Source organism: Bacillus salitolerans, assembly GCF_042680805.1.
In the GTDB taxonomy this organism is placed as follows: Bacteria; Bacillota; Bacilli; order Bacillales; family SA4; genus Bacillus_CJ; species Bacillus_CJ salitolerans.
On the sequence record NZ_JBHUEM010000020.1, the window covers coordinates 325,481 to 383,151 of the forward strand.

57 protein-coding genes are annotated in these 57,671 nt (G+C 33.9%); 17 read left to right on the plus strand and 40 right to left on the minus strand.

The genetic code is table 11. The features are described 5' to 3' along the window. From ACFSCX_RS13260 to ACFSCX_RS13305, 10 genes are all read left to right on the plus strand, one after another. The coding region (locus ACFSCX_RS13260) for a hypothetical protein (protein WP_377928725.1) at positions 1-363 on the plus strand (363 nt) is incomplete at its 5' end. Positions 364-825: 462 nt separating this feature from the next. Next, complete coding sequence (locus ACFSCX_RS13265) at positions 826-1,218, plus strand: hypothetical protein (RefSeq protein WP_377928726.1); 393 nt, start codon at positions 826-828, stop codon at positions 1,216-1,218. A 103-nt stretch (positions 1,219-1,321) separates the two neighbouring features. Further along, the gene (locus ACFSCX_RS13270; RefSeq protein ID WP_377928727.1) at positions 1,322-2,344 is read left to right on the plus strand and encodes an ABC transporter permease; all 1,023 of its coding nucleotides are present in this window, start codon (positions 1,322-1,324) and stop codon (positions 2,342-2,344) included. 2 nt (positions 2,345-2,346) lie between these two features. Continuing rightward, positions 2,347-3,624: an ABC transporter permease gene (locus ACFSCX_RS13275; protein WP_377928728.1), complete on the plus strand. Its 1,278-nt coding sequence runs from the start codon at positions 2,347-2,349 to the stop codon at positions 3,622-3,624. A gap of 4 nt (positions 3,625-3,628) precedes the next feature. Beyond that, positions 3,629-4,291, plus strand: coding sequence for an ABC transporter ATP-binding protein (locus ACFSCX_RS13280; protein WP_377928729.1), 663 nt, complete (start codon positions 3,629-3,631; stop codon positions 4,289-4,291). 34 nt (positions 4,292-4,325) lie between these two features. After that, complete coding sequence (locus ACFSCX_RS13285; protein ID WP_377928730.1) at positions 4,326-4,901, plus strand: AHH domain-containing protein; 576 nt, start codon at positions 4,326-4,328, stop codon at positions 4,899-4,901. 86 nt (positions 4,902-4,987) lie between these two features. Continuing rightward, positions 4,988-5,923 (plus strand): hypothetical protein, encoded by a 936-nt coding sequence (locus tag ACFSCX_RS13290; protein ID WP_377928731.1) that lies wholly within the window; start codon positions 4,988-4,990, stop codon positions 5,921-5,923. Positions 5,924-6,383: 460 nt separating this feature from the next. Continuing rightward, positions 6,384-7,463: a tyrosine recombinase XerS gene (xerS, locus tag ACFSCX_RS13295; protein WP_377928732.1), complete on the plus strand. Its 1,080-nt coding sequence runs from the start codon at positions 6,384-6,386 to the stop codon at positions 7,461-7,463. 650 nt (positions 7,464-8,113) lie between these two features. Then, positions 8,114-8,338, plus strand: a complete 225-nt coding sequence (locus ACFSCX_RS13300; RefSeq protein WP_377928733.1) for a hypothetical protein — start codon at positions 8,114-8,116, stop codon at positions 8,336-8,338. A 40-nt stretch (positions 8,339-8,378) separates the two neighbouring features. Next, positions 8,379-8,756, plus strand: coding sequence for a hypothetical protein (locus ACFSCX_RS13305; RefSeq protein WP_377928734.1), 378 nt, complete (start codon positions 8,379-8,381; stop codon positions 8,754-8,756). 930 nt (positions 8,757-9,686) lie between these two features. On the opposite strand, the gene ACFSCX_RS13310 is transcribed toward ACFSCX_RS13305, so the two are convergent. Then, the gene (locus ACFSCX_RS13310) at positions 9,687-9,896 is read right to left on the minus strand and encodes a hypothetical protein (RefSeq protein ID WP_377928735.1); all 210 of its coding nucleotides are present in this window, start codon (positions 9,894-9,896) and stop codon (positions 9,687-9,689) included. Between the two features lie 304 nt (positions 9,897-10,200). Here ACFSCX_RS13310 and ACFSCX_RS13315 point away from each other — a divergent pair, with 304 nt between their 5' ends. Next, complete coding sequence (locus tag ACFSCX_RS13315; RefSeq protein ID WP_377928736.1) at positions 10,201-10,326, plus strand: hypothetical protein; 126 nt, start codon at positions 10,201-10,203, stop codon at positions 10,324-10,326. Between the two features lie 178 nt (positions 10,327-10,504). Here ACFSCX_RS13315 and ACFSCX_RS13320 read toward each other — a convergent pair whose 3' ends face one another. From ACFSCX_RS13320 to ACFSCX_RS13335, 4 genes are all read right to left on the minus strand, one after another. After that, positions 10,505-12,427, minus strand: coding sequence for a TolB-like translocation protein (locus ACFSCX_RS13320; protein WP_377928737.1), 1,923 nt, complete (start codon positions 12,425-12,427; stop codon positions 10,505-10,507). A 198-nt stretch (positions 12,428-12,625) separates the two neighbouring features. Then, a complete protein-coding gene (locus tag ACFSCX_RS13325) occupies positions 12,626-12,769 on the minus strand; it encodes a hypothetical protein (RefSeq protein ID WP_377928738.1) in 144 nt (47 codons plus the stop codon). 220 nt (positions 12,770-12,989) lie between these two features. Next, on the minus strand, positions 12,990-13,124 hold the full coding sequence (locus ACFSCX_RS13330) for a hypothetical protein (RefSeq protein ID WP_377928739.1): 135 nt from the start codon (positions 13,122-13,124) through the stop codon (positions 12,990-12,992). 688 nt (positions 13,125-13,812) lie between these two features. Beyond that, positions 13,813-14,313: a GNAT family N-acetyltransferase gene (locus ACFSCX_RS13335; RefSeq protein WP_377928740.1), complete on the minus strand. Its 501-nt coding sequence runs from the start codon at positions 14,311-14,313 to the stop codon at positions 13,813-13,815. Positions 14,314-14,426: 113 nt separating this feature from the next. On the opposite strand from ACFSCX_RS13335, the gene pdxR reads away from it, so the two are divergent. Further along, complete coding sequence (gene pdxR / locus ACFSCX_RS13340) at positions 14,427-15,854, plus strand: MocR-like pyridoxine biosynthesis transcription factor PdxR (protein WP_377928741.1); 1,428 nt, start codon at positions 14,427-14,429, stop codon at positions 15,852-15,854. A gap of 209 nt (positions 15,855-16,063) precedes the next feature. Here the strand turns inward: pdxR and ACFSCX_RS13345 are convergent, their stop codons facing one another. From ACFSCX_RS13345 to ACFSCX_RS13370, 6 genes are all read right to left on the minus strand, one after another. Then, positions 16,064-16,255, minus strand: a complete 192-nt coding sequence (locus tag ACFSCX_RS13345) for a hypothetical protein (protein WP_377928742.1) — start codon at positions 16,253-16,255, stop codon at positions 16,064-16,066. Positions 16,256-16,426: 171 nt separating this feature from the next. Beyond that, positions 16,427-16,648: a hypothetical protein gene (locus ACFSCX_RS13350; protein ID WP_377928743.1), complete on the minus strand. Its 222-nt coding sequence runs from the start codon at positions 16,646-16,648 to the stop codon at positions 16,427-16,429. A gap of 283 nt (positions 16,649-16,931) precedes the next feature. Then, complete coding sequence (locus ACFSCX_RS13355; RefSeq protein ID WP_377928744.1) at positions 16,932-17,444, minus strand: hypothetical protein; 513 nt, start codon at positions 17,442-17,444, stop codon at positions 16,932-16,934. A 176-nt stretch (positions 17,445-17,620) separates the two neighbouring features. Beyond that, positions 17,621-18,181: a GNAT family N-acetyltransferase gene (locus tag ACFSCX_RS13360; RefSeq protein ID WP_377928745.1), complete on the minus strand. Its 561-nt coding sequence runs from the start codon at positions 18,179-18,181 to the stop codon at positions 17,621-17,623. A gap of 208 nt (positions 18,182-18,389) precedes the next feature. After that, positions 18,390-19,235 carry an alpha/beta fold hydrolase gene (locus ACFSCX_RS13365; protein WP_377928746.1) on the minus strand — a complete coding sequence of 282 codons (846 nt, stop codon included), beginning with the start codon at positions 19,233-19,235 and terminating at the stop codon, positions 18,390-18,392. Positions 19,236-19,784: 549 nt separating this feature from the next. Next, entirely contained in the window at positions 19,785-19,985 is a 201-nt protein-coding gene (locus ACFSCX_RS13370) for a hypothetical protein (RefSeq protein WP_377928747.1), read from the minus strand. Positions 19,986-20,200: 215 nt separating this feature from the next. Between ACFSCX_RS13370 and ACFSCX_RS13375 the strand changes: the two genes are divergently transcribed. After that, entirely contained in the window at positions 20,201-20,497 is a 297-nt protein-coding gene (locus tag ACFSCX_RS13375) for a hypothetical protein (protein WP_377928748.1), read from the plus strand. 106 nt (positions 20,498-20,603) lie between these two features. On the opposite strand, the gene ACFSCX_RS13380 is transcribed toward ACFSCX_RS13375, so the two are convergent. The 16 genes from ACFSCX_RS13380 to nagA form a co-directional block, all read right to left on the minus strand. Further along, positions 20,604-21,485, minus strand: a complete 882-nt coding sequence (locus ACFSCX_RS13380; protein WP_377928749.1) for a methyltransferase — start codon at positions 21,483-21,485, stop codon at positions 20,604-20,606. A 141-nt stretch (positions 21,486-21,626) separates the two neighbouring features. After that, complete coding sequence (locus ACFSCX_RS13385; RefSeq protein ID WP_377928750.1) at positions 21,627-22,628, minus strand: phosphotransferase enzyme family protein; 1,002 nt, start codon at positions 22,626-22,628, stop codon at positions 21,627-21,629. A 195-nt stretch (positions 22,629-22,823) separates the two neighbouring features. Continuing rightward, positions 22,824-23,312, minus strand: coding sequence for a hypothetical protein (locus tag ACFSCX_RS13390; protein WP_377928751.1), 489 nt, complete (start codon positions 23,310-23,312; stop codon positions 22,824-22,826). Between the two features lie 507 nt (positions 23,313-23,819). Beyond that, positions 23,820-25,844: a methyl-accepting chemotaxis protein gene (locus ACFSCX_RS13395; protein ID WP_377928752.1), complete on the minus strand. Its 2,025-nt coding sequence runs from the start codon at positions 25,842-25,844 to the stop codon at positions 23,820-23,822. A gap of 37 nt (positions 25,845-25,881) precedes the next feature. Then, the gene (locus ACFSCX_RS13400; RefSeq protein ID WP_377928753.1) at positions 25,882-26,019 is read right to left on the minus strand and encodes a hypothetical protein; all 138 of its coding nucleotides are present in this window, start codon (positions 26,017-26,019) and stop codon (positions 25,882-25,884) included. A 182-nt stretch (positions 26,020-26,201) separates the two neighbouring features. Then, the gene (locus tag ACFSCX_RS13405) at positions 26,202-26,783 is read right to left on the minus strand and encodes a GDYXXLXY domain-containing protein (RefSeq protein WP_377928754.1); all 582 of its coding nucleotides are present in this window, start codon (positions 26,781-26,783) and stop codon (positions 26,202-26,204) included. Further along, entirely contained in the window at positions 26,758-28,176 is a 1,419-nt protein-coding gene (locus tag ACFSCX_RS13410) for a DUF2157 domain-containing protein (protein WP_377928755.1), read from the minus strand. The genes ACFSCX_RS13405 and ACFSCX_RS13410 overlap by 26 nt, the downstream gene beginning before the upstream one ends. 266 nt (positions 28,177-28,442) lie before the next feature. After that, entirely contained in the window at positions 28,443-29,804 is a 1,362-nt protein-coding gene (locus ACFSCX_RS13415) for an amino acid permease (protein WP_377928756.1), read from the minus strand. 35 nt (positions 29,805-29,839) lie between these two features. Then, on the minus strand, positions 29,840-30,166 hold the full coding sequence (locus ACFSCX_RS13420; protein ID WP_377928757.1) for a hypothetical protein: 327 nt from the start codon (positions 30,164-30,166) through the stop codon (positions 29,840-29,842). Positions 30,167-30,398: 232 nt separating this feature from the next. Then, entirely contained in the window at positions 30,399-31,604 is a 1,206-nt protein-coding gene (locus ACFSCX_RS13425; protein ID WP_377928758.1) for an anhydro-N-acetylmuramic acid kinase, read from the minus strand. A 118-nt stretch (positions 31,605-31,722) separates the two neighbouring features. Beyond that, complete coding sequence (locus ACFSCX_RS13430) at positions 31,723-33,348, minus strand: glycoside hydrolase family 3 protein (protein WP_377928759.1); 1,626 nt, start codon at positions 33,346-33,348, stop codon at positions 31,723-31,725. 215 nt (positions 33,349-33,563) lie between these two features. Continuing rightward, a complete protein-coding gene (locus ACFSCX_RS13435) occupies positions 33,564-34,907 on the minus strand; it encodes a (Fe-S)-binding protein (protein WP_377928760.1) in 1,344 nt (447 codons plus the stop codon). After that, positions 34,907-36,313, minus strand: coding sequence for a glycolate oxidase subunit GlcD (glcD, locus tag ACFSCX_RS13440; RefSeq protein ID WP_377928761.1), 1,407 nt, complete (start codon positions 36,311-36,313; stop codon positions 34,907-34,909). Before glcD ends, ACFSCX_RS13435 begins: the two co-directional genes overlap by 1 nt. A 33-nt stretch (positions 36,314-36,346) precedes the next feature. Beyond that, positions 36,347-37,072, minus strand: a complete 726-nt coding sequence (locus ACFSCX_RS13445; protein ID WP_377928762.1) for a GntR family transcriptional regulator — start codon at positions 37,070-37,072, stop codon at positions 36,347-36,349. Beyond that, positions 37,062-37,820, minus strand: a complete 759-nt coding sequence (gene nagB, locus ACFSCX_RS13450; protein ID WP_377928763.1) for a glucosamine-6-phosphate deaminase — start codon at positions 37,818-37,820, stop codon at positions 37,062-37,064. The genes ACFSCX_RS13445 and nagB overlap by 11 nt, the downstream gene beginning before the upstream one ends. Next, positions 37,817-39,016, minus strand: a complete 1,200-nt coding sequence (gene nagA, locus ACFSCX_RS13455; RefSeq protein ID WP_377928764.1) for an N-acetylglucosamine-6-phosphate deacetylase — start codon at positions 39,014-39,016, stop codon at positions 37,817-37,819. Before nagA ends, nagB begins: the two co-directional genes overlap by 4 nt. Before the next feature lie 162 nt (positions 39,017-39,178). Here nagA and ACFSCX_RS13460 point away from each other — a divergent pair, with 162 nt between their 5' ends. Next, positions 39,179-39,622: a YueI family protein gene (locus ACFSCX_RS13460; RefSeq protein WP_377928765.1), complete on the plus strand. Its 444-nt coding sequence runs from the start codon at positions 39,179-39,181 to the stop codon at positions 39,620-39,622. 128 nt (positions 39,623-39,750) lie between these two features. On the opposite strand, the gene ACFSCX_RS13465 is transcribed toward ACFSCX_RS13460, so the two are convergent. The 8 genes from ACFSCX_RS13465 to ACFSCX_RS13500 form a co-directional block, all read right to left on the minus strand. Then, complete coding sequence (locus ACFSCX_RS13465) at positions 39,751-40,020, minus strand: hypothetical protein (RefSeq protein WP_377928766.1); 270 nt, start codon at positions 40,018-40,020, stop codon at positions 39,751-39,753. Positions 40,021-40,815: 795 nt separating this feature from the next. Continuing rightward, on the minus strand, positions 40,816-42,057 hold the full coding sequence (locus ACFSCX_RS13470) for an MFS transporter (RefSeq protein WP_377928767.1): 1,242 nt from the start codon (positions 42,055-42,057) through the stop codon (positions 40,816-40,818). 160 nt (positions 42,058-42,217) lie between these two features. Continuing rightward, the gene (locus tag ACFSCX_RS13475) at positions 42,218-42,433 is read right to left on the minus strand and encodes a hypothetical protein (protein ID WP_377928768.1); all 216 of its coding nucleotides are present in this window, start codon (positions 42,431-42,433) and stop codon (positions 42,218-42,220) included. 95 nt (positions 42,434-42,528) lie between these two features. Further along, positions 42,529-43,446, minus strand: a complete 918-nt coding sequence (locus ACFSCX_RS13480; RefSeq protein ID WP_377928769.1) for a CBASS cGAMP-activated phospholipase — start codon at positions 43,444-43,446, stop codon at positions 42,529-42,531. Positions 43,447-43,539: 93 nt separating this feature from the next. Then, entirely contained in the window at positions 43,540-44,094 is a 555-nt protein-coding gene (locus ACFSCX_RS13485) for a TVP38/TMEM64 family protein (RefSeq protein ID WP_377928770.1), read from the minus strand. Positions 44,095-44,160: 66 nt separating this feature from the next. Then, on the minus strand, positions 44,161-45,639 hold the full coding sequence (gene dacB / locus ACFSCX_RS13490; RefSeq protein WP_377928771.1) for a D-alanyl-D-alanine carboxypeptidase/D-alanyl-D-alanine endopeptidase: 1,479 nt from the start codon (positions 45,637-45,639) through the stop codon (positions 44,161-44,163). Positions 45,640-45,654: 15 nt separating this feature from the next. Further along, positions 45,655-48,180 (minus strand): DEAD/DEAH box helicase, encoded by a 2,526-nt coding sequence (locus ACFSCX_RS13495; RefSeq protein ID WP_377928772.1) that lies wholly within the window; start codon positions 48,178-48,180, stop codon positions 45,655-45,657. A 257-nt stretch (positions 48,181-48,437) separates the two neighbouring features. Beyond that, positions 48,438-48,632, minus strand: coding sequence for a hypothetical protein (locus tag ACFSCX_RS13500; protein ID WP_377928773.1), 195 nt, complete (start codon positions 48,630-48,632; stop codon positions 48,438-48,440). A gap of 231 nt (positions 48,633-48,863) precedes the next feature. Here ACFSCX_RS13500 and ACFSCX_RS13505 point away from each other — a divergent pair, with 231 nt between their 5' ends. The 3 genes from ACFSCX_RS13505 to ACFSCX_RS13515 all read left to right on the plus strand — a co-directional run bounded on the left by ACFSCX_RS13505 (position 48,864) and on the right by ACFSCX_RS13515 (position 50,431). After that, positions 48,864-49,301 carry a DUF1284 domain-containing protein gene (locus ACFSCX_RS13505; RefSeq protein WP_377928774.1) on the plus strand — a complete coding sequence of 146 codons (438 nt, stop codon included), beginning with the start codon at positions 48,864-48,866 and terminating at the stop codon, positions 49,299-49,301. A 190-nt stretch (positions 49,302-49,491) separates the two neighbouring features. Next, positions 49,492-49,986: an undecaprenyl-diphosphatase gene (locus ACFSCX_RS13510; RefSeq protein ID WP_377928775.1), complete on the plus strand. Its 495-nt coding sequence runs from the start codon at positions 49,492-49,494 to the stop codon at positions 49,984-49,986. A gap of 115 nt (positions 49,987-50,101) precedes the next feature. Then, positions 50,102-50,431, plus strand: coding sequence for a hypothetical protein (locus ACFSCX_RS13515; protein ID WP_377928776.1), 330 nt, complete (start codon positions 50,102-50,104; stop codon positions 50,429-50,431). An 89-nt stretch (positions 50,432-50,520) separates the two neighbouring features. Here ACFSCX_RS13515 and ACFSCX_RS13520 read toward each other — a convergent pair whose 3' ends face one another. From ACFSCX_RS13520 to ACFSCX_RS13540, 5 genes are all read right to left on the minus strand, one after another. Further along, complete coding sequence (locus tag ACFSCX_RS13520; RefSeq protein ID WP_377928777.1) at positions 50,521-51,246, minus strand: DUF2071 domain-containing protein; 726 nt, start codon at positions 51,244-51,246, stop codon at positions 50,521-50,523. Between the two features lie 192 nt (positions 51,247-51,438). After that, positions 51,439-51,999: a GNAT family N-acetyltransferase gene (locus ACFSCX_RS13525; protein ID WP_377928778.1), complete on the minus strand. Its 561-nt coding sequence runs from the start codon at positions 51,997-51,999 to the stop codon at positions 51,439-51,441. Positions 52,000-52,136: 137 nt separating this feature from the next. Then, positions 52,137-52,694, minus strand: coding sequence for a histidine phosphatase family protein (locus ACFSCX_RS13530; RefSeq protein ID WP_377928779.1), 558 nt, complete (start codon positions 52,692-52,694; stop codon positions 52,137-52,139). A 156-nt stretch (positions 52,695-52,850) separates the two neighbouring features. Further along, on the minus strand, positions 52,851-55,943 hold the full coding sequence (locus ACFSCX_RS13535; protein WP_377928780.1) for an AAA family ATPase: 3,093 nt from the start codon (positions 55,941-55,943) through the stop codon (positions 52,851-52,853). Beyond that, on the minus strand, positions 55,943-57,100 hold the full coding sequence (locus ACFSCX_RS13540) for an exonuclease SbcCD subunit D (RefSeq protein ID WP_377928781.1): 1,158 nt from the start codon (positions 57,098-57,100) through the stop codon (positions 55,943-55,945). The genes ACFSCX_RS13535 and ACFSCX_RS13540 overlap by 1 nt, the downstream gene beginning before the upstream one ends. Positions 57,101-57,671 lie beyond the last annotated feature (571 nt).

Below are 57,671 nucleotides of genomic sequence, written 5' to 3' on the forward strand. Positions count from 1 at the left end.
GCTGTTTCTTTAGCTCAAGGTAATAAAATCTTAGGATTAATACATACTCCTGACAGTACATGTGTTGCTTTATTAGATTTCTATTCAGACAACATTATAACAATATTAAAAGTTGATAAGAACAATACAATTGATATTGAATTTAATCAATATGTAGAATCTGATAATATTCATCTTTCTACTCTAAGTTACTATCTTGACGATGGCGGACCTCGATATTTTAAATTGTTAAAATTAAAAGAGCCTATTGGGAAAAAAGATATAGAGCACATTGAGACAAATGACATAAAAAATTGGAACTCTGTTAAATTTAAACAAGGTTTAAAAATCCAGGAGCCAAGAGTGTTACAAAATAGACATTAGGTAACGCAATTGCATATTGTCTTAACCAAGGAGAGAAATTAAAGCCATTGTCTATTACATCCACTATCTATTTGAAATGCTTCCCAACATGGATATTACAAACAATGAATCTAGATTCCTTACTTCCTTGGTCAAAAACTCCTCCTTCAGTTGTAAGGTGTTAAACAAGATATCTAAATAATATTTGATCCCCATTCTGGTTCACAGGTGGGATTATTTGGCTTACATAGGAATTCGAGTGTCTATACCAATTTTAATTTGAGATTACTATTTCTAAAGAGTTCATACCCACGAAAATGTTAGCTTTTACTTAGAATTGTTTACCTCTATCTAACAGTTCTAGGGAAAAATACCCACAAATTATTAATTTTGGGAAAAATTAGGTGTAAAGTTCTATTGCGATATATTGTAACTTTATGTAAAGATTAATAGGAATCTATTAATATATTAGGAGGAAAAAGAATGATATCAAAAAAACTTAAAGGAATTGTTTTATCAGGTGCATTAGTTACTAGTGTTCTAGGATTATCTCCATCAGCGAATGCTGAAACTCTTGGATGGAGTGAAGATGGGATACATATTACTAGTAATGAACAAGCTGTGGTAAATTATGCTGCTGCTTCAGAACCAGAAAGTCATAGAGGATGGACAGAGGCTTATGACGAATATACAGAAAGGGCTGTTGGCCAAACTGAGTGGAAAGATAAATATCATTATACACGAGCTAGAATGGTTTCTTCTTGGACTGGAGAAGTCCAAACTGATAGTGGTAGAGTTTGGGGACATGATTCAACAATTGCTAGATCACCGTATTCAGTAAACGAACATACCGCTAGAACTTATTGGGGTTCTTAATTATATATCCTGTTAAAAAATATAACCAATGATTCCTAAATCATTGGTTATATTACTGCTAACGTATTTGATTCAAAAAGAATGGAATGAGTGGAATGTTTTTATGAAATATTTAAAACAGCCAAAAATTGAAGATATTATTTTTATTGTTTTTTTGATTGTGTCATGCCTAATCCTATTAATTATTGGCTTATATTCAATAAAACAATCTGAAATGGATAAATTATCAAATGATTTTTATAGCAAAAATAGTATTCATTTATTAGTAAATGAAAAAAAATATAACCTTTTTGATGAAGTTGAACAATACCTAAACAACCATGAATTTATACTTTTTAAAGAACACATTTCATCAAATCCTAACCTAAAGGGTGTTTATTCAAATGGAGATATTGATATACCTCCACTAATAAAAGGAACTTTTTTTGAAAAGGAAGACTACGAAAGGGAAAGAAAAGTAGCGGTTATTGGAAGAGATGTTAAAGAAATAGTGGTGAAGAACAATAAAAGTTTTATTTATTTTAACAATATTCCATACGAAATAATCGGAGTAATGGGTGGGCCTTTTAAATCTAAATTAGATTATTCAATTTATATTAATTTAACAACCTTACCTAAAAGTACGTCTACAAACGTTTTATATGTTATTGATGGAAGTCGTAAAACTAAACACACTGTACAAAAATTTCTTATTAAAGAAAATAAAAAAATAGTAGAGTTGGATATAGAAAGAAAAGGGAGTTCAGTTATTATTAATGAAAACATTAGTGGAAATTTATTAAACTTCTTATTTCTATTAATACTGTTATGTTCAAATATATTAAGTTTTTCCTTTTGGATTTATAAGAAGAGGTTATTGATTTCTGTTCAATATTTAATTGGGTTAAATTTATTGTTTATATTTTTCATATTAGCGAAAAATTATCTCCTAATGTTAATATTTTCTTTTGGTGTTGGTTTTCTTCTTTTTATAGCCTTCAATATTAATGAATATATAAGTAACAGCACGGAGTTAAATAATATATTTTTAACTGGTTTTGCGTCATATATTGCTTTAAACCTCGTTCTATTCCTAATTACAATACCAACTTTTTCCCCAATAAAATTAATGAAGGTGTTGAAATAAACATGCTACAAGTTTTAATAGAGGTCAAAGAAAGTATAAAAAAACGTAAATTTTTTACGATTTTAATATTTATCAATACATTATTATTTTTTATATTATTAACAGCCTTATACCTACATTATTTTAATGTAGAAACAAAAACGAAAAGTTTTTATGCACAATATGAAGGGAAAAACATCTATCAATTAACGGATAATTTATATGGAGAAGAAGAAAAAGAATATTTTTCTTCTTCTGTAGGTTTAGATAGAATAAAAGGTTTTCATGAACATGTATCAAACCATGAAGATTTTATTTATCTAAACACAAACTTACAACCACTAGGAGTTACCAACTTTAAAGGTTCGGACTTATTTCTTTATGGATATGAAGAAGGGATGGCTACGCCTGCATTTACAAAAGATGGGGAAAAATATGAGGTGGTAAAGTCTATCCAACTTAACGATAAAATTTTCTCCATGTTTAACCTTTCTGTAGAAAATGGTAGTATTTTTGATAAACAGGATTATTATTATTCACCAAATAAGACAATACCTATAATTTTAGGTTCGGAATATAATTCAATCTACAGTATAGGAGACAAAGTAAATTTTGATTACATTGATACTAAATTAGAAGGTAAAGTAATTGGTATTCTCCCTTCTAATACAATTATTCCAGTAAAGAATAATATAGAATTTAGTATTGACAGATATTTTATAATACCAGAATTTTTAATGGATTATGTTTCTCAAAATAATAATGACCTATTATTACAGCAGAGACATTATTTAAATCTAATAAACGGCCAAATCTATACAGATATGGATCAATTAGAAATAAGGAAAAAAATCAATGAATTATCTGAAAAAACCGACTTTCAAAGTGTAACAGTTATTGGAGCTAACGAGATTGGAATAAACATAATGTTCTCAATGTTACAACACAATAAGATACTAATTATTACATTGACCGTATTTTTGTTTTTATTTGCTGTATTTTGCATCGCTCTTTCACTTATCATGAAATGGCATATTAATGTTAAGAGATATGCTATTCATCTTATTTCGGGTGCAACAATAAACAAAGTTTTTTCTTATTCCTTTATTGAAATATTTTTCACTGTATTTATCGCGGTAGTTTTAGTATTTATATTTTCACTTTCAATCGGTATACTACCTATTAATTATTTTATATCAATGATAGTTTTAGCATTATTGTTAACATTGTTAGGAACTTTTCCTTTGTATATAAATCTTACAAAACTTAGAGTAACAATGATCTTAAAACGAAAGGACTGATAATTTGATTAAACTTGAGAATTTAGAAAAATATTACATTAGTAAAAATATTAAAATGAATGTTTTAAAAGGAATTAATCTCTCTATTAATGAGGGTGAAATGGTAGCAATAATGGGGAGAAGTGGAGTAGGAAAATCTACCCTATTAAATATCTTAGCAGGATTAGAAAAAGCTTCTAATGGAAAATATTTTTTTTATAATCAGGATATATCTAATCATAAATATACCGAACTTGCAGCATTTAGAAGAAAGAATGTAGGGTTCATTCTACAAAATCATGCATTGATAGACGAAAAAAATATTTTTGAAAACGTTGCTTTACCCTTACTATATGAAAAAAAATCTAAAAGAGAGATTCAAGAAAAAGTAGTATCAATGTTAACTCAATTAGGCTTATTGGAAAAAGCTTCTCAATACCCTCGACAATTATCCGGAGGTCAATCACAGAGAGTTGCTATAGGCCGTGCCCTTATCAATGATCCTAAGCTCATATTAGCTGATGAACCAACAGGATCATTGGATGAAGAAACCGAACAAGTAATACTTAATTTATTTGAAGAGATAAATAGAGCAGGTAAGACATTTATTTTAGTCACTCATGATGAGGCAGTTGCAAATAAATGTAATCGTATTATTGCTTTAAAGGATGGGACATTAGTTTCTTAATCAACGTAAGCGGAAAATAATCCCCACCTGGTATATGGATGGGGATTATTTTTCACTTCTTTTAGTAAGGAAGAAAATCCAATGTAAGAAGTTTGTTAACACAAACAATGACAGTTATTTAACACTTTTAACTTTAATAGAATACCCCTCATCTGAAGACATGTTAAGTGCAAGTTTTGCATTACCGGCTATATATACTGCTATGGTTGCTGTTTTAGGGGCTGCACTAGTTATTTATGCAATCCAGACTCTTCAGCCTGCAATGAATGTTATTCATGAAAAGTTAAGGAATATCGATATTAAACCTAGATATAAATCTTCTACAGAAGTTCACCATATTATTGCACAAACTGCTGTAGGTGCTCTTCCTTCTAGAAGGATTTTATCTAACATTGGTCTAAATGTAGAAATTGAAGAGAACAAGGTGTCATTAAAGACTGGCTTTCACAGAAGGTTACACACAACATCATACTATACAGCAGTCAACAGCATTATGGGGAAAGTATATAAGCCTAGCTTAAGTAAAGCAAAAAACCAGCAAAGGATAAAAGCATCCCTTAATGTTATAAAAGCTTTTCTTAAAGGTCAAAATGTATTTGCAAGATTTTAAAGGCTAAGTTAAGTACTAACTAACATTCTGACATGGGAGAATTATCTTTTTCCCATGTCAAATTAAAACTTTGGTGGTAATATAAAATGTTAAAAATGAACCAAGTATTAAAGATAAAAACATCTTATGAGATTAGGTTGTCAAATAATCTAAGTTTGTTGGCTCACATAATGAACAGTAAGGTTGTTGTCTATAATTTTCAAACAAAAAGTAAAATGTATGAACTCAATCAACTTAAGAACCCCAGCAAATTATTGTTTTCAGAAGATAATAAATATCTCATTATTAAAAACACAAAAGGGGATATTTGGGTTTATGAAACTAATAACTTTATGGTGATTAAAAAGTTTAAATCTAACAAGGATTATAAATTGAGCGAGGGATCTGTTTCTCTAGCTCAAGGTAATAAAATCTTAGGATTAATACATACTCCTGACAGTACGAGTGTTGCTTTATTAGATTTCTGTTCAGACAACATTATAACAATATTAAAAGTTGATAAGAACAATACAATTGATATTGAATTTAATCAATATGTAGAATCTGATAATATTCATCTTTCTACTCTAAGTTACTATCTTGACGATGGCGGACCTCGATATTTTAAATTGTTAAAATTAAAAGAGCCTATTGGGAAAAAAGATATAGAGCACATTGAGACAAATGACATAAAAAATTGGAACTCTGTTAAATTTAATTATAAACATGGGATTTACATTCTCATCAAAGATAACTCGAAGATTATGAAAGTGAAGCAAGATTTTAATGAAATAATTAAATTTATTAATCTTAAGGATATGCATGGTGACATCGGGTATTTTTGTAGTTTTGATCTGACAACAGATGGAACACATGCTGTTTTAGCTTATAGTCAGGTCATATTCATCGTTGATATTGTTAAAATGGAAATTACTTCATACGAAAAGGTGCCTTATACATGCTTCGCCAGTTTTAGTAATTGTAATCGGTACCTATTAATTGGGACACATACATGTGGTTTTGTTCTGGAGACGAATTTTTAACATGAAATTTTGGAAATTGGATTAATAGATGATTTTGAAAAAACGAAAATTATTTTAAGTAGTAATTATGATGTTTCAGTTCTAATAGTTAACGCAAAAGAAGTAAATTTGATAAAAGATAATAGGTAACTGTCATTTATTAAAAATAATAAAGTGATTAATAACAAATCTTGATTGGCTACACGCCTTTCAAGGTTTTTTATTGCTTTTATAGTTTTACGTTTATAAAATCTGATATCTGAATCAAAAACTCATGATGGTAAGAAAACGTACAAGATTGGTTGCCCGGCCACACTTACTACTTGATTTATTTTAGTTTAGACTTTTTTGTCCAGATTGTTTAGAATTTCTTGTCTTTGTTCAAAAATAGAAGAGAGGTGTAAAAAGATTCAAAAAAAACATATTTTATTATTACGTAAAATATAAATTTGATGTAATATTATATAGAGGGGGGATTGTAATGCGAGAAAATATTCAGTCAAGGAATTATAACAAACTAGAAAACCTACTTACACATTTACCGTGGTATGTTGAAGAATACATAGATAAAAAGAAACGAAAACTTTCTTCAGGCTCATTACTAAATTATTGTCATGATTATAAGATATTTTTTGATTGGTTAATTGCCGAAGGATTTTATCCAGGAACATCAAGTGAAGTTCCTCTAGAAACGCTTGAAAAAATAACAACTCAACAAGTCGAAAATTTTCTTAGCTTTTTAAACTATCAGCTTAGCAATAAAGATATTACCGTAAACCGTAAGCTTTCCTCTTTAAAGTCTTTGTTTAATTATCTTCAAAACATAGCTGAAACTGAGAAATTAGAGCCTTATCTAAAACGAAATGTGATGGCAAAAATTGAATTTAATGATGTATATGAAAATCCGGAAACCGTTGCTAATCGTATGGAAGGAAAAATCTTATTAGGTGATGAATATGAAAGTTTTCGTAAATTCATTGAAACCGGCTATGGCGATATGTTTAAAACAAATACACGACTATTAAATTTTTATAAGATAAATAAAGAAAGAGATACTGCATTAGTATCCCTCTTCTTAGGTTCAGGTCTTCGTCTTTCTGAGGTTGTTGGATTAAATCTAGAAGATATAGATTTTAATAAATGCTCCGCAAGAGTCATCAGAAAAGGAAACAAAGAACAATATGTATACTTCAGTGAGCAGGCTTTATTGGATTTGCAAAAGTACTTAAAGATCCGTATTGAACGATATAATATCCCTAAACAAACCCGAGCACTCTTTATTTCAGCTCCAATGGGTCCTAAAGGAACAACTAGAAGGCTTTCGGCACGAGCTATAGAAAAAATAATTGAAAAATATGCAAAAGCATTTGGTAAGCCTTCCTTATCCGTGCATAAACTTAGGCACTCCTTTGCTACACGTTATCATGCTGAAATTAATGATGTCCCTAAACTTAGACGTCAATTAGGTCACTCATCTATTGAGACAACAATGATTTATACTCACTTAAAAAATGAGGACTTGAAAAATGCAATTAGTAAACTAAACATGCCAAAAGAATAATTGCAAAAGACACCTAGTTTTATTCTTCTATTATAAGCTTAAAGAATAAAACTATTTGGATGAAATGTTTTAAAACAAAAAAACACACTTTATGACATAAAGAAATCTAATAATTCTTTGCATGTCACAAAGTATGCTTTTTGAAAGTGACGCAAAAATGCATAATACCTTCTTGTAGAGACAAAATTTCTGACTGATAAGATAAAGTAACGCCAATATTGTAATAAAAACATCAATTCTATTGAAAAATATTGTAGAGTACCAATTTTAGATAATTGTAAAGATTTTAATTGAAAATACATTCCGGAAGAGAAGAATTGCTTCTAAAAGAATATGAATTAAATAAAACTGATTTTATTCTTATAAAACGTCTCACTTAAGTTTGGGTTTATTTACCTCTAATATTTCGATGAATTTCGACTAAATTTTCATTTAATAGGTAATATACTTTACTAGTGCTTTTGTACAATAATAAATTCATAGATAGGGATGAGGTTTTATAAAGAACAATACAGTTATGAAATGTTATAACTTGTAAATGAACTCGAGTATCTAAGAAATTTGTAGTAAAAGTTAGTCAATATAATGACTACTCGAGTGACATTATTGGAGTTTGGCAGAAAGGTTCTACCAATTCACTAGGTCATTTGTTGTCCTGGACAATTCGGATGAATGCACCAACTTTTAACTCACTTGACGCAAACCTTATACTAGCTGCAGTAGCTCATGAATTTGGCCATGCTGTTGGTCTTTACGATTTATATTATTCGCAAAATTCCGGCAAGTTATTGTATGGGAAAAATACCCCAGGTGTATCTCATGCGAGTACCCCAACATACACAGATAATTTAGGCGCAGCACAAGCTGCAAAATAAAAAGTAGTACTAATAATATTTTAATTGTCAGGAGAAAAAAATGAAACTTTGGCAACTAGCAGTAATATTTATTCTAATCTTATCTGGATGCGCTAACAATGATTTAAAACGAGAAGTCCTTTATGTAGATAAAGGTACTGGTGTTGGATATGAATTTAAGTCTTATCATGAGATAACTAATCAAGAAATAATTGAAGAAACGACCAAAATATTAAATGATTATGAATGGATTGATATAAAAATAAGTCGCATATCATCACCAAATTACCAAATATCTTTCAAATCGAAAAAGGATGAACGCTTTATGATATGGGTTAATGAGGAAAATCACATGGTGGAAATTGATAATTATAATGGTCAAATAAAAAAACTAGGTACTGAAGATTCAAAAAAAATGGTTGAAATTTTATCTAAATAAACATAAAAGATCAATTAAATAGCTTTAATTTTAGTGAAGATCAATAATAGCTAAAAACACTCTGCTTCATGAGATTTATGAAACCAGCGTGTTTTTTCTTGCTATTAATGTAATTATCTTTTATTAATCTCTACATAACAACTTAACTGTAATGATATTATGTAAACTTATTACTTTTGTTGTACCTTATTTTTTCATTTAATTATTATAGTCCTCCAAAAATAAAGGATTGAATTCTTAATTTTGAAAGAAAAAATACAAAAATCAAGGTTATGACTAAGATTCGTACCATTTCAAGCTTATTTCTTGCTAAGAAAACTAAAATGATTAGAGCAGCTATAAGATTATACTCCATAATATGATTTTACATGTATTGAAAAACGAATATCCCTCGTGTGTTAACAAACTAAATGGAATTGAAGCTATAATTGTTGCACCCCTTCCCTTCCCTCCACTATAATATATCTGAAATTGGGGAGGCAAGAGCAATTAAACGCCACTTAAAAAATATTAACCTGGAAAAAAACCAACGATATACATCAAATAAAGATAAAATGACACTAACAGCTCTAAAAAAATATAAAAACTTAAATGGCTCCAATTATTGGATTTTGACTCAAAAGCGCAATAATTGTACTGACAAAGATCCATATGCCTAACCCGGTTGTGATGTAACTACTAAGATTCCAACATAAAAACCATTTGAAGGTAAAGTATCGCTGTACTTAGATAAAAATCCAAATATAATACCTAACGACAACACTATAAGAATATATAGCACATTTTTTTATTTATTAATCATTTGAGTCGTCCATCACAATTGTTTGCTATGTTCTTTTACTAATGCATCATCCATCATACTACTCCTTTAGAATAAACGAAGTGCTGGTTTTTTTATAAAAACCGGCACTTCGTTTATTCGCTATACCTTTAACGTGACGCTTTTGGCGGTTGACACACATCACATTTACGTTGGTTATTATTTTTAAATTTCGTAAATGTTTTTTCAAAATAACTACCACATGCACATTTGAAAAGTAATTTTTGAGAAAAACCGAGATATTCCGTAGTTAGCAACTTGCTTTCCGAATTGTTCTCAACAAAATGTTTAATTTCACCAATTGTCCAGCGTCTATTCATTCTCTTACACCTCTGTATTTCATCTAATAGTGGAGGCTTATCTTGGCATCGGCTCAATTATAAGCTAAAGTCCGTAATTAACCTTAGTTCTTTATTATAACATGAGATTGCACAAATTAAACTGATCGTTCATTGAATAATCATGCACCTTGTTTATATAGGAGTGATCTCCTTCTTGAAGTATAAGCATCCGTATGTAGCGTTTTTATAGTACATAAGAATGTGTAGTCTGTACTTTTTTGCAAATTACACCTAAAATCCCTCTAAATAGTATAAATAACCAAAAAGCATGGGGATAAATACAATGAAAATTAGTATCCGTAGTCTTGGTAGCGTTTTATATAAAAAGACGAAAAGAAAATACCACACAAATATCGGAATTACAGCCAATCCAACCATTAATGGGATTAATATAGCCATTTCTTCATAAGTAAATAAAGCATAAATAAACCAAATAAGAAAAAGTATAACCATTCCAAACCCGATTTTGTAAGCAGGTCGCATTGTTATTTACCCTCCCTTAAATTTTGTTATTAATATAATATTAACCAGTGATTATCCATTAATTACCACTTAAGAACACAACTACTTCTTCTGTTCTCGACTATTTAATCTGAAATATACAATGTATCATTAATCTGATCTAAAGGGGTTTCTTCTACCCTTTGAATATCCAATTTGTTTAAATCAATTAGACTCCATGAATGATCAGTAAATACATAAACTTTACTTGATTTAGTACGAAAGGCGTTATTCATTTCTCCTGTAAAAGGCCTTAATACGTTAACTCTAGACTCAAATAGAAACTTCATCATATTTTTGTTGTTTATGTCCAAAACAGAATATCTGTACTCTCTATTGATATTTATTTCCTCTACAACTAGAAATTCACCATCACCTAGATGAGTATTTATCCTTCCCTCAAAATGCTCCAGCTCTCTCTTTTCTAAAGTTTGTGTATCCATAACAAAATACCTCGGAAAACCTTCTTTTTGCTGTTCAGTTGGATTGTCTGACTCAATTAGCATAGTTGTTGGATTAATAAAGATAAAATCTCTGTAGCATATTTCCAATTGACATGATCCGGTTTGAAATTTAGTAACTTGGTCCGGAGTAGAATCATTGACATCGGTAAACAAATAAAAATCTGCTTCATAAGGAAACGTGTAGTTTACATTTGTAGATAGGTAATCAAAAATAGCCATCATTCCACTTTTCTCTTCAACATAATGCCTTACCCAATGAATGCGATCTTTTGCTTTTCCTTTTTGTGGAGAAACCCAAATCAATTGTTCTCGACCAGTTTGTACATCATACAAAAAAACTTGTTCGTCATCTTGATAAACAAACGACTGTCCACCAGGAAGCCATTGAGGAAACAATATCTGACCTGGCTCAAATTGTTTCATCGTCTTGCCCTTATTCTGTAAATCTATGATTGAATAAGTAGATACATGACGTTCACCACCATAAGATTCTTCTGAAACTAATGCCCATTTACCGTTTGGGGACACCTGAAACTCATCATAGTGAAGTACCGTTGAGAACAGTGGAGTTTTTTTACCACCTTCTTGAATTTTTGATATTGTTTTATTGTTTGAAGCAATAAAATTTAAACCTTTATCCCAGACCAATACAAATTCATTCTTACTCTCAACACCACTAAGATCAAGCTTATGTATACGGTACATATCCTGGGATTCAAGTAGTAACGTTAACCGGGTAGTACGTCCGTCAATCCAGTTAACACGCCAGTAAATATCTTGTAAACTTTCTTTTAAAGCTTCTTCCATCGTTAGTGGCTTCACATCTTGGTTAAAAGTAATTATAAGTTCTATAGGTTTTTGTATAGGAACATAATACGGAAATATGTTTTCAAAGTCATGATTCAATTGCATGTAATGGGTTACTTGTTTTGAACGTTTTAACAGAGGATCATCATTGGTAATGATATATGTTAGCGGATCAAGATAATTGAAAGTAAATGTATGAGAAGAAGCTAACGGTTTTTGTTCATTAGCAACAAGCTGAAGAATTAAATCTTCTTTCGGGGCATTTTCATAAATTAGTCGAATTTGAGGAATAAAATCATTGTTGTTGTATTCTATCTTCGTCTCTACTAATTGTTTATTCCCTACTTCATTTACAAAGTACATATTCAGCTCTGAAAATAAATCTTCAACTTTAAAGTTTATTTGTTTATTTCCTATTGGAATGTCTAGCACGATATCGCCATTAGTGTCACTAAAATAATAGGGTCCTTGTAGTGGAAAATCTCTCAATTCACCCCTCTCTACAATAGATATATTTCCTATCTTGAGTAGATCTAAAGTTTGGTGTTTAATAATTGTTGACTTTTCAGTTACTGAATTCTTGATTCCAGAATGCTGTTTGACGGATCTCTTATCTAGTTCTACGTTTTGTTCTTTAATATTTGAAGAGTATTCTAGTGCTGCTTTTGAACAACCAGAGATATAAAGAAGAATAATTAAAATAATACAGAAATACTTAAATAGGTTAAGTACCTTCACTTTTTGTCCTCCCTCCTTTTTTCTTTTAAATTTTGTGGAATAACCTTGTCATAATAATATTGATCAAATCCAGATATTTGTTTCGAAGAAACTCTTTGAAGCATCGTATTCCCCAAAAAATTCCTTATAACACCATTTTATACCAGATAGGGGTATTATTGTGACCTTTTTTCAAAGGAATCCCTTGTGGAGTCCCCTTTAGCGGATTTTTTTATTACCAACTTCCATAAATCCAGCCTTTAACCATTTACGAATGAACTTTAAGATTCTTCGGTCATTTATTTTCTGTTCAATTAATTTTATCAATTTCTCTTGGTTGATGTTATCAAAATCCTTGTACATCCATATCCACTACCCAATAACTTCTGTTGTTTGCTTCTCTTATACAGTCATTGCTTAATGTGCAGTCCTTTTGGGACGAAAACCAAACGAGCATTCTAGAAAATTAGCTTCGAAATAGGCTCAATAACCATATTTGTAGCCATTTGAACGATACAATCTTTAATAGTCGGAATTCCTAAAGGTCTTTTCTTTCCATTTTCTTTTGGGATATTTGTTCTCTTTACGGCACTTGGATTGTATCTATTGTTTTTAACTGAAAATATAACTCGTAAAAAAATTCCTTTTCTCCGTATTTCGTAACGAGTTCTTCAATCGTATAACCGTCTATCTCAACACTACCTTTCTTCCTTTTCACACGTTTCCATACTTCTAGCAATATATCACATATAATGCATGAAACTAACGTTTCGAAATTTCCTTGGCACAAAGATATAGTGCTTTCAAAAGTCTAGAGCTTTTACATCGGTGTAGTTAGCTATTTTAATAACATTCACTCACTCTTACCTCCTTCAAACACATGAACAAAGTAGAGGTCCTTCCCTATGTTATGTTGTGTTGTCACGATAATCATTGGTGTAGAGTCGAAGGAGGTCGCCAATAGTCTTCCTCCTTCCGCTCAATCAAACGGAACTTACAGTTTTCCCTTTATCGGCAAATTATTCCTTTTAACCCAATCCCTTACAGATTCAATCCAATCAAGAGGACGACTAGTCATAACGGATAATCTTGAGTTTTATCTAAGTCCATTAAGCACTTCTAAGACAAATGGAAAAGGGGTAATTTTGTGTAATAGTTCCTGGTTTACTGTAAAAAAATTCTATAAATTCTTCAAATGTATATCCATACAGGTCTGACACCCCGTATTCTTTTATTTCCTCATATATTAAATTTTCCCTATGTAGTTTATTTAAACTTGAACAATCGATTTTCTCATATCAATAGGGTATCATCTAAATCTATTCCAATATGTTTCTCGTCTCTTCATCATCAATCCTTATTTTAATGTTTTCTTACCTATTCTACTATCAAGAATCTATTTCATTTCACAAAGATAAAGATAACAGATGCTGTATTCCTTTCGGTCCCATTCTAGTTCTGCCTTCATCAACAAATCCACATTTGCGATACAGGTTGATGGCTACAACATTCCTAGCATTCACAGCAAGTGCAACTTCCTCAATCTCTGAAAAATGATCCTTGACGTACTCTCTTAGTTGTAAAAGTGCCATTTTGGCATAGCCCTTATTTTGGTCTTTGTAATTAATCGAGAGTGCGCGAAGTATAAGTGAACTTCTATTGTTTGTATAATCTGTTCGTTCCTGACCGTCGTAAAGAATAAAAAAACCTATTGGAACTTCATTAGCTAATATAACTACTGGATGTCTATGTTGATCTTCAAGCGCGATAGGTAACGCATTTATTGGCATCCTAGTAAACAGTAACTGATCATCAGGAAGGTAGAATCGATACAGAGTATTTCTATGACACTGTTGATAGGTAGACAATCGAACGGAAACTTTCTCTCTAATATTTTGTGTAGACATAACATGCTCCTTTTCTTTGCTTTTTTATGTATAATAAAATTAACAACAATATGACTTGTTCAAAAGGTACAGATTCTTAGTATTTTACCAGGTCAGATGTGGAGAGTGATTATGTGGAGTTCATAGTGGTATTAGACGAACGATTGAATATTCCGTTGTACCAACAACTATATGAAAGTCTAAAAAAAGCGATATATGAAGGTACATTGACACCAGGAACTAAACTACCTTCAGTTAGACAAATGGCACGGGCACACAATATCAGTAAGATGACTGTTGAATCTGGGTATCAACAGCTGTTAGCTGAAGGCTATATTGAAAGTCGTGCACGCAGTGGATTCTACGTGGTGGAGATTGACAATCTAGAAGAACTAAATTCCGATCGGCAATTCCTTGAATATAAATATACAAATGCAGCACATCTTCATCCACAAGATTCGATTTTATACAATTTTCATGGTTCTGAAATCGATATCTCTACCTTTCCAATCAGAAATTGGCGTAGATGTATGAATGAAGCGATGGATAATTACTATGACAATCATGCATTTTATGGTGAACCTCAAGGGGAGTATGATTTAAGGATTGAGATTGCTAATTATCTTCAACAATCCAGAACTGTAAAATGTATGCCTGAACAGATTATTGTAGGAAGTGGTTTGCAACAGACCATTTCCTTCTTATGCATACTACTCTCTAAAGACGGCAATAGAATCGCCTGGGAAGATCCAGGTTACAGTGGAGCTAGGTCAGTGTGCACAGACCATGGTTGGGAGGTAGTTCCCATTTCATTAGAGGAAGATGGAATAAATATTGATGAATTAAGGAATAGTGACGCAAATGCAGTACTTGTAACTCCTGCGCACCAATATCCTTATGGCATGGTTATGCCGATAGGAAAGCGAATAAAATTACTTGAATGGGCGAGACAAAATGGTAGTGTAATCTTAGAGGAGGACTATGATGGTGAATTTCGGTATGGAATTAAACCTATACCCTCCCTCCAAGGAATGGATACTCATGGTTCAGTAATCTACATAGGTAATTTCTCTAAAGCATTCTCTCCAGCAATTCGGATGAACTATATGGTATTACCTTATCGTCTGCTACGTCGCTATCATGACCTTAAACTTAACAAATATCCTTCACCTGTTTCTCGTATTCAGCAACGAGCCATGCAGATCTTTATGCAAAAAGGTTATTGGGCTAAGCACGTTCGTAAAATGCGGACGGTTTATGCGAAGAAACAAGCAGTGCTTATTGAAGCGTTAAGAAAGTATATGGGTGATCGTATTCGGATCATGGGGCAATTTGCAGGTTTGCATCTAATAATTGAGGTAGATACCTGGAAAAAACAAAATGAGCTAATAAAAGAAGCATCCAAACACGGGGTGAAGGTTTATCCAGTAGAACGTGGTCAGTTAGAGGAAAACATGCATCCACAGATGCGTCCAAGAATTTTACTAGGATTCGGGGGATTAAGTCCATTACAAATTAATGAGGGAGTTATGATAATTGCCAATGTCTGGTTTGGAGACTAGAATAACTCCTACTAAATAGTGTTACCCACTAGGATCAAAGTTTTCAATCTTTATATGAAATTACCCACTGACGCTAAGTTAAATAAACTAGCGTCTTTTTTGTTTCTTGTTAAACTAACCTTCCCGTTGGCTTAATAACTTTAAACTTCAACACTAATCCCCATTCATCCTACTTGAAGGATGGCACCCCTTACTTTACTTTAATAAGATTAACTAATATTTGTTGCAATAATAGCTGATGACATTGGTGTAAGACAAATCTTCGTTGCTGTGAGACCTTCATGTTTTAACCAGAATTCCTTTACAACCTCAGCCTTATCTTTCCATTCTTCTGGACAATGTTCTTCGGATGTGAAATCATCTATAATGAGCAGTCCACCAACAACTAAAATGTCATACAACTTTCCCCCTTCCCCATAAACAAATTTCGCTTGGACATGAGTAATATTATCGAAAGGACTTAGGTGCTTCCTGTAAGCAAGTTTAGTACTATTCGACTTAGATAGAAATCTTTAGAGCGTTATCTCTACATATAATTCTTCGGTATAACCCTTCGATTCCAAAGGAATTGTCTAGTCTTTACCGAGGAATGTGACCATTAAAAGTAAGAGTAGCAATAGCAAGCAAATAATAAATATAATTTTCTCCACATTCAACTTTTCCACAACATAGGTATCATTTAGTCCTCTTATTAAGAATGAACAGGATTTAACTTCTCCAATATCATATGAATTGACAAGGTGTTCAATAGTACTGTTTGTGAATAAGGAATTACGTACTCCAATACTTCTCATCATTTAATCTCCTAAGCAAAATTTATTATTCTAATAAAGACATGCTATACTGACTAGAAATACGTATGCAAATATCTTTAAGAGAATGGAATTATACCTCTTTTCATTCAATGTATTCCCTCCTTTGTTAAAACATCTTGGCTGCAATATACTTCCATAAAAACAGGTACTAATCCTTCTTAGATTAGTACCCATCTTCTTGCTGATTTGCCTCCGTTTGTTTAAAGTAAAATTCTTCAAAAACTCGCTGTAACCCGCCCTGGTAAAACGACGGTTGAATAATTCAATATTGGAAACCGTCAATGGTATATAATATTTCAATATAAATGGAATGATAATCTTCCTCTGTTTCTAAAGGTTCTGGTGGAACAAAAGTTATATACTTTCTCCCCTCATCATACTTATAGTACCCTTGAGCAAAGCTCACACTCTGGCTCTCCTCAAAATCACGCAATGAAAAACCTTCTTCTACAAATGCTTCAATTGCCTCATTAAGCCCAATGAAAAAAGTTGGATAAGGCAATGACCTATATAAATCAATATATTTGTCTTCCGATGTTTTAGAAAAGGTTTCTTCTGTCACAAACAATGCATCATAATATCCATACGTTTTAAATAAATCATCAATATTTACGTTAACAAAATTTACCCCGTCAAAATTATATGATGGGACTGTTCCAACTACTGCAATTTCCAGTGGTCTTCCTTTGTAGTATTCCTCTTTGTTTGAAACACATCCTGAAAAACAATAGACCAACAAGACGAGAAGAAAGCCAAACTTTATACTTCCTTTCACAACCACACCTCGTATTCTTTATGCATTATTTCTGCCTCATAAGTACAATATCGTCTTAGAACAATGTTAACATAATATTCCAAAGCTTTTATCCTAAGTTTTTAATAAGAAAAAACGTTTAATTAAATAATCTCCTTGTTTAACTCTTGCGTCCTATTTTTGAATAATGTACATTTTTAAACGAATAAAGCCATTAATATTAAATCTTGATAGCCGTCATCCATTTTTACACCCTTTGATTTTCTACCCTCTTCAAAAAAGCCTAGATTTTTATATAAATGGATTGCACCTAAATTATCTTCCATTACCTCAAGACAAACTTTTTCAATCTTATTGTTATTTTTAGCCCATTTGATTAACGTTTCTAGAAGAGCTCTTCCAATACCATGATTTCGATATTCAGGTAGTATGGTCATCGCAAAAGCCCCTTGATGACTAATTTTTTCTTTGTTTCCGTTCTTAAAATCTATTGCACCGACTAACTTACCATCAACTTCTGCAATAAACTGTACATAATTTGGATTTTCATGATAAGATTTTAACGTTTTTTTAACAGCATCAACACTCATCTTCTTTACATCCTCAACTGTACTTAGCATGTATGGAGCGTTTATTAAAGCTTGTGAAGCAGAATTTACCATTCTTTCTGCATCCTGTTCTTTAGCTTCTCTAATTATTACTGTTTTTCCATCCTTAGATTTATAAGTAAAAACATTAGTTGATAATATATTACACACACCCTTTCGGAAAATAATTAATCGAATTTTTTAGCTATTACACAATTTTTAAGGAAGGGAAAATCATATCACCTTTTTCTGCAATCGCTCTCCTATAGCTTAATAACAATTATTTCAAATATTTATAATTTTAATTTTTATTAAAAATTTATTCCGTAATATGGCCCGATTGTTGAAAAAAAGCTAATGGAACTATTTGTCCACTTTTTCACAATGTAAGAGACCAATTTCTCCTGATTTCATCAACAACTAATTCAGGATTATCCCAATGTAGCATATGAGTGGCATTAGGGATTAGTTTTACTGTTCCACCAGTCTTCTGTTCAAATAAATTTGATGTTAAATCTCTATATTTATTTTGTTCACTAGGGATTGTTGCTCTAAGTAACACTAAATTAGATAGATGAAGTTCTTCATAAATATCTAATGTTTCATTCTTGTGCATTGCTTTTACGATCTTTGCACCTGTTATCCCTCTTACATGCCAATAGAACTTGTTATCTTTCTCCAAAGCTAAGTCTTCCCCAGCTAGATTTAATAGTGATGATCTTCGTGATACGGCACCATATACTGCTTCTTTCAAAAATTGATCCCATGTATCAATATAATCCTCAAAGTCGATTAAATAATGTGATACTTCTTCTTCAACGGATATACCCCTTAGTCTCTTTGTCTGATACCCACCATCAATCAGAATCGCACCATTTACTTTCTCAGGAAAACTATGTATGTAATATAATGAAACACAACTTCCCCAAGAGTGAGATAAAAAATAGAACTTGTTAATCTTTAATATATTCATGATGCTATTTATCCACTCTGCCATAGCAGGCATTTCATATTCTTCGGTTGTTTCAAATGGTGGAGTTTTCCCATGACCTGGGGCATCAACGGAAATAATCCGGAACTCGTCTTTCAGAAGTTCCGCAACCTCTATAAAACTAAGACTGGTGCCACCTAATCCATGTAGACAAAATATTACTGGATTCCTTTCCTTTCCCCACTCAGTAATGTGTACTTTCAATTCCCCATTACTAACAAAATAACGTTTCAAAAGATTACCTCCAATTAAATCTATTTTATACACAGAAAAACCACAGAGATTACTCTGCGGTTTAAAAGAGAATAAGTCCGAAGAGTAAAAAATCAAATGGCACTCTAAATAAGCAAAAAAATACTTATTTCAGGATGCTTCAAATTGATTCTTTACCCATTTCCAGTCATAAATAAGCTCGTGAAAATCAAACATCATTTATGCCGGACTTCTTCACCTATCTTTCATGTAGTTTCTATAAATATAGCATACAGATACATACATAACTACCAATACTCTGTTATCAAATATCTTTTCTCTTGTTCTCTAAACGGTCCTTTACTACAATAGGTTCGATACTTATCCTACTTCTGATAATACATGAGACCCGCGACTGCTGATCTGTCCTTTCCTTATTAAAGACGAGCGCCCTATAGTAAAGGAATCATCGTATAAAAATATTTACATCAACAGTAAAAAAATAATAGAGAGTTTTCAATCACTCTCTATTAATCATATTTTAGACTTTATTTCTTCCATAACAACCCTTGTTCCAAAAGCAATATCTATCTATAGATTTTCACCATCATTCACAGATTGACCATTATCAATTGAGGTTGTTAAATACTCCCTTTCAGGTAAATCACTTTGAACATAATGACTTCCCTCAGACTTTTTCAACTCATTATTGAATTTCTTTTTCCTCTTATCATATAAAAAAGCTGATATTAAAAGAATTGAAAAAGAAATTTTAAAAAAAATCCAAAGCAAAGTATCTCCTCCCTTCAACTCTATATTTTACCATGAAAATCCATCATCCTTCTTCATACAGATAGGTAAAGGTTTGAAGTTATCTCCCCCTGTTCACAACGTACATACGACTTTCACCGCATACGGCGTTCCAACTAATTCAATTCATTCGAATCTGGTAAACAAAAGTCCTCTAAAACTAAAAAAAGGTAATAAATACTTAAAATCAGCATTAATTGAAGCAGCCCATTCAGTCAGAGGATCAAAAAACTACCTTGGTGCTCTCTATCGGCGAACAGCAGCACGCAAAGCGAGCAGGAAATGTAGTAGCCCATGCCATATTACGTATCGCCTATTATCTATTAACACGGAAAGAAATGTACGTAGACTTAGGCGAAGATTACTTCGATAAACAACGTGAACAATTCATTGTAAGACACTCGCTCCGAAGATTAGAAAGCATAGGTTATACCGTTTCCTTTCAGAAGCTAAAATATCTTGATCCAGTTAACGTTAGCTATCTTACAACCTAGAAAAAGCGCTCCTATTTTTAAAAAAAGAATGAGCTGCGTCTTCTTTAGTATTGCCATTTTTTCTACATGCCAGAATTTAATTTTCATGGTATGGTAGTAAGTTTAATTACAATTTTTCAATCTCTCCAAAAGTAATTTTCATGCTGGGGGCGTATATTAAAGAGGAATCCATGTTAAATACTTGTGAAAACAGCAGTTCAGCCTCAAATTGTTCCTGTGCTTCCTTAATTGTGACCCCTTGTTTTTGCAAACTTTCAATAAACTGATCTATATTTACAGGTTCTCCACCTACTCCGTCTTCTTTGAGCGAATTAAACAATTTTTGTTTATCTTGTTGATTCATATCGGGATGGAGGAAATTAACCTTATCACTGACTCGGCACTCAATATTTTTCACACCCAATTCAGATAGGTATTGAGGCACTTTTGCTCCGATATTTCCATTTTTACCACTTTTGTTTGCACTCTCTTCGAATAATCTCTGTAGGATACCAAGTGGAACAACCCGTGATTGTTCAACCCCTTCAAGTTCGTATGATGACATACCCGAAATCCAATGTGGTTCAAAACAAATAATTTTTCCATTGTTAACAATAGAATCTACCATTGTTTGAAGCATTCTTTTTGGTTCGGACATGTGTAATAAAAAAGCATGGCAAACAGCAATGTCGTACTTTTTCTCTAATTCTATCTCATTTGTATCTTCTACAAAGAATTCCGTTTCATATGGAAGGTTATGAAAATACTCTATCGCCTTATTAATCAGTTGTTGTCCCTTATCTATCCCAGTATATTTAGAACCTTTTGGTAAAATAGGTAGTAATTTAAGTCCTAAATACCCATATCCACAACCAAAATCAATAATATGTACTGGTTTAGTAATCTTCCAAACTCTACTCACTAAAAACTCTAAATAGTCATCGTTATAATATAAATCTCTTGTTCTTTTAAGGTATTCCAGTTGGGTATCCCAATAATACTTCTCCATTTAAGTCCTCCCTATCTTTCTTTTTTAATGAAAAGAATTCTGTACAAACTTTACAATCCTTCTTCCACTAATCTGCCCAATAGTTGAAGAAGGCGATTGCTGTTGTTCAATAATCGCCCCCGTTCGAATAAAATGTTGTTTTTATTCTATATCCAACAGAAAAGGTTTATTATCCAGTAAAGCTCTACAATACTTTTGTGTTACATAAGGCATTCTCCGCTGTATCCATTCGTGAGCTTTTTGGTTATTGACCATAAAGCCAAATCCTCCGAAAATTGCTAAAATAAAACCCGCACTTATTAGCAACTCGTCTTCTTCACTAAGAGGTCTTAATGCTTTATATCCTTCTAACACTTTTTTTCTAAGATTAATATCAAATGATGTAAGACTAATACCAATATCGAATAGATAGTAACCATAACCTGCGAAACCAAAGTCAATAGGGATAACTGTATCATTATTTACAATTATGTTACCACCTTGAAAGTCAGCGTGTATAATCCCCCAATTATTATTCACTTTTGGTGTTCTATCGAAGATAATTTTTATATATTTCATAGTGTCTAAAATCACATCATACTGTTTAGATGTAAATAAATTAATCTCAACACCATACTGTAATCTATCAGTTAAATTCCTATACTTTTCAATATCGTAATTTGGTCGTATAAATGGATGCGGGATAATCCAGTTATTTGAGAAATTATGTAATTCTGCTAATACCACTCCTACTTCATAAGAAAGTTTTTCTGAATTTAGTTCCTTTCCTGTATAGACAACGCCCTCTTTCCAAGTAAGGAGTGTTGCCAATGGAGTAAGATTATTATCCACATCAACAATTGTAGAAACATAGTTTCCATTTTGATTATTAATGGGTTGCTGTAAATTTATAGAAGTTTGTTCGTTTAAACTTTTTAACAATTCCATCTCTGCGTTTATTCCTTCAAAGGTATGTTGTACACCTTGTAGTCCGGAAGTAATAGGGGAATGAATTCGCAAAACATAAGAATTGTTGTCGTCATTGTTATCTATTTTTAATGTGAGATTGTCGTTATGTCTTATAAAACTTGAAGAATAATTAGTAATTCCATATTGACCCAATGCAATTTCAATAAGTTTTTCGGGATTATTAGTTTTATTCATTTTAATGTATCTCTCCTTATTCTTCTAAAATCAAGCTACTACTTCTTCAACTATTCTGCTCGTTAGTACAATATCGACTTATATCAATTTTACGATAATATCCCAAAACTTCACTCTAAATTTATGATAAGAAAAAGACAATCAATTTAATGATTGCCTTGAATAACTCTTTCCCCTCGTTACATAATTAAGGAATTACTTCTCAATTATCTTTTTGTCTATTAATTCTTTTATGCTCTTTGTATCTCTAGTAGATAGCGGTAATGCTACAGTTTCAAATATAGATTCATCATTTATCAAACATTTATTTAATATTAGTCCAAAGCCGTAAGCATCAATATTTTCACATGAATGCGTCCCCTCTTCAAAAAGGCTTACATTGTTGTTGGTTATCTCATAACTTTCGTCTAATTGTCTAGTTATGACTAGCTCTCCTGTCATTGTTCCATGTGGCATTGGTTCGTGAATAATAACTATGTTGTCAGTCTTACCTACTATAAAGTTTTCTAAGTTTTCTAGGTGGTGAACGGAAAAAAGATTATTTAGCACAGCCTCCCCTAAGTTTTGGTCATTGTATTTAACAATAACTCTAAGATCCTGTTTGATTTTATCACCACTTTCTACACTACATCCCATTAGAATAATAATAAAAGCTAAACAAAAACCGGAAAATATTCTTCGCATTACATTACCCCCTTTGTATTTATATTAATATATCATAAAGAATAGTTTCAAGAAAATGGAATTTTATTTTCATAAACGATCAAGCATTAAAAAAAGTTCAGTTTGTTAGCTGAACAAATAAATTCCATATTATTCCCCCTGTTCGTAATATAAGGTTTGCCAGATATTAAGCTGTAACCTATAGAGTAGAAACTTTTCTTAGTTGTATAAATTTAATAAATAACCCATTAGATTAGGATTCTTCTTGCATTAAACTACCTGTTAGTTTAAGTACAAAAATTCACAACTTTTTACATAAATTAACAACAAAAAATCACCTTATCTTAGAAACATAAAGAGCAAAGGTGATGTAAATCATACTGTATTTTAGGTTATCAATCTATATTTTATATAATCGAACTATGTTTTAAATGTACTATCTTTATTAAAAACTACAATAATAGCTCCTTTATCCATGTCTAAACTAAAAAAGCAGAACCGTTTTTTTTCACCAGTCCTGCTCTAATCTTAGATAATAAATTTATTTAATTCGTCTCTTAACACTCTAGATTGTGATTCCAACTCTTCTGCTAAAGTATTTAATTGTTCCATTGCTGCTGTGGTTTGTTGTACAGAAGCTGATACTTCCTCTGTTCCAGCTGCTGTTTCTTGACTGATTGATGTAATGTGACTTGCATTCGATACTAATATATCTTTTTGACTTACCATTTCCTTCATTGACTTAACAATTCTAGTTATGTTTACATTATTACTTTCTATCACCGATTTAATCGTTGAGAATGAACTGTTTGTCTCATGTACTGCTTGCCCTTGTTGATCTAGGACATCATTCGTTTTAGAGATTAAACCAACCGTCTTTTTTGTTTCAGTTTGCATTTTTTCAACGATTTGTGCAATTTGACCTAACGCTGTTTCGGACTGTTCAGCCAGTTTTCTAACCTCATCTGCAACAACAGCGAATCCTTTTCCATGTTCACCAGCTCTTGCCGCTTCAATGGCTGCATTTAACGCTAATAAATTCGTTTGGTTTGCAATTTCAGTTATTGTTTTTACAATATTATTAATATTGTTCGACTTTTCATCAAGTGATCCGACAGCTTTATTCATATCTGTCATCATGTCTTTCGTACGTGAAAACTGATCTAAGAGGGTTTGAACAGTATTCATCCCTTCATCCGATACTTTAGATAATGAATGAGATTCTGCTTGTATTTCATGTGTTTGAGTTTCAACATCTTTAATTATAGTTGCTAGCCTGTTAGTTGCTTGAATGTTATTTTCCAGTATATCTGTTTGTTCTGATGCTCCTGTTGCAATTTGTCCCATCGTTACTGAAACCTCGTTTGAAGCGGCTGTGTTTTCTTCAGCACTGGCTACTAAGGTTTGGGAAGCGTCGCTTACTTCAAATGAAACATCTGAAACCTTCTTTAATATGCTTCGGAATTGCTGTATCATACTGGAGAAGCTTACTGACAACTGACCAATCTCATCTTTTCTTGTAACTTCAATGTCAGCCAATAAATTCCCGCCTTCAATTTCTTTCATCGATTGTTGAAGAGCTTTTATTGGTTTTACTATCCGTCTAGTAATTACAAAAGATATTATGATCGCTAATAAAAGACTAATAGCTAACGTAAGGATAATAGGATATAAAATCGCTTGGCCTTTACTATTCAGCTCTGATGTATAAACTGTTCCTGCAATTTTCCATCCAGTCAATGGGTTCGTGACATACACCATGATCTTCTCCTGGCCTTCAAACTGGTAATGGATTACTCCACTTTCTCCCTCTGCTTTCATTTTTGTAAAATAGTCCTCTCCAGATACATTCACACCAATATATTCTGCATTTGGATGTACGAGGTAGTGACCTGCATTATCAAAGAGAACACCGTACCCTGTCTCTCCAATATTTATTTCACTAATAAATTCTGTTAGAGTGGACAAATCAATATCAACAGAAAATACTCCAATAATTTGACCTGATTTTTGAACAGCCTTTGCTGCACTTACAATAATCTCTTTTGTAGCCGTGTCAACATAAGGCTCCGTCCAAATGATTTCTGTAGGATTCTCAATTGCTTGCTGATACCATGGCCTTGTGCGCGCATCATAACCTTCTGGCAGATCGACTTCAGGGTAAAGGATCATTTCTCCATTACTTGCTGTTCCCATATATACGTTTACAAAGTCTGGATTAATATCTTTAGTATGTTTAAATTCCTCCAAAATAAGATTGATGGATCCCTCTGTTTGATAATCATGTAACAACGGATCTTGGCTAATCAAATCAACAGTTCGATTTATATCATCTAAAAACATTGAATACGAACGGTTAATACTTGCCATTTCATTACTTACACCAGCCACCAACTCATTTGTGGTAATGGAAATGCTTTTTTGGTAACTTACAAATGAAATGACCAAACCGGTTAGCACAATTGTTGCAATAAAAGGGATTAAGATTTGTCTTTGTAATGTCTTAGTTAAGATGCTTCCACTCGATTGCTTTTTCGTCCTTAATTTTTTCATAGCCTCTACCCCTATTTATTATAATTTTCTGTATGTTTTAACTATATCTATTTGTGGCAATATTGTCTAGACATTTTTTGACAACATTCGACATCATTCGACGGTACTTATTTCCTAATTCATATTTACAATGAATAAAGCTTTCTAGTTTTGAACCTTCCTTTAACCTTGCCACGTCTGAACTCCATGCCTTTGACAAAGGTTTTCAATTCTAAAAAAAAACAGCTTTCATAAATGAAAGCTGCATTTTTTTAGATAAGACTAACCATTATAGAATTTATTTATAGAGAGATATCAATAATTCTTTATCTTCTAATACTAGTCACCATTTCAATTGTTATAGTATTTTAGAGTAACCTATTGTTGGTTAATTGATTCGATACCGATAATATCTGTTAAAACCGGATATCCATTTTGTATTTTTACAGAAACTAAAACTTGACCTTCTCTTGCTTGGTCCTCAAGTTCTAATCCTGTACCTTCTTCAACATAAAATCTTTCAATACCATACTCTACACGTACGTATTCCTTAAAATTTGCACCTTCGTTCCAGCTATTATCCTCTATATACGGACTCATACTACCTTTAATATATATACCATCAGGCTTTTGTTCACTCACATATTCAGCTCGATAAACACCATTTTCTCCACGGGCTAATGACACAAATACGGATAGTTGACGATTGTATTCATAGCCTTCTAACTTCTTTTTAATGGTTGGATCAATAAGAGAAACATCTATTTCTTCAATTTCTAAATCTAATATGACATAATCTCCATAAAACAAGTCCCTTGGATCAATTGGGATGGTAGCAAGAGTGATTTCTGTACCATGTATCATCGTACTTACAGGTTTATATAGCATACTAGTCAAAACAAGAAGCGGCATAAGCAAAGAAACCCAGAACCATTTATTTGGTACTCTTTTTTTGCTCATATTTTCCATCTCCTCTCCTTGTTTTCTCAAACCAAAAGCCTAAACAAAGTAGAAGAATTCCCCCTATTAAAAACGCAATGGATTTATTCATAAAGACTAAAGACAGATCAACATAAAAACGGAAGATAAGTATACTAACGATCAATACACCGAAAAGCTTGTTTTTATATACTAAATACACCCCATATACTATATAAGCTAATCCAAAAAACATCCATACCGGACCTTCTGGTAGCCCGTCATATACAATAGGGATTGTCAATACGATTCCTGAAACTAATTGAAATAAATACCCTATCCATTTCATAGCCTCTTTATAGCCTTCTATTGTGAAGTGAGTAAACACAATTCCCACCAAAAAGCTAATAAAGAAATAGAAGAATAAAACATCAATGTTCAAATGAATTAAAATAAGAAAAATAAATTGAATGCTAAGGATCACATTTATGATAAACAAGATGACGGACTTTTTCATAAATTTATGACCAATTATAATCAAAAAGACCGTAAGAGTGCCGAATAAAAGTGCGAAATAAACGTTATCTATTCCATTTAGAAACAAAGTAAATTCAGCAAATTGATACAAAAGGAAAAAATTAACAACTACAAGATAGGGCTCCTTCGGAAAGACAAATTTACTCAAAGCAAATAGACCGAGCAAAATAGGTGGTATCCAAAACCAATGAAACGTATCATCTATCATGACTTTGAGCTCTACAAACTGATAAAGTAAAAAGAAATTAGCGATAATAAGATATTGACTAAAATCACCAGTATATCGAACAGCTACAAATAATAATGGCAGAATGATTAGCATCCACAATGAAGGATCACCGCTAGCTGGAGTCATAAAGTTTAATTGAATGGAGAGATAAAATAACCCATATCCTGCACCATAAAGAACTTTATCTTTCAAGTAGAACGCTAACGGAATAATTCCAATAGCCCATGCCATAAATGCTGTTCCAATATTTCCACCTAAGTGAAACATTTGTCCGATATAGAATATTTCCGCTCCATACATAAAGGCACCGATATAATATAATGCCCTGGACGTCACTGGCTTTTTCTCCTCAAGCAACCATGCAGCAGCATAGGCGATAAAAAGTGTAACTAGCAATAAAGAAAATTTCTCCATAGTTGACATAGCAGACCAGTTACTTGCAACAAAACTTAGTACACCCAACCCAATTAAGATCGATCCAATCATGGTTATGATTTGTATAAAATTTAGTCGTACAGATTGCTTTTGTGGTCTAGATTGGTGGTCATTAATGAAATAGTGTTGAAGGAAGCTTTCAGCTTGGTTAGGTGACAATTCCCCTATTTCTTCAAGATATAATAGTTCTCTCTTTAAAATATTGTATTGAAAAGTAGTAACCTCCCGTTTCATGGAATCCTCCCTTCCTTTTAGAACATTACTTTACGTTAAATTATATCATTATTTTACCATTTATTAGAATTGCTTTTACAATCCATTTGGAATATACTTCCACTATAAGTTGTCTTTACTGATCAGAATTGAATAGATAATTGAGAGGTTGATAAACATATTCGCTATCAAAAAATCTAAACAGATACTTTGAAGAGAAAGCTAAAACGAAATAGTTGGACAAGAAGCAAAAAAACATCGAGTATTAGAATACTCGATGTTTTTTATTAACCTGTGCTCTTACTCCAAACTTTCTTCTGCATGATGACTGTAACAATCCCAATAATAATCACGAAGACTACACTAAAAACTAATCCTAATCGGATTGTTTCTTCCATAATCGTTCCACTAATAGCAACGAGTATTAATAGAACGCCAAAGCTGCCCAATAATTTCCCCCATACTTTGATATCTAAAATTTTAAAGGCAGAAAATATTATAAACGCCCAATTGAACAAAATGAGAATTCCAGCAGCTGTTGTGATATACTCATATATTTTTCCAGGCAATAATAAAGCTGTTACAATCGAGGCTAAGAGACCGACTGTTGCTAATAATAAAGACGGTAGTGGCAGCTGCTTCCATTTTTTGATTTTCTTTGAAAATACGGAGGGTGCATCACCGCTATTCGCTAAAGTGACAAGTAAGGTTGTTACTCCAAATAAAGATGCTGTCATTGTCGAAAAACCCGCGATAATAATAGCACCATTAAACACGTGTGGGAAAAACGTAATATCATATTCTTTTAGGGCTGTTACAAAAGGACTTTCCTTATCAGTGAACATGCCATGACTAGCCATTGTAACAGCTAGTCCAAGTGAAATGACATAAATAATGACGAGCACTATTAGCATGATAAGTCCTGCTTTAGGGGCATCTTCCTTCTTTTTTAGGCTCGTGGCTAAAAGACCGATTACTTCAATACCACCGTATGCATAAAACGCATAAATAAGAGATGCCCAAAACCCCTTAAGCCCTTCAGGAAACAACTCTTTTCGTGAATCAGGAATTCCAGGATGGTTAACGTCACCCTGAATCCACCCAAACAAAGCGGCGGCTGCAATGATAATGAACATAATAATCGCAGCTGTTTTGATAACAGCGAATAAATTCTCTGCCTTGTCAAAACCCTTACTTCCAGTTATTACGACTAATATGGATAGGATTGCATAAATTGCAGCAAATACCCACAGTGGAATATTTGGAAACCAAAATTGCGATAAAATACTAAGAGCAGTTAGTTGGCTTCCCATAATTAGGATATTAGATCCCCAGTAATTCCAGCCACAGCTGAATCCGGCCCATTTTCCATAGGCTTTACCTGCATAGTAACAAAAAGATCCTTCCTGTGGATCTTCTGCAGTCATTTTTGCTAATAGATTGTATACGATATAAGTACCAAGAGCAGCTAAAATAAAGGAAAAAACAATTGAAGGTCCTGTTATTTTTATTCCAATAGCTGATCCAAGAAAAAATCCAGTTCCTATTGTACAGCCAACTCCAATTAATGATAACTGCCACCACTTTAAGTTGGCTTGTTCATTTCCTTTTCCACCACTTGAACTGCTTGAAGGAACAAAAAAGTCCATTGGTACTCCTCCTTTCAGCCTTTACAACATTTCTTTTATTCCTCTAATTTAAGTAAAGGCATAGATCGGAATATTTGGGTGCTTAAACTTCCTTGAACAATGTTCTCCATAACAAACTCACTGATTAGTTTCGTGAACTCTTCATCTTCATACATTTTTTTATTTTGAAGTTCCATTTCTGCAAGACCTTCAAAGGTTGAAAATAAGACATATTTAAAGTCGTCACCTGATACTGGCGCTAAAATCTCAACCTTTTGATCATAATGTTCATTTCTAAATTTTTGAATATCTTTAATGTTTTGTAATGCTTCTGAAAAGTTCTCTTGTTTGATTTCGAACGTTTGATACACATATACTGTCATGATTATCCCTCCATCAATACATATACACTTTTCATAGAGTACCCGCTTCTCCAAGAAAAAATTCTATTTCACTATTCGAATAGTTTTATTAAACAACAATACAGAAACTGAAACACAAAAAAGCCCTGTGAAATAATGACAGAGCATTGAATAATTTTAAGCAGTGATTTGAGTTGGTGAATTGGAAGGTATAACAGAAGCGATTATGAATAGACTAATTTACCCCTTTCTTCTATGGCAATACCAATTTTCCCATAGGAACGTGTCTTTGTGCTCCAGTGGCTGATGGTAAATTGTTTGAATTCCCATGTAAGAACTCATTCCCTAAAATAGCAAACGCTATTGCTTCCTTTGCATCACTTGAAAAGTTGATGTCCTCCATTGAAGCGACTTGCTTGCCAAGCCTCGATTGCAAATAAGACATCATTGCTTGGTTATGGCTTCCTCCACCTCCAACGAGAACCTCTTTTGTACAACCGATTGGATCGGCAAATTGCTGAATGTTTAGTATGATTGTTTCTGCTGTATATGCAGTAACCGTTGAAATAATATCCGAAAATGATAGATTTCTAGCTTTACCCTGAAAATATATCGCATGTGCTAAATCTTGTGTATATACTTCTCGTCCTGTGCTTTTGGGTGTTTTTTTAAGAGTAAAACAATCTTGCGCTAAAAGGTCTTTTAGCCACTCTTCGCTAACTTGACCACTTAGTGCAACTTCTCCCCCTCTATCATAGGACTCTCTTCCATTGGTACCTATAGACATCATTGTATCAATTAATACATTTCCTGGTCCTGTATCAAATGCGACAACTTGGTCTGGTTTTGCATTTGCAGGCAAAAATGTAAGATTTGCCATTCCACCGATATTTAATAGGATTCTTGCATGATCAGTGTGCCTGAATAATAGATAGTCTACAAATGGTACCAGTGGTGCTCCTTGCCCACCTACAGCCATATCACTAGGGCGAAAATCACCAACGGTAATACACCCTGTTTTACTAGCGATCACCGATAGTTCGCCTATTTGTAGAGTGGCATAATGATCTGGCATGTGGAATATAGTCTGTCCGTGAGAACTAATAAAATCAACATCTTTTAGATTTAATCCCGCTTTATGAATACTATGCATCGCGGCATCAGCAAATTTATTCCCTAACACTACATTTAGAAGGCAAATTTGTTCAACAGATGAGCTAGATCGATCACAAACACGTAAAATATTTCGCTTCTCCTCATTTGTATAAGGTAAGGTATTAAATGACAATAAGCTTATCTTCGTTTGAATTCCACTTCCCTCAATTTCAATAACAGCCGCATCTATACCGTCTAATGACGTACCAGACATAAGACCAACGGCCATTTTTTTCGGTTTGTTTAGAAGGGTGTTAAGAGTACTAATCATAATACTTACCCTCGCTTTTTCTTTTCGTTTCATTAACTGTACTCGGATGGCATCAGTTGTGTTACAAAATAATCATTATTTTATGCTCGCTACTGATTAAACTTAGAATAATCAAACCCTTTTAGTTGAGGGAGAATTATTCTCATATTTCTTATTGATAATGCTCATGTAAGGGAATTGTAACGGGGAGTTTACCACTCACTGTTTCTATTCCAAATAATGCTTTGACTGCATAACGCAAAGCATTAGTAGAAAATTCGTAAGTAGTAATAAATCCTGAGACATTTGGGACAACCATTAGATCATATGGATTTCTCATGGCAATAACTACTATGTCTTTCCCCGTATTCATCAGTGCCTTAAGTAGGGTTGACTGTTCTTTGGAACGGATGGCGGACAGTGTTCCGACAACAATCGTATCAAATTGTCTTGTCTTTTCGACTAGCTCATCTAAATCCCTTTCATTTAAATGATGTAAGATTGGAAAGATTTCAGAGGAAGGGTGAACCTCCTTTACAATTGCTCCAAATACATTTTCTGAATAAAGCTCATCTTCTACTAATGTTAAGTAGGATTTAGTTGGATAAATGACCATGACTTTATGTGCAGAATCTGTTGATAAAGGTAAAAGTCCATTTTTGTTTTTCACAATTGTTACACCACGTTTATATGCAAGTTTAGCAAGCTCGTTATGTTCAGGACTTCCCACCACTAAAGGAACCTGTGGGGACTCATCATCTATTTCTATTTTGTCCCAAGAGACGTATTTAGTCTTAAGTGCTGAAATTCGTGCTAATGACTCTTCAATTCTTGAAGTAGGGATTTCTCCACTTTCAACTGCAACCGCAATTGCTTCAATCGCCTCTTTTTGCAACAGAGGAGAATGAGAAATCATAATCAAATCTACACCCGCTTTAATGGCTTCAACGGCACCTTTGGCTGTTCCAATGGTATCAGCAATTGCCTTCATTTCCATACAATCCGTTGTGACAACACCAGAAAAGCCTAGTTTTTCTCGAAGCAAACGTGTAATCACATTGTGAGACATAGTAGCGGGTACACCTTCTCGTGATTCAATTACTGGAAAATAGACATGCGCTGACATTACCGTGTCCGCCCCATTAATCATACACTCCTTGAACGGAACAAGTTCTATTCTCTCTAATCTTTCTAACCCGTGAGAAATAATAGGTAAGTCTAAATGTGAATCTATATTTGTATCTCCGTGACCAGGGAAATGCTTTAATGTCGTTATTATTCCACCTGCCTGCATCCCATTCATAGAGGCTTTAGAAAACCGACTGACTTCCTCAGCTTTTTCGCCAAAAGAGCGTACACCAATAACAGGATTATGTGGATTATTGTTTACATCAACGACAGGTGCTAAATTCCAGTTTATCCCTAACGCCATTAACTCTTTAGCTGTCGCTCTTCCAATGTCATATATAAGCTTTTCATCTTCAGTTGCTGCAAGAAGCATTGCTCCTGGGAAGATAGTGGTATCCTTACCTAATCTCCTAACGATACCATTTTCTTGATCCGTACAAATTAGCAATGGCTGTTCATGACCACTCTTTTTCGCCTTTTTCTGCATATACGATGTTAGCTCTAATATATCGGTTGGCTTTTTCATATTTCTTCCAAATAGGATGATTCCTCCAACATGATATTCTTCAAGGAAATGGATAATTTCAGGTGAGATCGTGTCTCGGCTGTCTCCTTGAAAGCCGAATACCATGAGCTTTCCAATCTTCTGGCGCAATGTTAGATTTGTCATCATCTTTTCCCCCATAGCCAAACCTGTGATGGGTAACGTAAAACAACCTTCTAAATACTTGTTCCCCACCAATTAAAGTCTGCTTAGATTTTTGTTGTTTACGGTTTAAAGTACTGATTGTAATGTAAACAAGTCTTTATTTTTTCATACACGGTTTAAACATTTATTATTGCAGTTGCACATTGTTTCTTGCGCCATCTTATAATAGGACATATTTAAAAGTGATCTCCTAAACTCGATTTAGTACTCTCTAACAATAGGTCAGAGATATGAACAGCTTTGATTTTATGACGTAAGCCTTCACGCTCAATTCCCACTTTCATTTGTAGTAGACATCCCGGGTTTGCAGTTACTATTACTTGAGGTTGGATATCTTTTACGTGCTTCATTTTATGATCCAAAATACTAAGGGACATTTCTTCTTGTACAAGATTATATATGCCTGCTGATCCGCAACAGCGGTCACTTTCCTTTAACTCTTTGTAGGATAATCCTTTAATAGATTTTAATAGAGTTCTAGGGGCAGCAGAAGAATTCATTACATTTCTTAAGTGACAGGAGTCCTGGTATGTCACAACCTGATTAGAAAGTTGGAGATCCATTTTGTGAAAATCTAGTTCAACAAGCACTTCAGAAATATCTTTTACTTTTCCAGCAAATTTTTTAGCCCGCTCTGCAAAATCTTGGTTATCTTTTAAAAGATGTCCATAGTCAACAAGGTATCCTCCGCATCCACCCGCATTCACAACAATCCAATCTACTTCAAGCTTTTCAAATGCCTGAATATTTTTTTTTGCTAATTGTTTCGCTTGTTCCTTTTCCCCACTATGGCCATGTAAGGCACCACAACAAACTTGTAAATCAGGAATTATAATATCGCAACCAACCTTTTGAAGTAATCGTAATGTTGATTGATTCGTGTTTAAAAACATTGTGTCCATTAAACAACCTGAAAAAAAAGCAACTGTCTTTTTGCGACTCGTTTCAGATTTTAAGTATCGTTCTCTATGTTTCATTTCTTTAGGAGCGGGAATGTCAGGTAAAATCTTTTCCATTTGGCGTAAAGAGGTTGGCAAAATAGAAAGGAAACCACTTTTGCGAACCAACTTTTGCAATCCACTTTTTTGATAAAACCAAATGAGTCCATTTAGCTTTATCAGCCTGGATTTATAAGGAAATAATTGTTTAAATGTGAGCCATCTTATGAAGCGAACGATAATGGACCTCGTTTTCTTTTGTTCAATAATATCTCTGGCTTCTTCTAGTAAATGTCCATACCTAACACCAGAGGGACATACAGGCTCACATGCACGACACCCTAAACACTGGTTTAATTGATTTTCAAATTGGCTATCAGGCTCAATGAGTCCATCCACTACACCTTTAATCAGAGCAATTCTCCCTCTTGGTGAGGCAGCTTCGTTACGATTCGTCTCTACATAGGTAGGGCAAGAAGGTAAACAAAATCCACATCTCATGCAGTTTAAAAGTTCGTTATAGTCCATTCGTTCTTTAAATTCTTCTTGTAACTCAGATTTACACGGTTCTTTTGAATTCATTAAACGGTCACCCGCTTTTTTTCGTCTTTTGCGAACATTTTACCCGGATTCATAATATTATTTGGATCAAACGCCATTTTAATGGATAACATTGCATTTATTCCTGTCTCTCCAAGCTTTAATCCGAGATAAGGTGACTTCATTTCCCCAACACCATGTTCACCTGTAATTGTGCCACCGAGATTAATGGCCTCTATAAAGATTTCCTCAAAGGCTTTTTCCACTCTCTCTAATTCTTCTTGATTTCTAGCGTCCGTTAAACATGTTGGGTGGAGATTCCCATCCCCGGCATGCCCGAAAGTACATATCTGGACATTATACTTCTTGGCAATTCTATTAATAGCTCGGACCATTTTGGCAATTTCTGATCTCGGCACTGTAGCATCCTCTAGAATTGTTGTTGGTTTTAGCCTAGCTAATGCTGAAAGAGCAGATCGTCTTGCTAATCGCAATCCTTCTGCTTCTTCTTCAGATTTTGCTATATCAACCCGTATTGCATTCATTTGAATACATAATTCTCTTATTCTATCGATATCTTTTTTTACGACTTCCAGTGGACCATCCTGTTCAATAAGTAATATGGCCTCTGCATCCGTTGGCAGTCCAACCTTTGCAAACTGTTCGACAACATCAATAGTTGAGCGATCTAGAAACTCTAGTGTAGAGGGAATGATTCTACTTGCAATAATTTTTGACACTGTATTTGCAGCATCTTCAATATTTTCATAAACGGCAAGAATTGTTCTCGTTGTCTCTGGCACTGGTATAAGTTTAAGTATTGCTTCCGTAATGATACCTAATGTACCTTCTGACCCTACTAATAAACGAGTTAAATCATAGCCAGCAACATCCTTAGCAAGTTTTCCACCAGTTCGAATGATAGCTCCATTTGGTAATACAACTTCTAACCCTAAAACATAATCGCGTGTTACTCCATATTTAAGACCTCTAAGCCCACCTGAATTCTCCATTAGATTTCCGCCTATTGTCGAAATTTTCATCGAACTAGGATCTGGTGGATAAAAAAGTCCTCTTTTTTCAACCTCCTCAATCATGTCAAATGTAATTAGACCAGGTTGCACGGTTACAGTTAAGTTTTCCTCATCAACTTCTAAAATACTTCTCATATTCGAAAAGAGAAGTACAATCCCGCCTTTCGTTGGGCATGTTCCTGCACATAAATTGGTGCCTGAACCTCTTGGCACAATTGGAACAAGATATTCATTACATACTCTTACGATTTGGCTCACTTCTTCTGTATTCCTAGGACATACGACAGCATCTGGTAAGGATTGAAAGTTAGGTGTTGCATCATACGAATATACAAATCTACTTTCATTTGAATCTTGAAAATTTTCTCGTCCAACAATGTCAATTATTTTCTCTTTCCAGATTCGATCACTCATTCCCGCTCCCCCTTAACTGAGTACTAGATTCTTCTATATACGTTTTACATCTACGGTAAACTTATAACGATCTCCACGAAACACTGTTTTTGCACTTTCAAAGGCTACACCATTTTCTAAATAACAGATTCGCTTAATGGTTAAAGTTGGAGATCCTTTTGGTATCTTTAGAAGTTCACTTTCTTCAGCATTAGCAACTGTTGCTTCAATCTCTTGTGTTGCATAATCAATCTGTAAATGTAATTCATCCTCTACATAACTGTACAAAGAACCTCTTGCAATATTTTCAGTAACGTTAGGTAACAGAAGAGTAGGTAAACATACCGTTTCTAGTGCCATTGGAACGAAATCAGCCAGTCGTAATCGTTTTAAATGGTATATTTCCTGAGGACCTTCCAATTGAAGTTCATGTAGTATTAACTCATCCGCTTTCTTTATTTGAAACTGTAATAGTTCTGTACTTGGGGAAAATCCTCTGCTTTTCATTTCTTCTGAAAAACTAGTTAGTCCTTGGAGTCTTTGTTCAATCTTCTGATTTTGAATAAATGTACCCTTGCCCTTGATACGATATAAGTATCCTTGATGAACTAAGTTGGTTATTGCCTGTCTAACTGTCATTCTACTTACATCATACAATTCTGCATATTCCCGCTCGGAGGGAATCGAGTCTCCTGGCAGGAGTTTACCTTCCTCAATGCTAGATTTTATTAATTCCTCTAATTGATAATAAATAGGTACGGGTGATCGCTTATCTAACATATCTTTTAGTCCTTTCGTATGTTTCACATAAAGAATATGCGTCACGGTCGACAATAATCGTAACGTTTGGATGTTGTTGTAGAATTGTTGCTGGAATTAAGTTTGTAACCTTCCCATGCAAAACTTCATAAATGGCATTCGCTTTTCTTGAACCTGTGGCCAATAACATTATTTCCCTTGCATTCATAATGGTCGCAATCCCCATCGTAATTGCATGTGTCGGCATTTGTGTAGGTTTATCAAAATATTGAGCATTTGCATTTTTTGTAGAATCAGTCAATTCAACGATATGTGTGTGACTAGAAAAGTTTGTACCAGGCTCATTAAAGCCGATATGTCCATTTTCACCGATGCCTAATATCTGCAAATCGATACCACAACGATTTGTAATCATTTGCTCATACCTGTTACATTCCTCTTGAAGGTTGCTCGCCATTCCATTTGGAATAAAAATATTATCTTCTTCTACATCAATGGAATGAAATAGTTTTTTCTTCATATAGGAGTAATAGCTTTCTTTAGATAATCGTTTTACTCCAACGTATTCATCTAAGTTAAAGGTTGTCACATTTTTGTAAGATGTACCGTTTAGTTTATGATCATTAATTAAGAGCTCGTAAGTTCGAAGGGGTGTTGCACCTGTAGCTAGACCCAATGTGATTTTAGAACGACTAGTGACTGCTTCTATTATTTTAGTAGCTGACAGCTGGCTCATACTTTCATAATGATCCACTACATGTATGTTCATTGTCCATCCTCCTCTAGACTATCCTTAAATGCAATTTCTCCAAGGCAGACTGTCATGTAAACCTCTAACTTCTCGTTTAGGACTACTAGATCCGCATCCTTGCCAATTACAATACTTCCCTTTCGATGATCAATTCTTAATTGCTTTGCTGGATTTAATGAGGTCATTTGGATGATATCTTCTAATGAACATCCTGTATATGTTTTCATATTTAATACTGCCTCATTCATTTTCAGTATACTTCCTGCTAATGTGCCATCAGCTAATGTAGCTTCTTTATTTTTGACTATTACTTGCTGACCTCCTAATTCAAACTGGCCATCCCCTAAACACTTTGCTCTCATAGCATCTGTAACAAGGATAATTCCATTTTTCCCTTTTAATTTGTAAGCAAGTTCAATCATTTCCGGTCTAACATGAATACCATCAGCAATGATTTCAACCAATACTTTTTGATCTAATAATGCTGCTCCTACAACCCCTGGCTCCCTGTGATGTAGACCTTTCATCCCGTTGTATAAATGGGTAGCATGAGAAATACCTACTTGGAAACCCTCCATTGCTTCCTCATATGTTGCATCAGAGTGTCCAATCGATGTAACTACCTTTGAATCGTTTAGATATTTTGTCAATTGGTGATCTTTATCAAGCTCAGGAGCCATGGTCACTAGCTTAATATTTCCATTCGCTAACGTTTGCCACTTTTTAAATAAGTCAACACTAGGAAGTATTATATGTTCATTTGGTTGAGCTCCCGCTCTATTTTGATTAATAAATGGTCCCTCTAAATGAATACCAAGCACTTCTGCATGACCAGATTTATTTTTATGTTCAATATAATGCCTCACATTTAAAAGAGCCGCTTCGATGGCTTCTCCATGCTGGGTTATAGTAGTAGCTAAATAGCTTGTAGTACCTTCCTGTGGAAGAATCGTTGAAATAGAACGTAGTGACTCTTCCGTTGCATCCATTGTGTCGTATCCTCCAGCACCATGGATATGTAAATCAATCATTCCCGGAATTAACGAATAGCTTGGGCTCAATTTAATCATTTTATCGAATGAAAGATCTTGTACCTCATGTTCTGAAAAATAACCTACATCAATAATTCTCCCTCTTTCAAAGGTTACGTAACCAGGGTCATATATTTCATCCTCACTATACACTTTGACATTGACAATTGATACGCGGTCCAAAACATCAGCTCCCTTACCAATATATTACTATTCTAAACATCTAGTTGTCTATACCACTTTAGATAAAAATAATAAACTAATTCATACACTAATTTTATCCATACAAAATACAATGATATAATTTTCTTATAATGATAAAAATTTATGAAAGGAGACCCTTTTATGTCTAATAAACCGAGTATAGATGATTACTTAAAAACCGGTATTTATGGAATGAAAGAAATAAAGCCAGATGAACGAAACAGATTTCTTGGGACATTACGAGAACGAATTGTAGTTGCCTTAACCCAACAACAAGTTAAAGAACCGGGTACATATTTAGAGGTAGAGGAATTATTGAGGTCCAATCCTAAGGCCAAGCTTTATTTAAATGGTCAGATTCAATACTCATATTTGTCAGACTATATTAAATTAGCTAATAAATACGGAAACCCTTTCACAAGTGTAACAAATAAGCAATCGAAAACGGATATAGGACTAGTTCTCGCCTACGACTATGCAATAGAAAAAGAAGAAGTATTCCTTGAAAAAAGCAGGGAATCTACGAAAGAGGAGGAACAGAATAAAGAAAGTATCATCTCTAAATTTTTCAAGAATTTATTTTAGAAAAAACAGAAGCATAATTTTTATTGTAAATGTAAGAAGAGTTGCATATTTGCAACTCCATACTTATATTACCTGCCATTTATTGTCTTATAAACAAGCTTTATATTATTTAATTTAGTCTTCTAATTTTACCAATAACCTTTTCCAAATCCACCTGGCCCATATCCGCCAAATCCTCCGTAGCCAGGCCCAAATCCTCCTAATCCATAACCAAACGGACGAGGTCTAGGACCATAACCCCATCCTCCATAACCGGGACCAATTCCAGGGCCAAATCCTCCATAGCCACCAAATCCACCACCAAAACCACTAGCAGCACCTAACGTAAATAAAAGGGGTAAGAATCTTTCATCGGTTTGATGATATGTCTGTACAGGATATTGATAATAACCATTCATATTGTTTTCCTCCTATTTATATGTCAGTTATAAGATATGGATGTTCATTTTATTAGGTGCTTATACTGTGTTGAAAAATGAGAAATGAGTCAAATACCTATCCCATTAGAAAGGAATAATTGCAGGTTTTCAGTTTCTTTTTACCCGCGGTCGTTCGATATAGGAAGAGAATACATCTTACCTGTATACGTAATTATTCTTATTTAGTTAAATGCATAGAAAACTACATTTCAGTTTTAATTTTTACACCTGAATTGTAGTTTTCTAGAATTTAAATGGGAATTATGGTATAGTATATTTATAATTGTATCAAAATAAAAAACCGTTAAGTGTGCCACCACTTAACGGTAAGATAGCATCCTTCGGGATCAGCCTATACTTATGAAAAAGTAGACCTACCCATTGCAAATGTGAGGTCTACTTTTTTTGTTTACTCGAAAGCAAACTAATAATTTGAACGACTAAGCCTGTCCCAGCAATTACGACAGATGCTGAAGTTACAGCGATTATGATTGCTTCATATCCGTTCATGGCATCACCTCCTTTCTACCCCAAGGGATTAGAAGGCTAGCCGACCCCATATTTAAGATAACTATCCATCAACATTATACCACAAAAGGAACATGTGTTCTATTAATTGGGTTGAAATATTTCTTCCGATAGAGACTGAGAGTCACCCTGTATGATCCTAAAAAACGAGCGATCCATGCAATCCATCTCTAACTATGCCTAAACTTGAATGAAAATCAATATTAAAGGTCTTATGTTTAGTTAACTTTATATTATTCATAGTATTCAAAGTCCAACTTCCTTCTGCTTGGTTGTACTGTTATCTGGGAGGACAGAGTATACCGTTTGACGGAACTGAATGTCTTTTGAAAAAAAGTAACTAATGAAAATTAATAGAGAAACCGGTACTACTAAACTTGCATAAGCATACTGTATCCCTAAATGTTCTGCAATAATCCCAAGAATTGGTGCACTGACTACTACAGATGTTTGATTGACAGTTTGCCGAGTAGCTGCCATTCTGCCATAGAAAGCCGGTTCTGTGGCTACTTGTTGTATGGATTGCATTAGCACTCTCAGCAATGTAGTCCCTAGCCCAATAAAGAAGACAGAAACGAAAGCAAAATAAATACTTTGAGTAATCCACAATCCAAGCAACCCAAGTGCAGTAATTACAAGAGCATATAAGGGTACCAAAGCCTTACTCCTATATAAAAATGTTGTTGCAACAATTCCAGCAAGTATAGCACCAACAGATGCAGCGCTTTCTAATATACCGTATACAGTCGAACTCCCATTTAAATGCGAACTTGTATATACTGAAAGCATACCAGTTGTATTATGAACAACTAACTGACCAACAAGCATGATCGATAACAATATATACATAAGAGGGTTTCTATGAATATAAGTAAAACTATCAATTAAATCTTGAAAAATAGATGTTGGCTTCGACAAAGATTTTGATGTTAAAACTGGAGTATACGAAAGGATTGAAATGCACAATAATGTGATGATGAAAGATAGGCACACTAAAGCAACGGCAATGGTATTATTAAATATGGCCACACTGAATCCACCAACACTTGTACCTACTAATCCCGCAATCGCCGTTACAGAACCTACATGGCTAAATATTCGTGGAATATCAGCATTTTCGTATATTTCCGTAATAAATGCCTGCTGAGCTGTTCGAAACAGTGAAGAAAAAGTTTGAACACACATATGGACGGTTATAATCATCCAAGGCTCAACGATGTTCAAATACATGGGAATTAATAAGAAAAATATCGATACTAAAATAATACTTGTTGATAAAGTGGTGAGTTTTTTTCTGTTTGCACGATCGACCCATATTCCAAAAACTAAGTTCAAGAACACCCCAGGTAAAAAACCAAGACCTACCATTAAACCCGTATAAGCTGCATCTGAGGTTAATTCATATAACACCCATGCCACAATAACTAAGTACATTGTACTCCCAAATGAAGAGAAAAACGCTGCAATGAATAATTTTATATCTTTCATAATACACCTCTATTAATAGATGAATATTAGAATCTTTGTAAAAACTATTATATGTTGACATTTCTTATTAGTAAATTCAAAGTTTATTATTAAACAAAATAAGGTATTCTTATCAATTAATAAAGGCAAAGTAGATTCAACTACTTTGCCTTACTGCTTCTTACCAAGGAAACATTCTTTTTCTTCTATCAACATCCTCAATACCTAAAACATCATCAAAGTTATTTCGTTTAGTATCCTCTACTCCTGCTAAATCTGTGAATAATCTGTCTTTTCGATGACGTCTTCTGTCATTTGCTTCAATGACGATGACTTCCTCTGCGTGAATAATTACACGCTCGGCATTAATCACTGGTCTTCTTCTTGAGTTAGACATTTCTTTCACTCCTTTCCATTGGTATACTATACCCTATGTTTAATTGTGGAATTTGATTGGACAAGTGCAGGAAGACATCCTACCATTTTTATAAATTAACTATCTAATTCTAAAAACCTAATCAACTTCTTCTTATTGTGACGATATGCCTGCCTCCCCAGTTCAATCAATTCATCTATCGAGTCAAGCTCATCGAACGGTATCTCATCATGTAACTGTTCATTTAGTCTAATGTAGTTCTCACCTAATAGTAATTGACAGTGGTAGGAAACAGATTCAGAGGATAAATGTAACGCCAAGTCTAGCAACTTAGGTGTTACCTTCATAGATGGTATTTGAAATGGAAGCCAGTTTCTAATTCCCCAATCCTTTTTCTTTTCCATTGGGAAATCAATTTTTTGCTGACCTGTTCCTAGTGATACAATCTTTATATCAGACATTGGCACCTTAAAATGGTGTATTGCTTCAGTAACACATACTAATGATGGGTTGTTCGCCCAAAGTCCACCATCTATTGATAAATATTGGTTATGAATATTGTTTGGTGGAAAATATATGGGTGCTGAGCAAGAAGACAAAACAGCATCCCATAGTTGCACGCGAAAATGTTCTGACTCAGGATGACCGTAATTTGACCGGTGTACATAAGGCTTACCATGACTCAGATCAACAGCAGGGATTAAGAGAGGTTTATAAATATCAGAAAGCTGAGTATTACCAAACGCTCGTTGAAGAAACTTCCTCAAAAAACGATCGCTATATACACTTTTGAAAAGACCTATTTTTGCTTGATGAACGAATATTTTCTTCCCATACTTCTTATAGCTATCAAGCACATCCTTCATATTGTGTTGAACGATAACTGACGTTGCAATAATGGAACCAGTACTTGTCCCTGCAACCAAATCAAATAGTTCATGTATAGGATGACCATAATCCTCTTCCAATGCATGCAACAGAGAGATGGCAAAAACTCCTCTTATACCTCCTCCATCGATACATAACACTTTCATTCAATCACCACTTCTTTTTCAATCTCTAGTTGTAAAGCTTACATCCATTCTCGACAAAATGTAGTCCATTTACGCTTTTTCGAACGAGATAATTCATTTAGAGATATTTCTATACTTGGTAAACAACAAGCCAATCAAGATGATAATCCCAATACTTAACAGAAACATATTGCCTTGCTTTCCTAAAGATATTATTTGGTAGGATGCGCTTGCTTCAATAAATAATGCTGGAATCTTACCTATTAAAGTTGAACTAATAAATATAGGAAGGGATATTTTCCCAAGTGCAGCATAGATGTTTACTAAACCTGAAGGGATAAATGGTAATAATCGGAGAGAAAGTAATAACCAAAATGCATGGAATCCAGAAACTGCTACTAATTTTTTTAAGTATTTGGATTCTCTTCCTTCAAAATTAAACGTGACCAGTCCCCGTCTGTATAGTAAGAATGAAAGGATGGCTCCTAAAGTTTCCCCAATAAATGATAGGAGTGTTCCTTGCCAAAAACCGAATACCAATATATTTGCGCTTGTCACAAAGAAACTTGGAATAAAGGCTGCAAAACTTACTACAATATTGATCATAATACTAATGACCCAAGCGATATGGGGGTAATTCAATAATAGTTGTACTAAAGTGTCTTTCAAAATGTAACCTCACCCAATTTAATTCTTTCATGTTGAACGTACTACTAGCTATTATAGAAGGAATGATTATTGATTAGCTAGTATCGTCACAATTTTATCTTCGATTTTCTTTCCTTCAGATTCATCCAGTAAACTATTTATTATTATTGAAAAGATCAAGGTTTGACCACTTTTTGTTATTACATATCCAGATAAAGAGCTTACAGTAGTTAATGTTCCTGTTTTGGCGGAGACAGCTGAATTTTCTGGTAATAAATGCAATCTATTACTAAGCGTGCCAGCTAAAAGTCTTTCACCTGATCCTGACAAAGGCAAAGAACGATAAAAGTCAGGAAACCAATCTTCTTTTTGAATCGTGTATAAAAGATTCGAAATCTCATTTGCGGGTATATGATTTACATGTGAAAGTCCTGAACCATCCCTTAACACAAGATTATCGGTTTTAACCCCTAACAAGTCTAATTGACCTCTTACTACCTCAAGTCCTTTCTCCCAGCTTCCTTCTTTTTGATGAATTCTTCCCATTTCCTTTACAAGCATCTCTCCATGCCCGTTATTACTTAATTTCATAAAAGAAATAAGAAGCTCTGACAAGGGGATCGAAGAATGTGATAAAATAACTCTGGCAGACTGTGACGTCACGCCTACTTTTTCATTTCCAAGAACACGTATACCATGCTTCATGAGTGATTCCTTAAATAAACGTACGACATATTGGGTGGGCTCCCATACTCCAATCCATTCTCTTTGTAAGGAACTCCTAATAGGTATTGCTCCTTCAATGAAAATTGTATTTGTACCATGTCCTCGGGAAATGGCTACTGTCTTTTTCTGATCAACGTCTACTGTTTTAGCTCTATTATGAATCGTCACATAACTAGTCTCTGGTGTTATAGATATAATCGGAGGATCTCCAATCATTTTTCCTGGCCTTACTTCTACTATGACTGTTCCTGCATCATAATCATTACTTGGTGAACAGGTTAGTGCAGACACTGCAGCTCCATAATAGGTTGATTCATCACTCCATGGTAAATCAATGGAATAGCGAACATCATCATACCACGTATCATCTCCAACTATATCTCCACGGATCACCTTAACACCAGAGTTTTTGATTGATTTCACTAACTGGTCTATATCAGATGTTTGAAGGGTCGGATCACCATAGCCTTTAATGAATAGATTCCCATTCAACGTACCATTCCTAATCAATCCATCAGTAAGAATTTCCGTTTTAAACTGATATGTCTTACCTAATATAGACAATGCTGTTGCCGCAGTAAACAGCTTTAAATTCGATGCAGGTCTTAATCGTAGGTCTCCATTGTGCTCGAAAAGGATCTCACCAGTATTTGCAGAACGAACACTGATACCAGTAATACCACCTTTTAACGCTGGTTCCATAGATAAAAGGTCACTTATCTCTTTTTTTAAGCTACTAGAATATGCGGTTAAGGAAACAAAATCGGATTTAAGAAATAAGCCTGAAATCATAAAAATAATGATGAGTATTTTAGCTAGTAACTTTAATTTAATTGTCAATCACCCTTTCATTACCTATCTTCTTCTATACCTTTTCTTGTCATTCTTGTAGTTAGATTCATGACAAGCATCACAAATCTGAAATTTAAAATGTGTTGATAAAGATTTACCACACTTACGACAGGTCCTTTTTATTACTGTTACATTTGATTTTAAAGTTTCATGAATGTCATCACTAATCTCTTCTCGTACCCTTTCCCAATACAATGTTTCTGTTCGTTGATCAAGACGATACAGGAAAAGTAAATGCAATCCAACTGCTTTATAGGATAGCTCTAACTCTTCAAGCCCACTGTTTTTTATAATCGGTTCTGGTAATTCTCTTCCTTCGATAATGGCAAACATATTCTCTCTCCATTGTTTTGCCAAAGCCGGCTCTTTTGATGAAAATGGGAGATGTAAAAATCCATAGAGATCCATCACTGAAAGTTTCATTTCAATTTCTGTATCCCTTATAAGTTCGAATAATTCGCGCTCTTCTACAAGAGTTGCTTTTTTAGTGCCAGAGGGACTTTCAAATTTATCCCATAATGCAAAGAAATCCCCTAGGCTGCGAGAATATTTTTGAAAACGTTCTAAAACAGAATTAGTGGGAGCAATTGCAAAAACTTCTAAAGATTCATCCATTTCGTTTAGTAAACGAGACATATTTTTACAACCATGAAAGAAAGCGACCTTACCTACATTATAGATTCCCTTTCTACCTGCTCTCCCTGCTATCTGCTTGACTTCCTGTGAGGTAAGTCTTCTTCTTCTCGTTCCATCAAACTTTTCATTCTCTAGGAATACGATTCTACGAATGGGTAAATTCAGCCCCATACCTATTGCGTCAGTAGCCACAATGACATTGGTTTCCCCGTCTATAAACATTTGCATTTGTTTTTTTCGGGTTTCAGGTGGCATACTTCCATAAATCATACTCACTCTATGCCTAGATTGCTTCAGCATTGAAGCTGTTTCTAATACACGCTTTCTAGAAAAGCATACAAGTGCATCACCTTTAGTTGTGTGTTTCAATCTAAATTCGTTTGATTCTACTTCTAAAGGAATTTCTCTTGTGTATTCATGAATGATGACCTTTGAGTTTCCAAGCAATTGTAAAACCATTGATTTCATGTTGAAGCTTCCAACAATATGAACTTCTTTGGCATTCGCATTTGTAATGGCTTTATACCATGAAAATCCTCTGTCTTTATCTGCGATCATTTGCGCTTCATCAATGACAACAACATCATAGAATTCCTTTTCATGAAACATTTCAACTGTACTTGAAATATGCCTTGCTCCTTCTGTAAGCTTTTCTTCTTCTCCGGTTTTTAGGGAGCACCGGACACCATCAGCGTTCAGTTTGTCAAACACTTCTAGAGCAAGCAATCTAAGTGGTGCAAGATATAACCCACTATCAGCTTCCTTCATTCGTTGCAAAGCTTGATACGTCTTTCCTGTATTGGTTTCTCCCACATGAAGAACATAGTGGATATTCCGACCAATTTTTGGACGATATTCCTGCCCAAATATATCCTCCAGCATCCTTGCCTCTTTTTCTTTCCTCTGTTCGATTTCGGCCAATATTTCCGCTTGCTTCTGTTCTCTAAATACAAGATCTCTTTCAAAAATCTCTTGATGTTCTTCTAAATCGAATGGTGTTTTGGCAAGTTCAATTAATTCTGTTACGTATTCTTCATGGATGTTTTCAAGCATATCTATTCCAATTCGATAAAGGTGTTCAACTGAACACTCTTTTATTGCTGCTTCATCTAGCGACTGGTTAAAGAGGTTTTCAACATCCTGTTGGAGTCCACGCGGAATCATATTTATTAGCCATCCAGGTCCAAAATCAAGTATATGGCCAACTAAGAGTGCTTCATATTTTTCATCGTACTCTTCGTATTCCTCATACTTCCGAAATCTCTGGTGTTGATTATATGTACTGTCAGTGAGTTCATTTAAACAAGTTAGAACAGTTGTATAAGGAGATTCCTGGATATAGCCATTTTTCTCTATATCATGTAGAAGTTCTACTGCTATAAAATATCGAACACGTAAGTATAACTCAACATAATGGCTTTTTAATATTTTTTTGATTGAATTACTTACTTTTCTTTTCAGCCTATTTCGTCTATCTTGTTCCTGTTTTTCCTCCATCATTTTCACGTAATGATTACGTGCTTCTAAATAATTTCTTTCCCATTTTTCTTCTTGGTCAACAAACACTTCATCGAGCCATTTTAACACGTCAAAAGGAGGATAACTTCTCATTTCATACTTGAAAATTTGATTGAGCTGCTTACGACTCACATCCATGACATCATAGCCAATCTCTTCTAGATAAGCTAATTTTTCACTTTTTGTAGCATGACTTGTGGATATATTTAGCCATGCATTTAACCAAATTTGAGTTACGTAAGGACTTCGTTCTCTTACATATTGTTCATAGGAAGGCATTACGTCTTTATCCTCTAAATAGTGCTTAATATCATCAAACACTCTAGTTTTAGTTTCTTCAAACGCCTTTGAATAAAGTACTTTTAATTCACTCATTAATTACTCCTTATAACACACAATGATGTGATTATATTTTTTATCAATACTGATTAATTCATGTAATGTATTCAATGTTATTTTCAAGACAATAAATTATACATGGAAATTTTCTTTATTAAAAACAATTATTCCAGCCAAGCATAATAGCTTATTAGGCTTAGTAATATTAATGTAAAAAAGCCTATTTGAACAATTGCATTCCTCGAGAAAAAGAATAGTAAACGAGGGTAGCATATATTCAAATAGGCTTCTTCTTAATATCTTTTTGTTGTGTTTTTTTGCTTTTGCATAATTTCGTAGGACTTTTCAATAATATCTGTCAAAACATCACCTTTATATACTCTTCCAATCTTCGTATGTTCCTGATAATATTCCACTATCTCATCAAGCTTTTTGTAAGTATCGTCAGTAACTCTGACATTTAATTGCATTCGAGCTTCCTTTGACATCTCATTCATCCCCCAGTACCACGTAAACTTATTATTATATTAGCACATTGCTAGCAGTTTGATAACTTTTGATATCATAATTTTCGAATCAGTTTTTTTAAAGGTAGGAAAAATTTTAGTATTATGACAGATTTTTACTAGTCTGTCATACATCATGGAAAAAAACTTATACGAATGACGAAATTTATTTGTTATACTTTATGATATATTGAGACGGTTAGGAGTGTTTTTATGAAAGGAAGATTGTTAAGAGGTCACCATCTTCTTTGTGTTCATGGTTTTCGTGGTATGGGTTATAGCCCTGATTTTGTAAGAAAAATGGGAGATATAGTTGAAGAAATTAAAGATGAAGAGTATGACTTCCCGATTAAGGTAGTAATTGGTTTGGACGAAACATGTTCAGTATGCCCACATAAAGGAGAAGATTTTTGTAATAAAGACGAAGATTCACAGGCCCATGTCATTCAATTAGATACTAGGGTGACGAATCACTTAGGTTTGGAACATGGGAAGAGCTATTCGAAAAATGAGATTGTCTCTTTAGTTGGAAAAGAAGTACAACCAAGCGATCTAGATTATTTGTGTGAAGGCTGTTCATGGCTTAGTTACGGTGTTTGCAAAGAAGGAATATCCCAGTTAAATATACAATATAGAAGAAGCCAAAGTTAAGAGCAAGCAGGACTTAGGCTTTTTTACTTATTTTTCCCCAAATCCTGATTGATGTCATATTTCCACTTTTCCCAGTTCCTCTTAGTTTCAAAAATTACTACCTCAATTTTATACAATAGCACTAAATCCAAACATGAGTCATTAGCTATTCGGGAATAGTATAACCATATTCGAAAAAGGAGCTCGTGATATGAACAAACGTATTTTTTGGTGCTTAAACAGATTTTCAGGGAGAATGAGTTCGATTGATTACTTAATGGTCCTTTTATCAAATTATAGTAGATATTTTTATGTGATTGTCATATTATTTCTTTGGATAAGAGGCAGTAATTCGAAAGAAACATCAAAAAATTCAATGGTATCAGTCGCCGTAGCTTGGGTACTAAACTTTATTATCGGTAAAACTTACTACAAACCTCGCCCATTTATATTTCATAAAGTTGGCTTGTTATCACATTCTAAAAGAACTTCTACCTTCCCGAGTAAACATACCATTCTTGTCTTTGCTGTTTCAACATCCATTTATTTACGAAACCGTATTCTAGGTAGATGGATGACATGTTTTTCCGCATTAGTTGGTTTCTCACGAATCTGGGTTGGTGCACATTATCCATTAGACATTTTAGGTAGTGCGTTACTTGGAAGTATTGTAAGTATGATGGTAAACATTCAGAATAAAAGATGAACACTCATACGTTCTATTTTTCCCTATAAGTTTCCATTATAAATTTTTACGATAAGCGCACTATAAAGAAGAAGAAGGTTCTTTGAATCATATTTGTTTTCTGGAGGGGATTTAGATGAATGTAATGAATATGCTAATGTCTGTACTTATGAATAATAGGAATGCAACAAACATCTTTAGAATGTTTACGAAAAGAAAGAGAAATAATTCAGTTTGGACATATATTAGCCTTATTGGACTTGGTGCAGCAGCACTTGGATTATTCTCTAGAAGGAACAATCAGAACATGATGGAATCTGTTCAAAATGTAATGGAACGTTTCCAAGGTCAAGCTAAGAACATTTTTGAACCGAAAATGAATTTTGCCAATGTGGAACTTGGAGAAGAACTTCCAACTATGGACGAACTTCAAAATAATCAAAATCAAAATAATTTAAACCCTTAGGAATAGTAAACGACAGGAGCTATAATGGTCCTGTCGTTATAGGTGTTACTTCTTTAACAAGTATCATCAACTGTTTTGTAATTGAAATGTTAATTTGAAATATCATTAAGACTTTTCCACTTATGATGAACATTTCTCATAATAACTACCGAATCAAATTGTAGAGATTCACTAGGTATTTTTAATCTATTTTGTAAGTATGTTACTTTCAATTTTTCTACTTTAAATGGACTCATATTCCAATCATCAGTTTGTAAACAAAGCCCTTGATAACAACCTTCTATTTGGGTTGGCGAATATCCATCAGAACCACTTTTAAAAAAGTCTGAAATCTCATTAATAGAAGTAAAAACACTCATTTGATCCATTTCCTCTGACTGAGATCCACTTATATATATTTCTACTTCTTTATCTTGTGAAGCCAAAGAAAATTCTACTCTTTCATTTAATTCACTAACCTTTATGTTTGCGTAGTTATGGATGCCTGGAAAAAACCTTCCCCCTACGACCGTATTTATCTTTGAATTAGTATCTCTTCTAAATATATATACTCCTTCTTTTATAGTATCCTCTTCTACCCACTCCACTGCCATTCGGTGTGCTGCATTTTCACTAGAAATCCCGAACGGTATAGATGACATAAGAGATGGCCGTACCTTTTCTAATCGAATTAAACAAACCCCAATGATTGCTTTTCCTTTTATGAGTTTTGGACTGAATGGTTTAGGGAGTAAATTCACGGCTATTTTTGGATCCAATTGATAATTTATTAATAATCTTCTTTTAATTATCCCATTCATCGTTTTGAATTGCATAAAAAGATACCTCCCCACATAGGATTGGAAGATTGGTCTAATATCACTAGTCAATATACACAGATTGACAAATCTGTAGATTTCCAATTGACCGGTAAATGGAATTGGTTCAACTGGTGCTTCACTTCTTCATTAACTGTTAAACTCATTCTATTTTCTTATTTGAGCATATTTATTTTTAGTTGCTGAACATCACTTGGAAGTTTTCATTTCCCATTCTTCAGCTAAAAGTCCATAAATGATATGATCTACATAGTGGTCATATAGCCACTCTGCTTGTCTCACTTTACCTTCTTCTGTAAATCCAAATCGCTCAGGAAGTGCTCTGCTTTTTTTGTTTTCAACTGCGACACTAACTTCAATCCTATTTAATTCCAGTTCTTTAAAACCATATTCAATTACAGTTTTAAATGCTTTTGACATTATTCCTTTCCCTTGGAACTTTTCACCTAACCAATAACCAATAGCTCCAATTTTGTTAGTCTTATTTAATTCATTAAATCCAATTGTACCAGCAATTTCGCCTCTATAAATAATAGCAAATGACTTTGGATATCCCCCGTTCTCTACTAATCCTTTAAGTCTGGATTTAATGTTTTCAGCAGAATCTTCTACACTTTCTATATAATCTAGCCAACCAAGCCATTCTTTCAAATAGGATTTGGAACTAATTGTTAATTGATAAAATTCCTCTGCATCATCTTCATTAAACAATCTTAACGATACTTCTTCATCTATTTTATGTATAAACAAATCTTTTCTCCTCCTTGTTTTTAACCACCTTTTTTGTTAGTTAAAAATTACATTACGCTCTTTCACCAACCTACAGTTAGTAAAAAACAACTGCTCTTATTAACCATTCGGACCTGATCGTTGAAGAATGAATGATATTAGAGTTTCTCCCACAATCTATTTACACTTATTAGCTCATCATCTTCAAAAGTTAATTTATATATATCTGGCATTTCGAGATTTTTCCAAAACGAAAAATCATATCGTTTATCAAAGAAATTCATAATAAGAACCATGATATTGCCATGTGTACCGATAACAACGTTTTTATCTTTGTACTTTTCTAATACATTATAAGTGGCTTCTACACCCCTTTTTTGAGCGATAAAATTGGATTCTCCACCTTCCCATGAAAAGTTATAGTCCTCCCATACTTTTGTTATTGCAAGAGTAAAATCCTCTGCCGGCTCTGTGGTTAAGGTTCGCTCTTTAAAACCATCTATAATTTCAACTTTTTTACCTATGCAATCAGCTATCCCTTCGACAGTTTGTACTGCTCGTTTATATGGGCTTGAAACAACAATATCAATTTTTTCAGTTGTTAATAATTCAGTTACCTTTGTTGCATCAGCAAAACCTCTAGCAGATAAAGGTCTACTTAATTCATCGGGCGTATAAGTAGAATGTGCATGTCTTACAAAATATAAATTAATCAATTTAATATCTCAACTCCTCCATAAAACAAATAAGGTTAATTTAACACTATTAGTTAAATTAACCTTTCTATTAAATCTAGTAGTTATAGTTCGACAAAAACTTTCATTAATCCTTCCTGTTATGACTGATATTATTTTATCACTAAACTTAGAATGTTAACTGATAACAAATTTTGTAGTACTGTATCCTTCTTTTGTCTTCGTTACTTCTAGTATAGCTGGAATAGCTTGCTTAAGCTCTGCCACATGGGAGATAACACCGATCATTCGTCCGGATTGCTGCAAATCAATTAATGTATCGATTGCTTTGTTTAATGATTCTTCATCTAAAGACCCAAATCCTTCATCAATAAACATCGTCTCAATAGAGATTCCACCTTCATACGCTTGAATGACATCTGCCATACCAAGCGCTAAGCAAAGGGAGGCATTGAATTTCTCTCCACCAGACAAAGACTTTACATCACGAAATTGTCCTGTATAATGATCAAGTACGTCAAGTCCTAGTCCACTTTGTTTCCCACGTTTTTCCAATCGATCGCTACGAATGAGAAAATACTGCCCATTTGAAAGCTGTTTTAGCCGTTCATTGGCAGCTTGAACAATTTGTTCAAGGAATTCAATTTGAAGGTAGCGCTCGAAGCTAATTTTTTTCGGATTTTCTCCTCGCACAGCATCATACAGGTCTTTTACTAACTGGACTTTTTGTTCATGCTCATGAAGCTGATTATCGGTAGTAGCAATGTTTTCCTTGTATTCCTTTGATCGAGTAATGTAGTTATTTATTTCCTGACTGGTTGCACGAAGTTGATCTAATTCACCTTCAAGTGTTTGGAGCACAGACTGCATCTCATCTAAATCAGAACGTTTCCTCGCTTTTAACTCTTCCTCTAGCTCAAGTATTTGAACATGTACTGTTTTAACGTCAGACTTATACTCTTCGATGGAGCTTTTTAATACATCCATTTCTAATGTAGTCATCTTCGACTGTTTATAGGAATCTTCCGTTGCAAAGCCTGCCTTCTTAATAGAAGCTTCATAATCTTGCTTGGCTTTTTCATATTTACTGTCTGAATCCGTCACTTGTATCGTAGCGTTCTCAACATTCGCCTTTGCTGTAGCAAGACGTTCATTTGATGTTTGAAAATCTGTTTGTGCCTTCTTCCAGTCACTGTCTAATTGATGCTTTTTATGGCGTAGTTGTTCTATACTTGTTTGAAGAGCTTGTAGGGAACGTAACTCATCAGGAATTTTGTGTATACTTTGATCAAACAACGACTGTTCTGTTTGAAGGGTTGCCTTAGTGTTTGAAAGTAATGTGTTTTGATCCGTTAGTTCTTTTATTAATATTTCAATTTGCTTTTCAATTTCTTGATACTTATTCTTTAGCTGATCTAATGCAAGTTGCTCCTTTTTATACTGTTGAATCTCCTTATCTAGAGATACTCCTTGTTCAACAATGTGATCATACTGCTTCTTTGCCTGAATGGGGTCAAATCCAACATCTACCACTGTTTGTTTCAGTTCTTCTATTTGCTCATGTGTATTGGTATATTTTGCTTTTGAAATGTTATATGCTTGTTCAGCCAGTTTCTTTTCTTTACGTTTTTCTTCTAACTCCTCTTTTGTTGGTGTTCTATTAGACAAAACAGCCTTTTTTGGATGTTCAACACTTCCACAAACAGGGCAAGGTTGTCCATTATGAAGATGGGTTGCTAAAATACTTGCCTGTCCTTCTATCCAACTAGCTTCGAGGAGGTCGAATTCACTCTCTACCCTCATCAAAACTTTTTGATCGCTTTGTGCCCGTTCATTTTCTACCTGTAATAAATGGAGTTTTTTCAAATACTCCTTTAATACCTGGGCTTTATTACGTAGAGATGAAATCAACTCTGTTTTTTCGGGTAATGTACGAACATTCTCTTCTAATCCTTTTATTTGCTCATTAAGCATTGTTTTTTTCGACTGCTTGTCTTGTAACAAAGCATCCAGTTTGTTCGCTTCAAGAGACATTTTCTGTATGGTATTTGTTAACGTTTCGATTTGCTTCCTCTTCTGTTCAAGCTCTCTAACAGTGGGAAGATACTCGGTTAACCTCTCAAGTTCCACAACTGTATTTTCTCGAATCGATTCTTTTTGTTGTTCTTCTCTATATGCCGTTTGAGCAACAATTTGTACTTTCTCTGCTAACACATAATTGTTCCTTGCTGTTGTTAATTCAGATTGCTTCTTGAGACTATCATCTTTCAATTGGATAAAGTGTTTTTCCAGTACCTCTAAGTGACTAGCTTTTTCAGCTAGTTCGTATTTCCTTTCCTTTTCTTCAAACTCTTTTGCTCTCACATCTAAAGCTTCTTTTCGTTTGTGTTTTTCATCTAGCTGATTGAATCTTTCATTGATTGATTTAGCTTCATGAAACTGAATCGAAAAATTCTGAAAGGTAGTTATCTTTTCTTGCAATTTACGTGAATGATCATTTAATCGTTGGTTGTAGTAAGAAAGTTCTAGATCTAACGCTTGTAACACTTGATGTGTATTATAAAAATCCTGTGAGAATACACGGAACAACTCTGACTCCTCTCGTATTGGTATAGTTGATTTCAACCCTTCAATGTAAATATCTCTGACTTTTAGTTGTTCGTCATATAGCTTTTGTACATCTTTACGCTGTTGGTTCAATTGTTCACCAACATTTTTATAAAATCCTGTCTTAAAAATCCGCCTTAAAATCTCTTCTTTATTTTCTGTTTCTGATGTAAGGAGTTTTCGAAATTCTCCTTGAGGAAGCATTACAATTTGGCTAAACTGCTCCTTTGTTAGCCCAATTATTTCTTGAATTTTTTCGTTAATTTGTGAAACGATGAAACGATCAGTAAGAGGGATCTCTTCTCCATGTATCAATTCATACAACTCATACCGATCTCCTGTCGCACTTTTATTACCTTCTTTTATATGTGCGAGCTGCCTAAAAACCTTATAGACTTTACTCTTTAATTCAAATACAAGTTCAACAGATGTATGTAAATCATCATCTGCAAAGTCACTTCTTAACATACGAACGTCATTACGGTCTTCGCCACTTGCATCACCATATAGTGCAAAGCAAATGGCATCAAAAATAGTTGTTTTACCTGCCCCAGTATTGCCGGAAATAACGAACAACTTGTGTTCACTTAACTCTGTAAAATTAACAGTTTCTTGATCCTTATATGGACCAAAGGCTGTCATAGTTACCTTTAGTGGTTTCATTAGCGCTCACCTTCAATCTCTAGTATTTTTTGAAGGGTTTTTTCGAATAATTGTTCCGTTTCCCTTGTTGCATCCAATCCTTTAACTTCCTTATAGAATGCTTTAAATAAAGATAGGTCATCTAGTTTCATTCGATTCATTCCATGCGACTCTGAATCAGTTAATGTGGGTGCCTTCACTCCGGTTCTTTCTACATGCATTGCATTTGGATAAACAGAACGAATCCGCTCCATCGGACTTAATATGGGAGACTCATCTAACAATCTGACAAACACATAATCTTCGCAATGTGAATGCCTTTCAATCTCAGCAATGTAACCTTCAACGATATATAAATCACGCCTAGGAGTTAATAACCGCTTTTCCACTGTTACTTCTCCTTCACCATTTAATTCAACGACTAGATACCCTTTTTTATGATTTGCCTCTGAGGATGAATATTTGAGAGGAGAGCCTGAATAACGAATCGTTTCAATACCTGAGTGATGTGCTTGATGGAGATGACCTAATGCCACATAGTGAAAATCCTTTAAATGGCTATCATTCACATGTTCGGCTCCTCCAATAGATAAAGGACGCTCTGAATCACTTGTATTCTCCTTTTCCTCACCGTTGTGTGTGATGAATGCATGTCCAACCAAAACATGTCTGGCCTTTTCATCTTTGATGTCATCAATTTTATCAATAATTTTCTTCATCGCATCATCATGGGATTTTATCGTGTCATCCAGAAAAACGTGGCGTACCTTTCCAGGTTCCGTATATGGTACTAAGTGAAAATGTACTTCCCCAAACTCGTCATTTAGAATCACTGGCTCAAATGGATGTGAAAACTCACCTACTATATGAAAGCCCACTGACTTCATAATCTTGCTGCCGAAGTTTAACCGACTTGGACTGTCATGATTACCTGCAATTGCAAGGACAGGAGTTTTCAAATCAATCACAATTGTTTCTAATGTTTGGTTTAGCAATTGAACAGCATCTGTTGGTGGTACAGCACGGTCATATAAATCGCCTGCGATAATAACTGCATCGGGTTTTTCTAGTTTTATAGCTTCTAAAAATTGATCTAAAATATAGGCCTGATCTTCTGTCATATATACACCTTGAACAAGCTTACCTAAATGCCAATCAGCCGTGTGGAAAAATTTCATTGAACTCTTCCTTTCTTCGTTAATCTTAACTTAGAATTGATCTATGTAACTATAATTTTCTAAGTATATTATACCCTTTTTTCTGTTTAATGCGTTGATCAGAAAATCTTGGATAATATATTCGATTAGAGAAAATGATAAATCTACGTTAGTGAATTTGAACATTCATTGTTCAAGCTCGTTCTTTTTCCAATATTTGTTTAAAAGTAGAAATATGGTAAAAAATCGTTGGGTTGGATTATGTGGTTTTTTGCTTCAATATTCAATAAATATGATAGAATCTACCCCATTTTCTGTTGGATTATAAAAAATTGATCGAATCGTAGCATCATGCCAAATTTCTATTTGTTGTTGTGCGATGTTTGGGCTTTCAAACTAGAATTTTGGGGCGCTATTCGCTTTCTAGCTTCGTTTTCTCTTCTTGCTGCACCAAAAGCTAAGGGCTCCCCGTTTAGCCTAAGGCAGAGCAAATAACCTGTCATGAAAAAGGGTGGTTTTCCCTTTTATTCATGACAGGCTATTTGACCTCGAGTGGCAGGGTACAGGAGCTAGATTCCAAGTCACTAGCCCA

Coding starts and splice junctions, on each gene's coding strand:
- ACFSCX_RS13535 (WP_377928780.1), bottom strand. CDS start 55,943: ATGAAACCACTAAAGGTAACTATGACAGCCTTTGGTCCATATAAGGAT.
- ACFSCX_RS13480 (WP_377928769.1), bottom strand. CDS start 43,446: ATGAAAGTGTTATGTATCGATGGAGGAGGTATAAGAGGAGTTTTTGCC.
- ACFSCX_RS13350 (WP_377928743.1), bottom strand. CDS start 16,648: ATGAGAAGTATTGGAGTACGTAATTCCTTATTCACAAACAGTACTATT.
- ACFSCX_RS13325 (WP_377928738.1), bottom strand. CDS start 12,769: ATGTACAAGGATTTTGATAACATCAACCAAGAGAAATTGATAAAATTA.
- ACFSCX_RS13270 (WP_377928727.1), top strand. CDS start 1,322: ATGAAATATTTAAAACAGCCAAAAATTGAAGATATTATTTTTATTGTT.
- ACFSCX_RS13435 (WP_377928760.1), bottom strand. CDS start 34,907: ATGAATTCAAAAGAACCGTGTAAATCTGAGTTACAAGAAGAATTTAAA.
- ACFSCX_RS13460 (WP_377928765.1), top strand. CDS start 39,179: ATGTCTAATAAACCGAGTATAGATGATTACTTAAAAACCGGTATTTAT.
- ACFSCX_RS13335 (WP_377928740.1), bottom strand. CDS start 14,313: ATGTCTACACAAAATATTAGAGAGAAAGTTTCCGTTCGATTGTCTACC.
- ACFSCX_RS13430 (WP_377928759.1), bottom strand. CDS start 33,348: ATGACAAATCTAACATTGCGCCAGAAGATTGGAAAGCTCATGGTATTC.
- ACFSCX_RS13305 (WP_377928734.1), top strand. CDS start 8,379: ATGAAACTTTGGCAACTAGCAGTAATATTTATTCTAATCTTATCTGGA.
- ACFSCX_RS13500 (WP_377928773.1), bottom strand. CDS start 48,632: ATGTCAAAGGAAGCTCGAATGCAATTAAATGTCAGAGTTACTGACGAT.
- ACFSCX_RS13505 (WP_377928774.1), top strand. CDS start 48,864: ATGAAAGGAAGATTGTTAAGAGGTCACCATCTTCTTTGTGTTCATGGT.
- ACFSCX_RS13290 (WP_377928731.1), top strand. CDS start 4,988: ATGTTAAAAATGAACCAAGTATTAAAGATAAAAACATCTTATGAGATT.
- ACFSCX_RS13415 (WP_377928756.1), bottom strand. CDS start 29,804: ATGGACTTTTTTGTTCCTTCAAGCAGTTCAAGTGGTGGAAAAGGAAAT.
- glcD (WP_377928761.1), bottom strand. CDS start 36,313: ATGAGTGATCGAATCTGGAAAGAGAAAATAATTGACATTGTTGGACGA.
- ACFSCX_RS13315 (WP_377928736.1), top strand. CDS start 10,201: ATGAAAATTAGTATCCGTAGTCTTGGTAGCGTTTTATATAAAAAGACG.
- ACFSCX_RS13275 (WP_377928728.1), top strand. CDS start 2,347: ATGCTACAAGTTTTAATAGAGGTCAAAGAAAGTATAAAAAAACGTAAA.
- ACFSCX_RS13265 (WP_377928726.1), top strand. CDS start 826: ATGATATCAAAAAAACTTAAAGGAATTGTTTTATCAGGTGCATTAGTT.
- ACFSCX_RS13515 (WP_377928776.1), top strand. CDS start 50,102: ATGAATGTAATGAATATGCTAATGTCTGTACTTATGAATAATAGGAAT.
- nagB (WP_377928763.1), bottom strand. CDS start 37,820: ATGAACATACATGTAGTGGATCATTATGAAAGTATGAGCCAGCTGTCA.
- ACFSCX_RS13390 (WP_377928751.1), bottom strand. CDS start 23,312: ATGCGAAGAATATTTTCCGGTTTTTGTTTAGCTTTTATTATTATTCTA.
- ACFSCX_RS13310 (WP_377928735.1), bottom strand. CDS start 9,896: ATGAATAGACGCTGGACAATTGGTGAAATTAAACATTTTGTTGAGAAC.
- ACFSCX_RS13420 (WP_377928757.1), bottom strand. CDS start 30,166: ATGACAGTATATGTGTATCAAACGTTCGAAATCAAACAAGAGAACTTT.
- ACFSCX_RS13395 (WP_377928752.1), bottom strand. CDS start 25,844: ATGAAAAAATTAAGGACGAAAAAGCAATCGAGTGGAAGCATCTTAACT.
- ACFSCX_RS13475 (WP_377928768.1), bottom strand. CDS start 42,433: ATGTCTAACTCAAGAAGAAGACCAGTGATTAATGCCGAGCGTGTAATT.
- ACFSCX_RS13520 (WP_377928777.1), bottom strand. CDS start 51,246: ATGCAATTCAAAACGATGAATGGGATAATTAAAAGAAGATTATTAATA.
- ACFSCX_RS13465 (WP_377928766.1), bottom strand. CDS start 40,020: ATGAATGGTTATTATCAATATCCTGTACAGACATATCATCAAACCGAT.
- ACFSCX_RS13470 (WP_377928767.1), bottom strand. CDS start 42,057: ATGAAAGATATAAAATTATTCATTGCAGCGTTTTTCTCTTCATTTGGG.
- ACFSCX_RS13425 (WP_377928758.1), bottom strand. CDS start 31,604: ATGAAACGAAAAGAAAAAGCGAGGGTAAGTATTATGATTAGTACTCTT.
- xerS (WP_377928732.1), top strand. CDS start 6,384: ATGCGAGAAAATATTCAGTCAAGGAATTATAACAAACTAGAAAACCTA.
- ACFSCX_RS13540 (WP_377928781.1), bottom strand. CDS start 57,100: ATGAAATTTTTCCACACGGCTGATTGGCATTTAGGTAAGCTTGTTCAA.
- ACFSCX_RS13285 (WP_377928730.1), top strand. CDS start 4,326: ATGGATGGGGATTATTTTTCACTTCTTTTAGTAAGGAAGAAAATCCAA.
- ACFSCX_RS13385 (WP_377928750.1), bottom strand. CDS start 22,628: ATGAATAAAACTAATAATCCCGAAAAACTTATTGAAATTGCATTGGGT.
- ACFSCX_RS13445 (WP_377928762.1), bottom strand. CDS start 37,072: ATGTTAGATAAGCGATCACCCGTACCTATTTATTATCAATTAGAGGAA.
- ACFSCX_RS13510 (WP_377928775.1), top strand. CDS start 49,492: ATGAACAAACGTATTTTTTGGTGCTTAAACAGATTTTCAGGGAGAATG.
- ACFSCX_RS13410 (WP_377928755.1), bottom strand. CDS start 28,176: ATGAAACGGGAGGTTACTACTTTTCAATACAATATTTTAAAGAGAGAA.
- ACFSCX_RS13380 (WP_377928749.1), bottom strand. CDS start 21,485: ATGGAGAAGTATTATTGGGATACCCAACTGGAATACCTTAAAAGAACA.
- ACFSCX_RS13405 (WP_377928754.1), bottom strand. CDS start 26,783: ATGAGCAAAAAAAGAGTACCAAATAAATGGTTCTGGGTTTCTTTGCTT.
- ACFSCX_RS13495 (WP_377928772.1), bottom strand. CDS start 48,180: ATGAGTGAATTAAAAGTACTTTATTCAAAGGCGTTTGAAGAAACTAAA.